This is a genomic window from Achromobacter sp. ACRQX, from assembly GCF_022346505.1.
Classification (GTDB): Bacteria; Pseudomonadota; Gammaproteobacteria; order Burkholderiales; family Burkholderiaceae_B; genus Achromobacter; species Achromobacter animicus.
Map to the genome: position 1 here is coordinate 1 of NZ_JAKRML010000003.1, position 57671 is coordinate 57671.

A 57671-nucleotide genomic window follows, 5' to 3' on the forward strand; every position below is an offset into this window, starting at 1 on the left:
GCGGTATTGGCATGGGAAATAACTGCCTGACAAGCGCGATTATAAAATTCGAGCCGTGCGCCTGCGGTTGAATTGCAGGCTGCACAATAGCCATCGAATCGGCGCCGCCGAACTCTCCCGCTGACGCAAAATCCAAATGAATTTCAAAAGCCTTGAGGTCTTTTACTGGGTGGTCAACTTCAGCAGCTTCAACAAAGCTGCGGCAAAACTGCACACGACTCAGCCTGCAGTCTCACAACGCATTGCGGCGTTGGAGAAGGAACTGGGTATCAAGGCGTTGGACCGGACGTCTCGCGCGGTAAAGCTCACCGCGAAGGGCCGCGTCCTGTACGGGTACGCCGAGCGTTTCATGGCGCTGCATTCGGAAATGATGATGAAGGTAGCCGAAGAGCAGGCGATCAGTGGAGTCATTCGCCTGGGCGTTGCCGAAACCATCGTTCATACCTGGCTGGTGGAGTTCCTGGAGCAATGCCGCAAGCGCTATCCCAACGTGATCATCGATTTTGTCGTGGATATCACGCCCACCCTGCGCGAAGACTTGAAGTCGGGTGAGTTAGACATGGCTTTCCTGCTCGGGCCATTGAATGACGATGTGCTGATTGAAAGGCCGCTTTGCAGCTACGAACTCAACTTTCTTTCGGCGCCTTCGCTGAAAGTGGGGAAAGAACCTTTGTCGAATAGCGAGGTAGCGCGCCATCCTCTGATCACTTTTCCCAAGCGAACCTACCCGTATACGTTTCTTCATCGGGAGCTGACCACCCCCGAGCATGGCGCGCCTCGGATCTTCACCAACTGGTCCCTGTCCACCATCGTTCGCATGGCAGAGGATGGCTATGGCGTATGCGTCGTCCCGCGGTTGGCGGTAGCGAAGGAAGTGGCGCAGGGGCGGTTGAAGGTTCGGCGGGCGCAGATGCAACTGCGTGATCTGTCCTTTGCCGTGGCTTATGCGCCAGGCAGTGACCAACAGACGAAAGAGGCGTTGTCCGAGCTTGCCGGCGAGATTGCGCGGGCTTCATCCGCTGGCAATCCGCGTGGGCGAAGAAAAGCCCGCCTCTAGCAGTTCTTTCACCTCGTCAACGTATTAGTGGTTTCCCTGATAACTGCGGACTTCGTGCGCCCGCTGAAAGTGCACGCTCCTCGGAAAACTGCGATCAATAAGACAGCCTTATTGATTTCTATCCAAAGATAGGATTGGTTGTTATGAAACGACCGGGATGTAATGGGTGCGCAAAATCCCATTCAGCCTGGAGCAGCCTTGAATTCCGCAGATCCCACATCCGCCTTTGCCATCACGCTTGGTGACGTGCAGCAGGCACACGAACGCATTCGTTCCCACATCGTGCGTACCCCCTTGCTGGAGAGCGCATCGCTCAATGCATTGACGGGGGCGCGGGTGTTGATCAAGGCCGAGTCCTTGCAGAACGCCGGCGCCTTCAAGTTCCGCGGCGCGGTCAATCGGTTGCTGCAACTGAGCGACGCAGAAAAGCGAGCAGGCGTGGTGGCCTTTTCATCCGGCAACCATGCGCTGGCCACGTCGTTGGTGGCACGCACGTTAGGCATTTCGGCGTCGATCATCATGCCGGCCGACGCGCCCCGCGCCAAGATTGAGGGCGCACGCGCGAATGGTGCGGAGGTGGTGCTGTACGACCGCCAGAAGGACGACCGCGAAGCAATTGGCGCGGAAATCGCAGGCAGGACCGGCGCAGTGATCGTCCCGCCCTATGACGACCCCCACATCATGGCCGGACAAGGCACCGTCGGCCTGGAAATCGTCGAGCAAGCCCGCGACATGGGCGCGTCGCTGGACATCGTGATTGCGGCGTCCAGCGGCGGCGGTCTGGTTGCTGGCGTGGCGACGGCCGTCAAGTCGCTGTCGCCCGAAACGGCTGTGTATGCCGGTGAGCCAGCGGGCTTTGACGAACTGGCGCGATCGCTGGCATCCGGCCAGCCTGAAAGCAATGCGCCCGGCGCCAAGTCGATCTGCGACGCACTGCAGGTGGTCAAGCCGGGCAAGCTGACCTTTCCGATCAACCTGGACCTGCTTTCCGGCAGCCTTGTCGTCACCGACGACGAGGTCAGGCGTGCAATGAAAGCCGCGTATCAGCACCTGCGTCTGGTGGTGGAGCCGGGCGGCGCCGTGCCGCTTGCCGCCGTGCTGGCGGGAAAAATCGACGTTGCGGGCAAGACCGTTGTCGTCGTACTGAGCGGCGGCAACGTCGATACCCCTGTGTTCATCGAGGCGTTGAACGCCTGACCTATCATGCTGAATTCCGAATCCAAGACATATCACCGCGTTGCACGCACCATCGACGACTTCATGCGCGTCGACTACACCGGCGTGGGACTGATCGGCAATCTCTACGAGGCGCTGCAGTCGCGTCAGCCCGGATATGCCTGCATGGGCGCTGCCGAGCGGTTGCAGAAGGCCGCCCAGGAAAGCGCCGGCCCGATCCTGATTGCGACAGGTTTTCCGGAAGGCGGCGGTGCGCCCGAAACCGATGGCCCGATCGGTGCCGCGCTGATGGCCCGGGCCTTCTTCCTGGGGTTGCGTCGCGAGACCGTCATCGTCATCGACGAAGACTGGGAGGAGATGATGATCGCCACCTGCCGCGGCGCGGGCCTGGCGCCGATGCCGTTTCCGGAAGATGGCGTCATCAAGCCCTTCGATTTCTTGCGGCCGGTGTATATCAAGACGGTCCCCAAGGACGATCGCGGCGCCCACGCGGTTTGCGACGCGCTGGTGACAATAACGCGTCCCTGCGCCGCGATCGCAATCGAGCGGCCCGGAAAAAATGCCAAGGGCCTGTACCACGGGTTGGGCGGTCGCCCGCTGGACGGGTTGGTCGCTAATCTGGACTATCTGTTCGAGAGAATCCAGGCGGCAAAGATTCCGTTCATCGGCATCGGTGACGGCGGCAACGAGCTGGGCATGGGCGTGATTGCCGAGGATTTGCCACGGTTTTCACCCAAGGCCGCGGATACCGGCACGCCGGGACGCGGCGGCGTCGCCGCTGTCACGGCTGCCGACTGGCTGGTGGTGTCGAACATCTCCAATTTTGGTGCAACGGGCGTGGTGGCGGCGCTTGCTGCCTTGCTGGAGAACCCGGTGGTGTTCCACGAGCCCGAACTGGAAATCCGCAGCACCGAGCTGTGCGTCGCCAGCGGCGGCGTGGATGGCATGTTCATGGCCCCGGAGCCAGCACATGACGGCATTGCCATGCAGGAGTACGCAGGGATGGTTCGCGCACTGCGTGGCAGTGTGATGCGCGCGCTGGGTCACTCGATCAACTGGCAGGGGCATCAGGGCGACTGGAGGCAACTGAAATGAGCGCAACCACCATCTCCGGTCGGCTGGCCGAACTGGGACTTGCATTGCCAACCGTCAATCCGCCGCGCGGCAGCTACGTCCCGGCCGTGCGCGCCGGAGACTTGCTGTTCGTAGCGGGACAAGCGCCGCGGCGCAACGGCGTGCTGGAGTTCTCGGGCCGCGTGGGGCGCGATCTGAGCGTCGAGCAAGGCCGCGATGCTGCGGCGCTGTGCGCGCTCAACGTGCTCGGCCATCTGGCTCAGGCCTGCGGGGACGATCTGGCGCGCGTCGCCGGCTCGGTGCGGCTGGCCGGTGTGGTCAATTGCGCCGAGGACTTTGATGCCCATTCGAAGGTCCTGGACGGCGCTTCGGATCTGCTGACCGCTGTCCTGGGCGAGCGCGGCCTGCATGCGCGCATCGCCACCGGCGCTTCGTCGTTGCCGTCGGGCATGGCGGTGGAAGTCGAAGCCATATTCCAACTCAAACCATAAGTCAGGGCGGGGCGTCCGCCTGACATCCGCAAGGGGAAAATTCGTGCAAGCAACTCTGACTCAGCCCGCCTACGCGGGAAATGCGCCGGACCGGAATGCCGTCTACCGCAAGGTGGCGCTGCACATCATGCCGTTTCTCATGTTGTGCTACGTGGCGGCGTATCTGGACCGCATCAATATCGGCTTTGCCAAGCTGCACATGCTGAACGACCTGGGCTTCAGCGATGCCGTTTATGGCTTGGGCGCGGGACTGTTCTTTATCGGGTATCTGATCTTCGAGGTGCCCAGCAATCTGCTGATGATGCGCATCGGCGCCAAGCGGACGATTTCCCGCATCATGATTCTGTGGGGCATCATTTCGGCCGGCTTTGCCTTTGTCGAGACGCCGACGCAGTTTTACGTGTTGCGCTTCCTGCTGGGCGCGGCCGAGGCCGGCTTCTATCCTGGCGTGATCCTGTATCTGACCTATTGGTTTCCCGCAAACAAGCGCGCAAAGATGGTGGCGCTTTTTGTGGGTGCGGTGCCGTTGTCAGGAATGATCGGCGCGCCGCTTTCCGGCGCCATCATCGAATGGGGCCATGGTGCGCACTCGTTGGCTGGCTGGCAATGGATGTTCCTTATCGAAGCCGTGCCGTCGCTGATCCTCGGCCTGTTGTGCCTGAAATACCTGGCCGACAGCCCCGCGGTTGCCCCGTGGCTTACCCAGGGCGAGCGCGAGCTGGTGGAAGGCGAACTCCAGGCCGAGCGCGAGCTCACCCGTCACGACAAGTCCACCGTGTCGCTCGCGGCCACGCTGAAAGATCGGCGGGTGTGGAAGATGACCAGCATCTGCTTCTGCTCGGCCATCTGCTCTTACGGCGTGTCGTTCTGGCTACCCACGCTTGTGCAGCAGCTGAACGTGGGGGACGTCATGCACGTGGGTCTTTACACCGCAGTGCCGTTCACCGCGGCTTTCGTGGTGATGTATCTGATCGGCCGCAGTTCTGATCGCATGCGCGAGCGCCGCTGGCATCTGGTTGGACCGTTCACCTGCGTGTGCGTCGGCTTGATTGGCAGTGTCTGGTTCCATGGGTCGATGGGGCTGGCGCTTCTGTCGCTGACGATCGCCGCGGTTGGCGCCTACAGCACGACGTCCATGCTGTTCACGATTCCTGGACTGTTTCTTTCGGGCGTCGGCATGGCAGCGGGCGTGGCACTGATCAACTGCTTCGGCGGACTGGGCGGATTTGTCAGCCCGTATGTCGTCGGCGTCGTCAAGGATGTCACAGGCAGCACCGATAATGGCGTGATATTTATCGCCTGCGTGGCAATGATCGGTGCGGCCCTTACGTTGACGCTGCCCAAGAAGCTGGTGAACCGTTGATCCGATGCATTGGCCGCTCAGGCATTGCCTGCGGCCAACGCATCAAACAAGCGATCCCCGCCCATTTGCCCGCCCTTGAGCATCAGTTCAATTCCGTCGATCACGGGGTCGTCGCTGCGTGCAACGCTGACCGTCACCCCCGGCGCCAGCACGCAGCGAAACGCCAACCCCCACAATCCCAAGGCAAGCGTCGCCTGGCTTGAAGTGTCTCCGCCCGCGATGCCAATGCGGTTCAGCCGATGACCGGTCTTTGCGCTGGCGCGCACGATGTCCGCGACGAGGCTGGCGGTGGCGCGGGCTGTTGCGGCGGTCTGGTCCGCGCTGACCGAGCCGGCAGGCCTGTCGGTATACACCAGGACGTTGCGGCCTTCGGCCAATGTCGCGGCGGCCAACGCGATCTGTTGCGCGGCATAGCCGGCATCAGCCAGCAGCCGCACGACTTGCAGCGGTTGGCGCGTATAGCTTTCGCACGCAGCGATCTGTCGCGCGGTGACGGGCGACAGGCTGCCCGCGACGACCAGCACCGGGCCGTCCGACGGGCCGAGCGGGGCCGGTTGTGTAGCGGGGGCTTGTCCGGCGGGCCGGACGCGGGCCAGGGCTTGCTGCACGCTGCTCGGGCCGACGGCCACGAGCGGGGCGCGGGCTGCCTCGCGTTGAATCAGGCGGCCGATCACGGCGAGCTGCGATTCGTCCACCAGATCCAGGAGCAGCGGTCCGTCCGCGTTTTCCATGACCTGATCGATCCACCCATCGAGCTCGGCGATGTTCGTACCGGAATTCACGGCGGGGTCGGCGCCCGCGTTCACTGCCAAGTTCGCAATCGGGGGATAAGCAACATGCGGCACCGACCGCACGCCCTCCAACCCCTGCGCCTCCAAATGCCGTCGCAAATCCGCCTCGTGCATCGGCGTGACAGGATGCACGCTCATCACGGGATGGCGATCGATGCGATGAATCTCCGGCGCAGACCCCGCGCGCGCAAAGAGGTTTCCAAAACTGCAATACCGGCCAATGCTGGGCTGCCCGCCAACGATCGGCACGATGGGGTTCGCAAAATGCCGGCGCAGCTCCCGCACTGCCACCCCGATGCTGCCAATATGCGGCGAACTGTCGAACGTCGAACAGCACTTGTAATGCAGCACGCGCGCGCCGGTGCTTGCCATGAACGCGCCAACCGCGCGCAGTTCCTCGACCATCTCCGCCGGGGCCATCCCACGCGCGGCGCCCGCGATGCCGATGGCATCCAATGGCCCGGCACGTTCCAGTTGCGAAGAAGAAGGCACGCCCAAAAACAGCAGGCTGCGCAGGCCCGCCCGGGCGACCTCGGCGAGCGTGTCAGTGGCGCCGGTGAAGTCGTCGCCATACCAGCACACCTGCGGCGCGGTGCCGCCAATCATGCGCGGCTTCCAAAAAACTCCAGCGCGCGCTGCAACTCAGGCGCGTTGCGGGCGTAGTCTTCCAGCTGCTGGTTGTCCCGCACGGCGTGCCACGCCTGACGAATGCTCTGCACCCCAGCCGCCGGGCCATCCGGATGCGCCAGAATGCCCCCGCCCGACATGAACAGCAGATCGTCGCTGCGCACGGCCGCCCAGGTCGCGGGCACGGTCCCGGCCCACTGACCCGACGAGAAAGCAGGCATGACGGCGTCGTCGATCCCCGGGGTCAGCGACGCCAGGCAATCGCGCGCCGAGTCGACGACTTCGCTGTCCTCCTGCGAGAACTTGCCTTGCAACCCATGCACGTGCATGTGGTCCACACCGGCCAGCCGCCACAGCGTCTGATACGCCTGAAATCCCATGCCCAGCAACGGATGGCGCGATAGCGCGCCGAACCCATTGCGATGACCATGCAACGCCAGCGGCGTGCTGCGGCGCAAAGTCTGGATGGCGGAATAGCCGCACCAGTTCAGGCTGGCCATGACGCAAGTGCCGCCTTCGCGTTCGATCAGCTCGGCGTGGCGGCGCATGGCGTCGGTTTCGTCGGTGATGTTGAACGCAACCATCACGTTGCGGCCGGTGCGTTCGCGGTGCGCGCGCACCACGGCCATCACGGCGGCGACGCGCTGGGCGAGCGGGGCGTGGGCCGGGTTGGCGCACACCTCGTCGTCTTTGATGAAGTCCACGCCGGCCGCGCAAAGCTGCGCCACCAGGTGCGCGGTCTGCTCGGGCGAGAGGCCGACGTTTGGCTTGATGATGGTGCCGACCAGCGGACCCTTGTCCACGCCGGTCAGCGCGCGGGTGCCGGCGATGCCGACCTGGGGCAGGTCGAATTGCGCGCGGTAGTTGGCGGGCAGCTCCATGCTTTCGAGCCGCAGGCCGGTGACTTCGCCCAGGTCGTACAGATTGCCGCCGACCGTGGCGGCCAGCGTGGGCAGGTTGGCGCCCACGTTGGCGACCGGAAATGCGATGCGAATCCGCGCGCGCTGGAATTTGCCGGGCATGCCGCCCGGCTGTCGCGCGAGATATGCATTGGGCAGGCTGGGCGTGTCGACCGTTTCCAGCGTCTCGATGGATTCGATGCGGGCGCGTGCGCGGGCGCGCAGCTCGTCCGTTTCGCCCTGCACGCGCGTGAAGGTGCCGCAGGACTGCTCGCCGGCCATGACCTCCGCAACCTTGGCGGGGTCGACGGGGGTCTCAATCAGGTAGGTGGCGGTAAACGATTGGGAATTCATGGTGGCGGTGTGCGGCAGGGGTGTATCAGAGGCGGCTCAGGTCGGGGAATGCGCGGACGGGGTCCTTGCCGTCCCAGTTCACCGAGCTTTCGCGGATCAGGTCGAAGAGGCGGCCTTTGGGGCCGGCCACTTCGGAGAGCTCGATGACGGTGCCGGGGTGGTATTCGGTGTCGAAGTAGATAAAGCGGCCTTTTTCGCCGACTTCGCCGCTCATCTTGGGCTTGAAGCCTTGCGCCAACAGGCGTTCCAGGTCGGCGTCGTAGCTTTCGGTCCAGTAGGCGACGTGCTGCAGGCCGGTGCGGCCGGCTTGCAGGAAGTCTCGGTACATGGAGGGCACGTCGTTGCGGGTCTGGATCAGTTCGACCTGCACATAGCCAGAGTTGGCGAGGGCGACGGAGTTGTGCGGTTCATAGCCCTTGCCGTCGTATTGGTAATTGACGATGGGCACGCGCGGGTTGTAGTACCAGGGACCCACGCCGAGCTTGGTGCTCCAGTAGTCCATGGCGGCTTCGATGTCGTGCACGACATAACCGAGTTGGCGGATCTCGCCCAGGAAACGACTCATGTTGGATCTTTATAAAAGGGTGGCTGAGAGACGGGGAGGACGCGGCCCGCAAGGGGCCGCGCCGCGTCACAGGAAACCGATGGAGAACCAGGGGAAGGCGGCGACGACGATCAGGCCGATCAGCAGCGCGCCGATATAGCCCCAGATCGGGCGGATGCCTTCGTTGGGATCGACGCGGCTGATGGCGCAGGCGCCGTAGTAGCCGACACCGAAGGGCGGTGCGAACAGGCCGATGCCCATGGCGAAGATCACGACCATCGCGTAATGGACTTCATGCACGCCGGCCTGCACCGCGATCGGGAACAGCAGCGGGCCGAACAGCACGATGGCGGGGATGCCTTCCAGCACGCTGCCCAGGATGATGAAGGCCACGATGGAGACGGCCAGGAAGCCGTAGCTGCCGCCGGGCATGCCCGCCATCAGCTTGGCCAGATCGCCCGAGAAGCCCGATTGCGTCAACGCCCACGCCATCGCGGTGGCGCAGCCCACGATCAGCATGATGGCGCCGGACAGGGAGGCAGTCTCGATCAGCATGGGCTTGACACGCGCCCAGTCGAAGCAGCGGTAGATCACAAGGCCCACGACGACGGAGTACACGATGCCGATGGTGGAGACCTCGGTGGCGGTGGCCACGCCTTCGACGACGGCGGCGCGGATCACGAACGGCAGGGCCACGGCGGGCAGCGCGATCATGAAGAAGCGGCCGATCTCTTTGAAGGTGAAGCGCTGGACGAGGCTCAGGTCTTCCTTTCGGTAGCGCCACCAGACCACGCCGCACAGGGCCAGGCCCAGCACGACGGCGGGCAGCAGGCCGCCCGTAAACAGCGCGGCGATCGACACGCCCGTCACCGAACCGATGGTGATGAGCACGATGGACGGCGGAATCGTCTCGGTCTGCGCGCCGGTGGCGGACAGCAAGGCGACCAGATCGCCAGGCTTGGCGCCGCGCTTTTTCATTTCGGGGAACAGCACGGGCGCGATGGCCGCCATGTCGGCGATCTTCGAGCCCGAGATGCCGGACACCAGATACATGGCGCCGATCAGCACGTAGGACAGTCCGCCGCGCACGTGGCCGAGCAGGCTGGCCAGAAACTGGATCATGGCGCGCGCCATGCCTGTCATTTCGATCAGCGAGCCCAGGAAGATGAAGAGCGGCACCGCGAGCAGCATCAGGTGCGACATGCCTTCGTCCAGCCGGCCTACCATGACGACCATCGGCGTGTTGGTGGTCAGCGCCAGGTACGAGAAGGTGGCCAGCGCGAACGAGAATGCGATCGGCACGCCCGAAAACACGGTGGCGGCGACGATGCCCACGAAGAAGATCACCAGGTTCAGCTTGCCCAGTCCGGAGAACAGGGGCTGCGCGAGCCAGAACAGGCCGACGACCGCGGCAACACCCGCCAGCGCCATCGCCACCTGCGGCAGCGGCTGCGTGCGCAAGAGGCGCAGCAGCGCAATGACGCCCATCAGGCCCATGCCAACCGGAATCGCCGAGGCGCGCCACGCGTTGCTCAGTTCCAGCGCCGGCGTGATGATGAAGTGTTCTTCATGCGCGTACTCGATGGCGGGCGCCAGGATCAGCACCAGGAACGCCAGCGACGCCGCAAGCGCTGCGGTTTCAAGCTGCGCGCGACGCGCCGGGCTGACGTTGTTCACCAGCGCCGTCATGCGCATGTGCTCGCCGCGCCGCAACGCCACGACGGCGCCCAGCATGGACAGCCAGAGGAACAGGATTGACGCCAGTTCGTCGGACCAGACCAGCGGGCTGTGGAACGCGTAGCGCGCCACCACGCCCGCAAACAGGACGAGTATCTCGACCAGCACGATGGCTGCGGCAACGTGTTCGACCACGGTGCCCAACACGCTGTCGAGCGCGCCGGCCGCCCGGCGCAGGGGATTGGCCGGCAGCGCGGGCGCCGCGGCGTGGGGAGCGGACAGGGAGGACATGGCGCGCGACCTCAGGCCAGCTTGCCGACGGACTGCTCCAGGAGGCCCCAGGCCTCATTGCCGAACCGGCCTTGCCACTCCTTGTAGAAGCCCGCGGTGCGCAGTTGTTCGCGGAAGCTGTCGGCGGACGGCTGGTTGAACACCAGGCCCTTGGATTCCAGGTCTGCCTGCACCGAGGCGTTGAGCTTCTTGATGTCTTCGCGCTGGGCCAGGCCGGCTTCGTTGATGCCGCGCGCCACCACCGTCTTCAGGTCGGCGGGCAGGCCTTCCCACATGCGGCCGTTGGCGATGAACCAGTAGCCGTCCCAGATGTGCTTGGTCAGCGAGCAGTACTTCTGCACTTCGTACAGTTTGGCGACCTGGATGATGGGCAGGGGGTTTTCTTGCGCGTCCACCACCTTGGTCTGCAGCGACGAGTAGACCTCGCTGAACTGCAGGCTGGCAGGCGCGGCGCCCAGGCCCTTGAACATGGAGATCGGCAGCGAGCTCACCGGCACGCGGATCTTCAGGCCGTCCATGTCGGCGGCCGTATTGACCGGACCCTTGCTGCTGGTAGTCTGGCGGAAACCGTTGTCCCACATCTTTTCAAAGGCGTAGAGCTTGCGCTGCGCGATGGCGGCGCGCACGTGGGCGCCCAGCGCGCCGTCCATGGCGTTCCAGACCTGGTCGTAGTCCTTGAACGCGAAGCCGACGGCGTTGATGGCGGCCACCGGCACCAGCGTGGCGATCACCAGGGCGGACGGCGTGAAGAAGTCGATGCCGCCCGAGCGCACCTGAGCCAGCATGTCGGTGTCGCCGCCCAACTGGTTGTTCGGGAAGATCTTGATGTCGACGCGGCCGTTGCTTTCCTTGAGGATGCGTTCGGCCGCTTCCTGGGCGCGGATGTTCAGCGGATGCGTCACCGGCAGGTTGTTGCCGTACTTGAGCGAGTAATCGGCGGCGCGGGCGATCAGCGGAAAGCCGGTGCCGGCGACGGCGAGGGCGGGAACCGCGCAAAGGCGGCGCAGGGCACTGCGGCGAGTAAGCAGCTTCATGGTTGTCTCCGTTGTCTTGCTTATGATGTTTTTTGATGTGCCACAAAACCGCCTTAGCCCTGCGGCACTGTGGACAATAGTGAATAGGCGCTATCATCGTCAAATCTTATTCATGATGGTTTTTGATGTGAATAGAAGCGCCTCCTCTCGTGGACTCGCCAAGCTGGCGGACGTGGCTGCCCGCGCGGGCGTGTCGACGGCCACGGCCGATCGCGTGCTCAATCGCCGGCCCGGCGTGCGCCCGGCCACGGCGCAAAAGGTCTTCAAGGCCGCCATCGAACTGGATTACCTGCCGGACGATGAGGCGTACGCGGCCCCCGCGCCCGAGCCCATGCGGCTGGTGTTCCTGCTGCCGCGCGGCAGCAACCGCTATCTGCGCATGCTGGGCGATACCGTCAACTTTGCGCACGAGCACTTTGCGCCGTTAAATGCCAAGTGCCATGTCGAGTACGTGGAAAGCTTCAATCCCGATGCGCTGGCGCAGGCGCTGGCCAAACATGGCAAGCGGGCCGACGGAATTGCGTTTATGGCGCTGGAGCACCCCGTGGTGCGCGAGGCCGTGAATGCGCTGGCGCAGCAGGGCGTGCCGACGGTGACGCTGATCTCGGACATCGCCAACAGCGCGCGCACGGCTTACGTGGGATTGGACAACCGGGCCGCCGGGCGCACGGCCGGCTATCTGATCGCGCGCTTTATCGGGATGCGCGCGGCGCATGTGGCGCTGATCGCGGGGTCGCGGCATTACCGCGCCCATGAAGAGCGGGAAAGCGGATTTCTGCAGCTCTACGCCGAACAATTCCAAGCCATGCAGGTGGTGGACTTGCGCGAAGGCTATGACGACGCGCAGCGCAACTACGAACAGACGCGGCAGTTGCTGGAGCAGTATCCGCAGCTTGCCGGGATTTACAACATCGGCGGCGCGTCAGATGGTGTGGCCCGCGCGCTGAAAGAAGCAGGGCAGCAGCACCGGGTTGTTTTCATCGGGCATGGACTGACGCCCGACACGCGTTCGCTGCTGATCGACGGCACGATGGACGCCGTGATCACGCAAAGCCCGATGGAAGCGCTGATGAGCTGCGTGCGCATTTTCAGCAATCTGCGGGATAAGCGCAGCGCGATGAATGGGGTGGAATTGGCGCGCAGCCAGGTGATATTCCGGGAGAACCTGCCGTAGGGGTAGGGGCGGGCGTATTATTTCGGCTATGGGCTCGCACCCAGTGCGGCAGCGGCGGGGCACGCCGCTGCCTACTTCAACGGATGGTTCCTCTACAACGGTTGCCCGGCGCTTGCCGGCGGACGGCCGTGAAGGCGCTGCGCCATGGACCACACAGCCGACCGCCAGGCCGATCCCGCCGCTTGCGAGGCGGGGGCTGCCGCGCGATCACCGGCGGGTGATCACGATTTCCATGTACTCGCTGGGCACCACGACCGCCGAATCGCCGGAGCGGTTGAAGCGTTCGATCTGCGCGGTGATATCGGCGGTCAGCGCCGTCTGCGCCGCGGGTTCCAGCGCGCCGAAGGCCTTGAGCAGCGGGCCGTAGTAGGTCTTGAAGACCTGCATCCAGTGCTCGGGCGAGCGGTAGCGGAACACGAAATGGCGCGGTTCGCACTGAATCGACGCGGCTTGCGATCCGAACATCTCTTCGATGCGCGCCTTGGTTCCCCACAGCGCAGGCGACTTGACGCCGGCGGGCGGGGGCAGGTGCTTGCCGATGGTCTTGAAGATCTGGCCGATGAAGCCGTCGGGTGTCCAGTTGGCCAGGCCGATCTTGCCGCCGTGCTTGCACACGCGCATCAGTTCGGACGCGGCCTTGTCCTGGTCTGCCGTGAACATCACCCCGAAGGTCGACATGACGACATCGAACGCGGCGTCGGGGAAGGGCAGCGCCTCGGCGTCGGCCTCCTGGAATTCGATCTTCAGGCGTTCCGCGGCGGCGCGTTCGCGGCCGCGGCTGAGCAGCGCGGGCACGTAGTCGGTCGACGTGACGTCGCACCAGCGGCGGGCGGCGGCCAGCGTGGCATTGCCGTTGCCGGCGGCAACGTCCAGCACCTTCTGCCCGGCGCGGACATCAAGGGCTTCGCAAAGCTGTTCTCCTACGATCTGCAGCGTGGTGCCGACGACGGCGTAGTCCCCGGAGGACCAGGTGCCCTGCTGGCGGGTCTTCAAGGCGGCCAGGTCGGGCTGTGCGGTTTCGCGCACGTCACTGGTGGCAAGGGAGGAAATGGACATGGTGACTCTCCGTTATTGCGTGGGGTGCGCGACAGCATCCATTGCCAGCGCGCCGGGGTAGTGCAACCAGCGCCTAGAAGGAATTCGCGTGCCGTGCGCCCCGGAAACAACGATAAAAACCAGGCGTGGAGGCGAGCGTGGTAGCGGGCGTGGAATCTGCCGTGGATTCGACCGGCGCGGGCATCCACGTGCGCATGCTGGGACCGCTGGCGATCAGCCGCGGGGGCGCGCCGCTGGCGTTGCCGCCGTCGCGCAAGCTGCGGGCGCTGATCGCCTACCTGGCGCTGGCCCCGAACGCCGTGATGCGGGCGCACCTGTGCGAATTGCTGTGGGATATTCCGAACGATCCGCGCGGCGAGCTGCGCTGGTGCCTGAGCAAGGCGCGCGGCCTGCTGGATGAGCCGGGCCGCCGCCGGGTCGAGACGGTGCAGGACGCGGTGCGCCTCGACCTGTCCGATTGCCGCGTGGATGTCCTGGACATCGGCGCGGCGATGCAGGACGGCATCGACAAGGCGGGGCCCGACAGGCTGCGCGCCCTGTTGGCGCTGTTCCAGGGCGATTTCCTGGAAGGGCTTGAGATCGGCCGCAGTCCGTTCTTCCATAGTTGGCAGACCGCGCAGCGGCGGCGCCTGCGGGCCTGCCATGCGGCCGTGCTGGCGCACCAGGCCGCAAGCCTGCCGGCGGGCGCGGAAGAACGCTTCGCCTGCCTGGACAAGTGGCTGCAATTGGCGCCGTTCGATGCGCAGGCGCATGAACTGATGCTGGACGCGCTGGGCCTGCGCGGGCAGTGGCGCGAGGGCGAGGAACATCTGGCTGCGGCCGTGCGCGCGTTTGAGGCCGAGGGGCTGGATGGGCGGCTGCTGCGCGAGGCGTGGCGTGACGTGCGCGCCCGGCGGGCGGGCGGCGTGCAGACGTCGGGGCAGGGCTTGGGTCAAGCGCTGGATCCGGCTTTTGCGGTGGCGCCGCGGCCTGGAGAGGCGGGGGCGACGATCACGGCCGAGACAGGCGCGCTGATCACGGCCGACCCGCCGTTCCAGCCGCCGCCTGAAGCGGATCTGCTTTCCCGCCTTTCCGAGCTCCCGCCGGACCGGCGCGGACGGGCATCCATCGCGGTCATGCCGTTCGTGGACCGGTCCGCGCAGGCCGGTGTACGGGGCGGATTGGCGGACGGCCTGGCCTTTGACGTTATCGCGCGGCTGGCAAAGCTGCGCAGCCTGTTCGTCATTGCGCAGGGCACCGTGTTTGCGCTGGATCAGCGCAGCGTCGGACCGGAGGAAGCGGGCCGCACGCTCAACGTGGATTATGTCGTCAGCGGCTCGCTGCGGCGCCACGGTCAGCGACTTGCCGTGGACGTGCAACTGGTCGATTCACGCACGGCGCGGATCGTCTGGGCCGATGTCCTGGATCACCCGTTCGATGACGCCTTGCTGGCGCTGGACGAGATCGGCAACCGGATCGTGGCGTCTGTCGACATCGAGATCGAGGCGGCGGAGCGCAACCGCGCGATCCTGACGCCGCCCAATTCGCTGGACGCGTGGCAGGCGCATCACCGCGGCCTGTGGCATATGTACCGGTTCAACCGTACCGACAATGAGCAGGCCCGGCATTTCTTCGAGATGGCGGTGCGGCTGGATCCGACATTTTCGCGGGCCTATGCGGGCTTGTCGTTCACGCATTGGCAGACCGCGTTCCAGCGTTGGGACGAGCAGGGCGATGCCATCGATCGGGCGTTCGAAACCGCCGGCCAGAGCCTGATCGCCGATGACCGCGATCCGGCGGCGCATTGGGCGATGGGGCGGGCGCTGTGGCTGCGCGGCAGCCAGGATCAGTCGGTCAGTGAACTGCGGATCGCCGTGGACCTCAGCCCGAACTTCGCGCTGGGCCATTACACGCTGGGCTTTGTCGACTGCCAGATGGGCGATGCGCAAGCCGCCATCGGCGCATCCGATCACTCGCGCCACTTGAGCCCTTTCGATCCGCTGCTGTTCGGCATGCTGGCCGTGCGCGCACTGGCGCTGGTGCGGCTGGGCCGGATCGAGGAGGCGGCCGGATGGGCGATCAAGGCCGCCGCGCGCCCCAACGCGCACGTGCACATCCTGGCGATTGCCGCCTGCTGCCTGTCGCTGGCCGGCCGAACTGACGAGGCGCTGGGGTTTCTGCCCGCCATCCGCAAGGCGCAGGCGACCTACCGGGTCGACGACTTCCTGGCGTCATTCCGGCTGGAGCCCGACACGCAGGCGCTGTTCCGCGAAGGAGCGCGGCGGATCGGAATCGGATAGTGCAGCATTCGCCACGCATCGCCAGATTTCGCTTGCTAGGTAGCTGCCTAGGCAGCTAATATCCCGTCATTGATTTCGACGGCGGCGCGCCGGGCCCATCATGAGCAACGCAACTCCTTCTGTGCTGGACGAACTGTGCACCGGTGAACTGGGATTCCTGGTGACGTCGGTGCGCAACGGCATTCTGGACGCACTGGACCGCGATCTGGCCCCGTTGCAGATCACCGTGCAGCAATACGTCGTGCTCAATTGCATCGTCAAGGGGTGGGGCCGCACGCTCAGCGACTTCTGCCGGGTGCTTTCCTATGACTCGGGCGCCATGACCCGACTGCTGGATCGGATCGTGGCCAAGGGCTTCATTCGCCGGGTCGAAAACGAAGCCGACCGCCGCAGTTCGCTGATCGAGCTCACCGAACAGGGCAAGGCGGCTTTTCCGCAAGCGCGCCAAGCCACCGAAGTGGCGTTTCGCCGGCTGCTGGACGGCTTTTCCGAGGCAGAGGCGCAAGTGTTGCACAAGCTGCTGTCCCGGATCCTGATCAACGCGCGGCCGGCGTAATTTGCCGGGCGCTTTTTTTTACCCATTTATCTGCCTAGGCATATACAGCCTGGGCTGTGAACCATGTCCCAACCCAAGCCTTCCGTCCCGCTGCTCCTCGTCATCGGCGCGCTGACGTTCATCGACTTCCTGCAGAACGGCATGGCCACCTTTGGCGCAGCGCCCATCATGGGAGAAATCGGCGCCAGCCCCGAGGAATACACCCACATCGCGCTCATCTACGCCTGCGTGGCGGTCATGATGATCGCGTTGCAGGGCTGGCTTACGCATCGGCTGGGCTTGCGCGCCTACCTGCTGGCCTCGCTGGCCGCCGCCGGCATGGGCGCGGCGGTCTGCGCGCTGGCGCAGGACCCGGCGCAATTCCTGTTGGGGCGCGTGTTGATGGCGCTGGGCTGCGCAGCGATGCTTACCTCGTCCCGGCTGACCGTCAACCTGATTCCCCCCAGCCCCGCGCGCTTCCTGGGCATCAAGGCCTTGGCGACCGGTCTGTGCCTGGGGACCGCGCTGGCGCCCTGGCTGGCCGCGATGGCGGTCGAGCACGATGGCTGGCCGTTGATGTTCTGGCTGATCGCGGCGTTGTCGGTGCTGGCGATGGCGCCTGTCTTGCTGGCCATGCCGGGACGCGAGGCGGGATCGGTCCTGGCCGGCAACGTGCGCCTGCTGCCGATCGCCGCGCTGGGCGCGGGCAGCTTCCTGGTGCTGCATGCGTTGCAGCGCGCCTATTACGACTTCTTCAGCCACGGCAGTCTCCTGGCGCTGTCGGCGGCGGCGGGGGTAGCCGCGCTGGGTTACTTCGTGTGGTCGGAAACGCGCAACGGCGCGCCGCTGCTCCGGCTGGGCGGCATGAACGAAGCACGGTTCCTCTGCGGACTGGCGCTCTTCACGGTCTGCTATGTGATGCTCGGCGCCAATGGCTACCTGGTGCCGGTGATGCTGCAGCGTGCGCTGGGGCAGGCCTGGGTCACCGCGGGCAAATTCTTTGCGCTGGGATTGGGGGCGGGCGTGCTGACCTGGGCCGTGATGTCGCAATTGCTGCCGCGCTGGCCCTCGCCGCGCAAGTTCTTCGTGACCGGCTTCCTGGCGCTGGCGGCGTTCGGGGTGTGGATGTCACGCCTGACGCCCACGGCCAACATGTGGACCGACGTGTTTCCCGCGCTGGCCTGCTACGGCATGTTCATCATGACCCTCATGCCCACGACCGCGATGCAGACCTTTACGGGCCTGACGGGCGACCCGGCAGTGTTCGCTCATGCGCAGCAGGTCAAGAACATGCTGGCGCAGGTCGGCCAGGCGCTGGGGATCATGCTGGCCACCATCGGCCAGCAGTGGTTCACGTCGCGGCACTACACGGTGCTGCGGGAAAGCATTGCGACCGGCAACGCGCAGTTCGAGGCGGCGATGGCGCAGCTGACCGCCTATTTCACCGCGGCGGCGGGGCCGGCACAGGCGCAGCAGCTTGCCACGGCGCAGATCGCGCAACTGCTGGACCAGCAGTCGGTGCTGCTGGCCAGCCTGGATCATTTCCGAATCGTGGCGGGCGTGGCGCTGGTGGCGGCCGTCGTCAGCCTGGTCCAGCGCGTGTTCCGCTAGGGGCAGGGTTCAGTTGCCGCCCAGCTGCGCGATGATCTGCCGCGCCACGTCTGCCAGCGACAGGCCGCCGTCCATCGCCGCGCGTTGCAGGCGTTCGTGCGCCGCCTGCTCGGTCAGGCCGTAGCGGCTGATCAACAGCAGCTTGGCGCGGTCGATGCGTTTCCTGTCGTCGAGCGCGCCACGCACGCTGGTCAGCGCATCGTCGGCCTGCTGCATGCGCATCGTCTGCTCGCGCATCATGTCCAGAATCGACCGTTCCAGCTCGCCGCCCACGCCGTCCTCGGGCGGCACGTCCAGGATGCGGCTCTGCACGCTGAACACCATGCTGGGGACGCGGCCGCTGGCATGATCGGTGTAGCGGCTGAGCAGGAGGCGGCGGTCGTCCAGTTCCTGGCGGGTGTCGGCGATGCGCCGGGCGCACTGCTGCGCCAGTTCCTGCGCCAATTGGGTTTCAACGTTGCGCATGGCGTCGATGCGCGCCGTACACAGGTCGAACCACAGCTCGGCCAGGCCGCTGTCGACGCGCTGCGCGTCCGACGTGTGCTGCGCCATGTCGCGCATGCGTTGCACGGGTTGCGCCTGCTGCTGGATCTGGTCCCACGCCTGCAGTGGCGCGCCCTGCACATACTGCGAGTAGACGCCGAAGCTGCGGGCCTGGTTGGCCGCGAGGCCCAGCATGCGCGCCTTGCGGGCGTCGTCGAACCAGCCGGCTGTAAAGCCCATGACGCCGCAGGCGCGCTCCTGGCCGCTCAGTTCCTTGCCTTGCATGAAATTCAGCAGCGCCACCAACAGGCGCGTCACATCCGGATCGAGTGAAGAGTCGGCGGCTTCGAAGACCACTGCAAGCAGGCTGCCGATCACCTGGGTGAATCGGGTATCGGCGTCTTCCACCGCCACGCGCCGGTCGCGGACCTCGCGGCGCAAGGCCGGCAGCTCGTCCAGCCGGAAGAGGGCGTAGGCGATGCAATTGAGCAGGCGTGCCCGGCCACTGCCGGCCGCGGGGTCGGATTCCAGTCCATCAAGAAATGTGCGTACGCCGGCTTCCACGGCCTGCGCGTCGCTCGACAGGCCGGCCAGCACCGGCTGCAGCCGGTCCGCGGCGCTGCACAGGGTCAGGTTGGAGTAGCCGCGCTCCTTTTGCAGCGCGTGCACCAACGCGCTGATGCGCAGCACCAGGTCGCAGGTGGCGGCCAGGACTTCCAGTCCCTGAAGCTCGCTACGGCGGGCGGCGAGCAGGAAGCGCAGCGGCGGCGGCATGTGGCGTTCGGCCATCGGTATCTCTGTGCGGGGTGAGGCGCGTGTTCGCGGAAATCAGGCCGTCCGGCGTTGCGGCGCAAGCACGCCGCCCGCGTCGTCCAGCACGCCGAACATCCGGCAGGCGGCGACTTCGCCGATGACCAGCACGGCAGGGCTGCGCAACCGGAAGGTCTGGGCATCGGACGCCATGCTGGCCAGCGTCGACGGACAGACCCGCTGGCCGGGAAGCGACGCGCGCTCGATCATCGCTACCGGCGTGTCCGGCGCCATGCCGGCGGCCAGCAACTGGGCGGTCATGTCGAGCACCTTTGCCACGCCCATGTAGACCACCAGCGTCGTGCCGCTGCGCGCCAAGCCGGACCAGTCGGGCGTTGCGCCGTCCTGCGAATGCGCGGTGATGAGTGTAACGCCCTGGGCCATGCCACGCTGCGTCAGCGGGATCCCGGCCGACGTTGCCGCGGCCAGCCCGGCGGTGATGCCGTTTACGATTTCGCAGGCTACGCCGTGGTCGCTAAGCCACTGCGCTTCCTCGCCGCCGCGGCCGAAGATGCAGGGATCGCCGCCCTTGAGCCGTGCCACGCGCAGGCCCTGGCGGGCGTAGCGCAGCATCAGGCGCTGGATGAAGTCCTGCGGCGTGGAGCGGCAGCCCCCGCGCTTGCCCACGCGCACGATGCGGGCGTTGGGGCAGTGCTGCAGAATCTCGGGGTTGACCAGGTCGTCGACCAGGACCACGTCGGCCCGGGCAAGCGCCTTGACGGCTTTCAAGGTCAGCAGCTCGGGATCGCCGGGGCCGGCGCCGATCAGGGACACGGTGGGATTCGTGGCGGGCATGGTCGTCTCGTTTCAGGAGGTCAGGGCCTGGACCACGATCACGATGGCCAGGATCAGGCTCAGGCCTTTCCAGAAAGCCACCGGATTGCGTTCCAAGAGGGGCAGGCGTTCGCCGCCGCGCACGTCGGGCGGATTGCGCAGCGCGTGCGTGAATTCGGACAGCTCGGGCGTGCGGTGCTGCGGGTCGGGATGCAGGGCCCGGCTGAGCACGCTGTCGATCCACGCCGGGATTTCGCGTTCCCGGTCCAGCACCGACACGTAGGTCAGCCGTAGTTGCGCGGCGCGGCTGCGCGAGCGCGCCACCTCGGCGCCGTAGGGCAGGCGGCCGGACAGCATCTGGTACAGGATCGCGGCCAGCGAATAGATGTCGGACCGCGTCGTGCCGGCTTCGCCCAGGAAGTACTCGGGCGCCGCATATTGGGCGGTGCCCAGCACCGGCATGGCGTCGTCGCCATCGGCGCCCAGTTCCTGGATGCCGGCCGTCCGGGCCGAGCCCAGATCGATGATCTTTGCCGTGCCGTCGGGCGTGATCAGAATGTTGTCCGGCCGCAGATCCTGATGCACGATCTCCAGACGGTGAAACGCCTGCAGGCCGCGTGCGATCTGCTCGATGATGGCGATTGCCGGTTCCAGCGCCGGACGCGGATTGGCCGCCATCCATTGCGTCAGCGTGCGGCCTTCGATGTATTCGCTGACGGTGTAGAGCGAGCGGCGCTGCCGCGTGCGCGGCCAGGCGCGCACGACGTGGCGGCTGTCGATGCGGCGTGCCAGCCATTCCTCGGTCAAAAGGCGTTCCAGATAGGCGGGGTCGTGCCGCAGGTCCAAGGAGGGGATCTTGATGACGACGGTGTCGCCGCTGTCGAGGTCTTCGGCCACGTAAACGTGGCTGCGGCTGCTGGCGCGCAGCTCGTCCGTGATGCGAAAGCCTTCGAACGTCTGACCCACGTCCAGCAACGGCGGACAGGGCAGGCTGCCGGAATACTGCGCCATCTCAGCGGCCTGGCGCGCGGGCAGGGCGTCGACGCGCACGATTTGCATGGTCAGGTTGTCGTCGCTGCCGCGGGCAAGCGCCAGCGCGACCAATGCGCGCGCGGCGGCGTCCAGATCGCTGGCGTTGGCGGCCACGGCCTCGCGCAGATCGTCGTCGCCGACATGCTCGTACACGCCATCGGTCGCCAGCAGGAACACGTCGCCGGGTTCCACGGCCTGGGTGTGATAGTCGATTTCCAGATGCGGCGCCAGGCCCAGCGCGCGGCCCAGGTAACTTTTGTCGTGCGCGACCCAGACGCGATGGTCCTCTGTCAGTTGCTCGATCGCGCCATCCCGCAGGCGATAGATGCGCGCGTCGCCGATATGCAGGATGTGCGCGGTGGCGCCCTTGAGCACCATCACGGTCAGCGTGCAGACGTAGCCGCTGTCCTGGTCCTGCCCATGGCGCTGGCGGCTTTGCGAATGCAACCAGGCGTTGGCCGCGCTGAGCACCTTCTGGGCCGACTTCTTCACCGACCAGGTCTCGGGCGTGCAGTAATAGTCTTCCAGAAAGCTGGCCACCGCCGTCTCGCTGGCGATGTGACTGACGTTGCTGCTGCTGATGCCGTCGGCCAGCGCGATGGCGATGCCCTTGGCGCCCAGCAGCGGCTCGCCCGGCACGCACAGCCCGTGGAAGTCCTGGTTGACGGACTTGACGCCGGGATCGGTGTGCTGGCCCACCGCCACTTTCAGCGAGGCGGCGGGCGCGCCGGGAGAGTAGCCGTCCATGCTGACGCGATCAGTTGAAGCGGCGCTTGGGCGCGGTCTTCATGTGCGTGGTGTAGAGCGTCAGGCCCGTCAGCGAGATGCCGCCGATCAGGTTGCCCAGCACCACCGGGATTTCGTTCCAGATCATGTAGTCCATGATCGAGAAGTTGCCGCCCATGATCATGGCCGACGGGAACAGGAACATGTTGACGATGGAGTGCTCGAAGCCCATCGCGAAGAACAGCATGACGGGCATCCACATGGCGATGACCTTGCCGCTGACGGTGGTCGAGATCATGGCGCCCACGACGCCCAGCGACACCATCCAGTTGCACAGCACGCCGCGGATGAAGATGGTCAGCATGCCGCCTGCACCGTATTCCTTGTAGCCCAGCGTGCGGTCTTCGCCGATGTGCGAGATGACCTGGCCGACCTTGTTGGGCGGCACCGAAAAGCCGTACGTGAAGACGATGGCCATCAGCACGGCGACGGTCAGCGCGCCCAGGAAGTTGCCCACGAAGACCTTGCCCCAGTGCTTGAGGATGCCGCCCATCGTGACGCCGGGCCGCTTGTCAAAGAGCGCCAGCGGGGTCAGTACGAATACGCCCGTCAGAAGGTCGAATCCCATCAGGTACAGGATGCAGAACCCGACGGGAAAGAGCGCGGCGCCCAAGATGGGCGAGCCGGTCTGCACCGTGACGGTGACGGCGAAGACCGCGGCAATCGCGAGGATGGCGCCGGCCATGAAGGCGCGGATCAGGACGTCGCGGGTTGCCATGTAGAGCTTCGATTCGCCGGCATCCACCATCTTGGTGACGAACTCGGAGGGAGCGAGGTAGGACATGATGTTTCCTGTTGCTGTGCTGATGTGATGAATACGTTTGCGGCGGTCGTCAGGCGATTTCGACCGCGTCGCCGTTCAAGCGCACCTGCCAGGTCTGCAGGCGCTGCTCGGGAAATTGCACGCAGCTGCCGTCCGCCAGCCGGAAGTGCTGCTTGTAGAGCGGAGACGCCACCACCAGGTCGCCGGCCAGCTGGCCCACGATTCCACGGCCGATGACGTTGGCGCCGGACTTCGGGTCGCGGTTCGACACGGCGTACAAGGTCTGGCCCTCGGCGTCGGGCAGGTAGAACAGCGCGACCTGCGCGCCGTCGACCAGGGCGACGACGCCGGAGTTGGCGACGAGGTCCTGGCGGTTGCACGCGTGGCGCCAGGCGGGGTGGATGTTGGGCAGCGCGGCCATCAGACGATCTCCTCGGCAATCGGGATGACGCGCTGGACGGCGCGCGCCGGGGCCGGACGGGGCTGGCCACGTTCCTGAACGAACTGGATGTCGGGGTCGCCCTGGCTGTCGTTGACGAAGGTGCGAAAGCGCTTGAGCTTTTCGGGGTCGCTGAGGGCGTTGGCCCATTCGCATTCGTAGCGGTCCACCACCAGTTGCATCTGCGCTTCAAGCTCGGCGCCCAGGCCCAGGCTGTCGTCGATCACGACCGCCTTCAAGTAGTCCAGGCCGCCTTCCAGCGACTCGCGCCACACCGACGTGCGCTGCAGCTTGTCGGCCGTGCGGATGTAGAACATCAGCACGCGGTCGATGTAACGGATGAGGGTGGCGTCGTCCAGGTCGGTGGCAAAGAGCTCGGCGTGGCGCGGACGCATGCCGCCGTTGCCGCACACGTACAGGTTCCAGCCGTTCTCGGTGGCGATGACGCCGATGTCCTTGCTTTGCGCTTCGGCGCATTCGCGGGTGCAGCCGGACACGGCGAACTTCAGCTTGTGCGGGGCGCGCAGGCCTTTGTAGCGGTGCTCGATGTCCAGCGCCATCTTCACGCTGTCCTGCACACCGAAGCGGCACCAGGTGCTGCCGACGCAGGACTTCACGGTGCGGGTGGACTTGCCGTAGGCGTGGCCCGTCTCGAAGCCGGCGGCGATGAGTTCCGACCAGATGCCGGGCAGCTCGTGCAGTTGCGCGCCGAACAGGTCGATGCGCTGGCCGCCCGTCACCTTGACGTACAGGTTGTATTTCTTGGCGACCATGCCGACGGCGATCAGGCCGTCCGGCGTGACTTCGCCGGCCGGCATGCGCGGCACCACCGAATAGGTGCCGTTCTTCTGCATGTTGGCCATGAAGGTGTCGTTGGTGTCCTGCAGCGGCACCAGGTGCGGGTCCTGGATGGGCCGGTTCCAGCAGGACGCCAGGATCGAGCCGATGGCGGGCTTGCAGATCTCGCAGCCGACGTGACCACGGCCGTGGCTGGCCAGGATTTCTTCGAAGGTCTCGGCGCCGCTCACGCGCACGATCGCGTACAGCTCCTGGCGGGTGTAGGCAAAGTGCTCGCACAGGCTCTTGTCCACCACGACACCGCGGCTGGCCAGTTCGTGTTCGACCACCTGCTTGAGCAGGCCCGCGCAGCCGCCGCAGCCCGAGGCCGCCTTGGTGCAGGCCTTGACGCCCGCCAGGTCCGTACAGCCGCCGTCGATGGCGTCGCAGACGGCGCCCTTGCTGACGTTGTGGCAGGAGCAGATCGTGGCGGTGGCGGGCAGGGCGTCCACGCCCAGCAGCGGCGCGGCCTGGCCTTGCGGCAGGATCAGGCTGGACGGATCGGCGGGCGGTGCGATGCCGTTCTGCGCGTATTGCAGCAGCGTGTCGTAGTAGCTGTTGTCGCCCACCAGCACCGCGCCCAGGACACGCTTGCCGTCCTCGGAGATCACCAGGCGGCGGTAGCTGGAGCCGGCCTCATCGATGAAACGGTAGCTGCGCGAGCCGGGCGTGGCGCCGTGCGCGTCGCCAATCGACCCCACGTCCACGCCCAACAGCTTGAGCTTCGTGGACATGTCGGCCCCCGAAAAGGCCTGTTCCGGCGCGCCGCACAGCTCGGCCGCGACAATGCGGGCCATCTGGTAGCCGGGGGCAACCAGACCGAATACCGTGCCGTTCCACGACGCGCATTCGCCGATGGCGTAGATGTGTTCGTCGCTGCTGCGGCAGCGGTCGTCGATGGCGACGCCGCCGCGCTCGGCCAGCGCCAGCCCGGCCTTGCGCGCCAGGAACACCTGCGGACGGATGCCGGCCGAGAACACGATCAGGTCGGTTTCCAGCGGGGCGCCTTCGGCAAAGCGCATGCGGTAGCGGTATTGCGTGCCCGGCTTGATGTCCTGCGTGGCGCGCGACAGGTGCACGCCCACGCCCAGCGCCTCGATGCGCGCCTTCAGCGCCGCGCCGCCGGCCTCGTCCAATTGCACCGGCATCAGGCGCGGCGCGAATTCGACCACGTGCGCTTCCAGGTTCAGCGACTTGAGCGCGTTGGCCGCTTCCAGCCCCAAGAGCCCGCCGCCGACAACCACGCCGCGCCGCGCGCCGCTGGCGGCTTCGCGGATCAGGTCCAGGTCGTCGATGCTGCGATACACCAGGCGCGAATTGCCCTCGGCGCCCGCGATGGGCGGCACGAAGGGATAGGAGCCCGTCGCCAGCACCAGCTTGTCGTAGGCGAAGCGGCCATTGGCGGTGATGACTTCCCGCACGTGGCTGTCGATGTCCAGCACGGGCTCGCCCAGGCGCAGCGTCACGCCGTCCTGCTCATACAGCGAGGCCTCGCCCAGCGCCATCGACTCGGCGTCGCGTCCGTTCAGGTACTCGGACAGATGGACGCGGTCATAGGCGCGGCGGGTTTCTTCGCCAAAGATGGTGATGCGATAGCGCTCGAGGGCGCCGCGGGCGATCAATTGCTCGACGCAATGATGGCCCACCATGCCGTTGCCGATGACAATCAGCGTCTGCAAGGAATCGGAGGTGGCCGCTGCATTCATGGGATTTCCCCAGGCTTGGATTTTCGGTTTCAAAAGACAAACGGCGCCCTGGACCTTTCGGTCGGGGCGCCATTGCCGGTACTGCTCACGTTGTCTTGCCGGGTTTGCACCCGCACATAGGCAATTAAGCAAAGTCCATGCCAGGTATGTCGAGGCGCGATGTGTCGGGGGAGATTCCCTTGCGATTCATAGGGAAGGAGGGCGGTGCGAAGGCGCGATGAGGTTCAGCGGCCCATCCGCGCGGATCCGCGCGCGTGCTTCGTATCGGTGCATATCCGTGTGCGCCCTGCACCCGTTTGGCGCAGCGCAGCATGAATGGCCGTCGGGACGTGCGGCGGCCGACAGCCGAATCAGGCGAATGCCGCCTGCACCGCGGCAAAGGCGGCCGCGACGAGCGGATCGTCGCGCCGCGCCGCCTGGGTGATGAAGGACAGCTCTGCCTGGATCGACAGGCCTTTCACGAGTTGCAGGCCGCTGGATTGCGATTCGCGCAGCGCGATGGCGTCTCGCGCGAGGGACAGGCCCACGCCCGAGCGCACCAGATCCAGCATCGAAGCCTCCTGATCGACCTCGGCCACCGCGTGCGGCGTAATGCCCAGGGCGTCGAACTTGTCGGACAGCAGGCGGTGGTGGACCGAATCCGGCGGGGTCCAGATCCACGGCAGCGCCGCGATTTCCGCCCAGCCCCGTCCCGCGACCTGCGCGCTCCAGCTTTTCGGGGCGACGACGTAATAGGAAAAGGAAGCCAGCGGTTGGGCGTGCAGACCGGAGGGCTGGCTGCCGTCCCCGGCGTGTGGCCCCAGAAAGAACCCCACGTCCAATTCTCCGGCGCGCACTTGCCGGCCCACCGATCCCGACATGCCGTGCCGCAGGGTGGGGCGGATCTTCGGGTAATGCTCGACCAGATACTGCAGCGTGGCGCCCAGCCGCAGGAATTCCGGGTCCAGGATCGTCCCGATGCGCAATTCGCCCTGCACCGTATCGCGCAACGCGCCGATGGCGCGCTGAAAGTCATCCAGCGCGTCCAGCACCCTTTGCGCCGAAGGCAACAACGCCCGCCCATCCGCGTTAGGCGCCAACCCTTGCGCCGTCCGCGCAAACAGCGTCAGGTCCAGCGACTCCTGAAAATTTTTGAGCTGCAGGCTGAGCGCAGGCTGTGTCAAATGCAGATGCTCGGCCGCGCGCGTCAAATTACCTTCGCGCGCGACGGCGGCAAACGTGCGGATGTGCTTCAGGTCCATGGATGCTCCCGGAAATCGCGTTGGAGGGTGTCAGACACCTCATTCAGTCCTACAAAATCAGGGGTGTCTGACCCCCACCCACACCCGACCAAGCGTGGAAACTGCCGAGCATTATTAGAGACGCTAATAATCCCCTTTTCAACATTTCATTGGACAGCCGCCCCGTCCTGCGCCAGAGTCTTGCCAGATTCCCGGCGCGCGTCCAACGTCGTAGCCGGGGCGGCTCACCGTGGCGGCGTTCGATTTGGACCCGCAACTTGATAAGAAGAGCTTATGGAGACATACGACTACATCATCGTGGGCGCGGGGTCGGCCGGCTGCGTGCTGGCCAACCGCCTGAGCCGCGACCCTGCCGTGCAGGTGCTGCTGCTGGAAGCCGGCGGGCGCGACAACTATCACTGGATTCATATCCCCGTCGGTTACCTGCACTGCATCGGCAACCCGCGCACGGACTGGATGTACCGGACGGCCGAAGAGCCGGGGCTGGGCGGGCGCTCGCTCATCTATCCGCGTGGCCGCGTGCTGGGCGGATGTTCGTCCATCAACGGCATGATCTACATGCGTGGCCAGAAGCAGGACTACGAGGACTGGGCCGCGCTGTCTGGCGACGCGGCCTGGAGCTGGGATCAGGTGTTGCCGGTCTTCAAGCGCAGCGAGGACTATCACCGGGGCGCTGATGAATTCCACGGCGCGGGCGGCGAATGGCGCGTGGAGTCGCAGCGCCTGCGCTGGGACATCCTGGAAGCCTTCGCTTCGGCGGCCGAACAGGAAGGCATCCCGCGCGTGCAGGATTTCAACCGCGGCGACAACTTCGGCAGCGGCTATTTCGAGGTCAACCAGCGCAGCGGCTGGCGCTGGAATACTTCTAAGGCGTTTCTGCGGCCGGTGCGCAAGCGCCCGAACCTGCATGTGATGACTGGCGCGCTGGCCGAACAGCTTGAATTCGATGAAAAGCACTGCCTCGGCGTGCGCGTCAACCAGAACGGCCGCGCGACGTCGTTGCGCGCGCGGCGCGAAGTGGTGCTGGCGGCCGGTGCGGTGAACTCGCCGCACCTCCTGGAAGTCTCCGGCATCGGCGAGCCCGCGCGCCTGCGCGAAGCCGGCATCACGCTGCGCCACGCCTTGCCCGGCGTGGGCGAGAACCTGCAGGACCATCTGCAATTGCGCGTCATCATCAAGGTGAACGGCGTCAAGACGCTGAACCGTATCGCGTCCACGTGGCTGGGCAGGGCGGGCATCGGGCTGGAGTATCTGGTGAGCCGCAGCGGTCCGATGAGCATGGCGCCGTCGCAATTGGGCCTGTTCGCCAAATCCGATCCCGGGCAGGACCGCGCCAACGTCGAATTCCACGTGCAGCCGCTGTCGTTGGGGGCGTTCGGCGAACCCCTGCATGGTTTCGACGCCTTCACCGCCAGCGTCTGCAACCTGCGCCCCACGTCGCGCGGCAGCGTGCACGCGACAGGGCCGGCGGGGCATAAGGGCAGCGAAGCCCCCCTCATCCGCCCCAACTACCTGAGCACCGACGACGACCTGCGCGTGGCTGCCGACTCCATTCGCCTGGTGCGCCGCATTGCCGCCGCGCCCGCCTTGCAGCGATACCGGCCGGACGAATGGCTGCCGGGTCCGGCATTCCAGACCGAAGAAGAATTGCGCCAGGCGGCGGGCAAGATCGGCACCACTATCTTCCACCCGGTGGGCACCTGCGCGATGGGCCGGGACGCCGACAGCGGCGCGGTGGTGGACGCGCGGCTGCGCGTGCATGGGCTGCAAGGCCTGCGCATCGCCGACGCGTCGATCATGCCGCGCATCACCTCGGGCAACACCAATTCGCCGACGATCATGATTGCGGAGCGCGCGGCGGACATGATCCGGGAAGAGGCGGGGGCGGCGCGATAGCCGTCCGCCAATGACAACAAGCCGCCCGGTCAGGGGCGGCTTGCCTGGACACGCGCGAATGCGGCGGGTCTAACGCAGCGACCGGTATGTCTCCTGACGCTGCGGATGCGTCAGGATCACCTGCCAAAGCTGCCCTTCGCGCGACCGGAAAAAGCCCGCGCAGCACATCAGGTAGTACTTCCACATCCGGTAGAAGCGGGTGCCGTAGCGCGACTCCAGCGTGGGCCAGGCCTGCTCGAAGCGGTCCCACCATGCCATCAGCGTGCGATCGTAGTCTGCCCCGAAGTTGTGCCAGTCCTCGACGATGAACCGGCCTTCGACGGCCGTCGCGATTTCGCGCGCCGACGGCAGCTTGCCGTTGGGAAACACGTAGCGGTCGATCCACGGATCGGTGCTCTGGCTGGTGGCCGCGATACCGATGGTGTGCAGCAGGAAAATGCCTTCGGGCGCCATCAGCCGCTGCACGTTGGTGAAGTACGTGTCGTAATTCTTCGGCCCGACGTGCTCGAACATCCCGACCGACACCACCTTGTCGAAGCGGCCTTGCAGATCGCGGTAGTCCTGCAGCAGCAGCTCCACGGGCAGGCCTTTGACGCGTTCCTGCGCCAGGGCCAGTTGCTCCTTGGATACGGTCACGCCCGTGACCTTGACGCCGTAGCGCTCCGCCGCGAACTTGGCCAGTCCGCCCCAGCCGCAGCCGATGTCCAGGAGCGTCTCGCCTTCCTTCAATTGCAGCTTGCGGCAGATCATGTCCAGCTTGGCGACCTGTGCCTCCTCCAGCGTCTGGGCGTGTTCCCAATACGCGCAGGAGTAGATCATCCGGCTGTCCAGCATCGCCTCGAACACGTCGTTGCCGGCGTCGTAATGCTGCTCACCGACTTCAAACGCCCGATGCTTGGACTGAAGATTGAACAGCTTGTGGCGCAGGTGCTCGGCAATCAGCTTGATGCGCGCCACGCCCAGCGCCGCCGATCCCATGTCGGCACGCAGCAGGCGGGTGAAGAGCTCGTCCAATTGGTCGCAGTCCCACTCGCCGTCCATGTACGACTCGCCCAGCCCCAACGACCAGCTGGCGAACACCCGCTCGTACATATGCTTGTCATGCACCTGCATGTCCCAGGGCCGCGTGCCGTTGATCTGCACGTCGGCGCGCGCCATCAGGTCCTGCAGGATTTTCGGAGGGGCGGGGGGAGGGGGAACGACGCTGGGTTGACCGGCAGGCTGCTCGGTCAGCGGGGTGATGGGACTGCTTTGCTGCATACGGACTCCATATCAATTTTGGGATGACTGATCTGGCAATGCCTGAAGCTTTTTACTGTGCGCCTTGAAAGGTATGCAACTCCAATTTAATGATTGCATCGGGCCCATAGCCAACGGCAATGCGCGGCGGGCCGGGCGGAAAGCGGGCGAAGGACGGGCGCTCGGAGAATGCAAGGATCGTAGCCACGACCGCCGGGATAGTCCAGAGCAGGCCGCACCGGCGTTGCATAACCGATAAGATAGCGGCCAAAGTGGCGCGGCCGTGCCGGCGCGCGCCGATCGTGGAGCCTATCGAAGTGGATGCCAGCCTGGAACCCCGTTTGGAATTCGTCACGTGCGCCAGCCCGGCGGGCCTGCACCGCATGGCCTATTGGGAATGGGGCGATCCCGCCAATGACCGCGTGCTGCTCTGCGTACACGGTCTGACCCGCAGCGGGCGCGACTTCGACGCGCTGGCGCGCCGGCTGGCGGGCACGTACCGCGTGGTCTGCCCCGACGTGGTCGGCCGCGGCCGGTCGGATTGGCTGGTCAATCCGGCGTTCTACACCGTGCCCCAGTACGTGTCCGACATGGTGACGCTCATCGCGCGCCTGCGCCCGGCCAGCCTGTCGTGGGTCGGCACGTCGATGGGCGGGTTGATCGGCATGGCGTTGTCAGGCGCCGCCGCGTTCGCCAAGGCCATGCTGGCAATGCGCCCGCATGCCGGCATGCTGCCGCCTGACCAGGGGCTGCGCCTGGACAAACTGGTGCTCAACGACGTGGGCCCGCGTCTGGAAAACGGCGCCCTGTCGCGCATCGGCCAGTACGTGGGCGCGCCTGGTGAATTCGCCACCTTCGAAGAGGCCGTGGCGACGATGCGCGCCAACTCGGAAACCTTCGGTCCGCATACCGACGACCAATGGGCCGAGCTGGCCAAATACCTGTACCCGGCGCAGGGCGGCAAGTGGGTCAAGCACTACGACCTGGCCATCGCCCAGGCGCTGGCGGCCCAGACGCCCGAAGAACTGGCGGCGGGCGAGCAGATCCTGTGGCGGTCGTATGACGCGCTGGACTGCCCGATCCTGATCGTGCGCGGCGAACTGTCCGACCTGCTGACGCGTGCCACCGTCGAAGAAATGCGCCAGCGCAATCCGCGGGCCCAGGCGCTTGAAGTGCCGGGCGTGGGGCACGCGCCCACGCTGATCGCGGACGATCAGGTGAACCCGGTGGCGGAATTCCTGCTGGCATGAACGGCCGGGCGGCAATGTGGGGACGGCACCGCGCTAGGCGTGCCGCCGGGCCTTCTCTACAATAGCCGGATGAAATCGCCCACCCTGAACATCGACCTGCATTGCCATTCCACCGTTTCGGATGGCGCGCTCGCGCCCCGGGACGTGGCGCAGCGGGCGTTCGCCAATGGCGTCGATGTCTGGGCACTGACGGATCACGACGAAGTGGGCGGCATCGCCGAAGCTTCCGCTGCAGCAGAAGAGCTGGGCATGCGCTTTGCCACCGGCGTCGAAGTCTCTGTCACGTGGGCCGGCCTGACCGTGCATATCGTCGGCCTGCGGTTTGATCCCACCAACGCGGCGCTGGTCGAAGGCCTGCGCAAGACCCGCTCGGGACGCGCGGCCCGCGCCAAGCGCATCGGCGACCGCCTGGCAGACATGGGCATGCCCGGCGCCTACGAAGGCGCGCTGCCGTTTGCCGGCAACCCCGAACTGATCAGCCGCACGCACTTTGCGCGATACCTGGTGCAAGCCGGTTATTGCCCCGACGTGCAAACCGTCTTCAACAAGCATCTGGGCGACGACTGCCCCGGCCATGTGCCCATGCAATGGGCCACGCTGGCCGACGCCGTGGGCTGGATCCGCGGCGCGGGTGGCCAGGCCGTCATCGCCCACCCGGGCCGCTATAAGTACACGCCCTTGCAGTTTGCCGCGCTGTTCGACGAATTCCTGCAATTGGGTGGCGTGGGGATCGAGGTCAACACGGGCAGCCACACCGTGGAAGAAGCCCGCCAGTACGCCGAGGTGGCGCGCCGCTATGGCTTTCTGGCCTCGCGCGGCTCGGACTTCCACAGTCCCAAGGAAAGCCGGATGGACCTGGGCCAACTGCCGCCGCTGCCATCCGACCTGAAGCCGGTCTGGCACGACTGGTTCTGACGCGGGCGGCCCGCGCCGCTCATTCCGAAAGCTTCGACAGTGATCGCGCCATCGCGATGCAACCGCCATGAATAAAGCCTTTGTTAAAGAGTCCGACCATGAGGACGACGACGATCTGCCGCAGGCCCAAGCGTTGCCGGCCGGCACCAAGAACTACATGACGCCCGAGGGTTACGAGCGCCTGCGCGGCGAGCTGACCCAGCTCATGAATGTGGAACGCCCGGCCGTCGTGCAGGTGGTGTCGTGGGCCGCGTCCAACGGCGACCGCTCGGAAAACGGCGACTACCTTTACGGCAAGAAGCGCCTGCGCGAGATCGACCGCCGCATGCGGTTCCTGACCAAGCGGCTGGATATTGCCGAAGTCGTGGACCCCAAGGCCCAACCCAACCGCGACCAGGCGTTCTTTGGCGCCACGGTCGTCTACGTGGACAAGGCCGGCGAGGAACACACCGTCACCATCGTCGGCGTGGACGAGGCCGAGCCCCTGGCCGGCAAGATCAGCTGGATCTCGCCGGTGGCGCGGGCGCTGATCAAGGCGCGGGAAGGCGACACGGTGGTGCTGCGCACGCCGGCTGGCATCGATGAGCTGGATATTCTGGAAGTCAGCTATCCGGAATAGGGAAGTCAGACGCCCCAAAAGATAACGGGCGCCGGTTGTGGCCGGCGCCCGTTTGGTGGGCGGGATTCTAGCGTCCCTGCCTCGGTTGGCGGCTTGCGCCGCCGGTTCCCCTGGGGCTTGCTGCGAAACTTTCGCGGTTTGCTTCTTGCGGGTTACTTCTTGCGTTCTGCGATCGACTTTTCGGCCTTGTTGACCAGGTCCTCGCCGATCTGCTTCTTCCACTTTTCATAGACCGGCTTGGTGGCCTTCACGAACGCGTCGTGATCGGCCTGCGACAGCGTCGTCACCGTCACGCCGTGGCCGGCGATTTCCTTGAGCAGCGACGGGTCTTCGGGCGTGACGCCCTTGCGCGCGATCACGATCTGCTGCTTGCCGGCGTCCAGCGCGGCCTGACGCACGATGTCGCGATCCTTTTCCGACCAGGAATTCCAGACTTCGCGGTTGACCACGAAGATCAGCGGATCGGCCACGTAGTTCCACAACGTCAGGTACTTCTGACCCACGGTGTAGAGCTTGGAGCCCGTGTAGATCGACAGCGGATTCTCCTGGCCGTCGACCGCGCCGCTGGCCAGCGCGGGTTGCGCGTCCGCCCAGCTCATCTGCGTGGGATTGGCGCCCAGTGCGGTGAACGTGTCGATGTACAGCGGCGACCCGACCACGCGCAGCTTCATGCCCTTCATGTCCTCGGGCCGCTTGATCTCACGCTTGGAGTTGCTGACCTGGCGGTAGCCGTTTTCGCCCCAGGCCAGCGGCACCACGCCGGCCTTTTCGATGAGCTTGAACATGTCCTTGCCCACGTCGCCTTGCACCAGCGCGTCGATGGCGGCGTAGTCGGGCATCAGGAAGGGCAGCGAGAACAGGTTCAGCTGCTTGACCTGCGGCGACCAGTTGATGGTCGAGCCCACGGCCATGTCGATCACGCCCTGGCGGATCGCCGTGAACTCGCGGGTCTGGTCGCCCTGTACCAGCGAGGTGCCGGGGTAGACCTTGATGTTGATGCGGCCTTCGGTGCGCTCGCGCACCAGGTTCGACCAGATCTCGGCGCCCTGGCCCCACGGGAACGTGGTGCCCACGACGATGGAGAGCTTGTACTCGGGCTTGTAGTTCTGCGCATGCACGGGCGCCATGCCCACCACGGCTGCCGCGCACAGCGCCGCGCCGATCAGGTTGCGGAATTTCATGTTGCGTCTCCTCTCTCTGCGAGTCTTTCTGTTGTTGTCATCCATGGCCGGGAACCCTTGCCGGGCCGGCCCCGTCCAGCCTCCCTCAATAACCCAGCTTGCGCGGCAGCCACAGCGCCAGTTCGGGAAACACCAGCACCGCGACCAGCACCATGAACATCGCGCCCAGCAGCCACACCACCCAGCGCACGGTCGATTCCATCGGCACGCGCGCGATGCGGCACGACACCATCAGGTTCACGGCCAGCGGCGGGGTGAACTGGCCCAGCGCCACCTTCAAGGTCAGGATCACGCCAAACCACACCGGATCCCAGCCGTAGGCATTGGCGATCGGCATGAGCAGCGGCACAAAAATCAGAAAGATGGAGATGCCGTCCAGGAACATGCCCACGGTCATCAGCAGCAGGATCAGCAGCGCCAGCACGCCCCATTCGCCGAGGCCGGAATTGACAATGGCATGCGTGATCGGGTCGATCACGCTCAGCGTCGACAGCGCCCACGCGAAAATGCCGGCCAGCGTCACCACCAGCATGATCACGGCGGACAGCTCGGCGGCTTCGCGCAGGATGGTGTAAAGATCGCGGAACTTGATGGTGCGGTGAATGAAGCCGCCCACGAACAGACCATAGAACACCGCGACGACGGCAGCCTCGGTCGGCGTGAACCAGCCCATCCGCATGCCGCCCAGGATCAGCACGGGGGCCGCCAGCCCCCAGGACGCTTCGCGCAGGCTCTTCCAGAACGGCGGGCGGGGCAGGTGCGCTTCCAGCGCGCCCATCTTGAACTTGCGGCTGAGCCAAACGGCCGGAATGATCAGCGCAAAGCCAGCCAGGATGCCTGGGATCATGCCGGCCGCAAACAGCGCGGGCACCGATGCGCCCGGCACCAGCACGGAATAGATGATGAAGGCCACGGATGGCGGGATCAGGATATCGGTGGCGGCGCCGGCGGCCACCACGGACGCCGAGAACGACCCCGGATAGCCGGCGCGCGACATCGCGGTGATCATCACCGCGCCCACGGCCGCGGCGCAGGCCGGTCCAGACCCCGAGATGCCGCCCAGAAACATCGCCACCGCAATCGACACCAGCGGCAGCATGCCCGGACCGCGTCCGACAATGGCGATCGCAAAGTCCACCAGCCGCTTGGCCACGCCCGAGCGGTCGAAGATGGAGCCGACCAGCACGAACATCGGAATCGCCAGCAACGGGTACTTGGCCAGGCCGGCATAGAAGTTTTGCGGCACCGTCAGGAGGCCGTACCAGGGCGTGTCCAGGTTGGTCAGCACGATCGCCACCGTGCCGCCGATGCCCAGCGCGACCCCGACGGGCACGCCGATGATCATCAGGACGATGAAGACGGTAAAGAGAATGGCGGCGATCATCGCTGGGCTTCCTGGCCCGGCGCGCGCACGAGGCGGCGCAGCGTGCCGAGCGTGCGCAGCGAAATCGCGGCGGCCATCACCGGCAGCCAGATCGAATACCACCAGGTCGGCACGCCGATGGCCGGCGAGGTTTCCTCGTAGATGTATTCGTCGTAAACCAGTTTGACCGACAGCACGGTCAGCAGCACGAAGAATCCCAGCACGCAGCCGTTCGAGATCAGCGCCATGATGCGCTGGCGGCGCGGCGAGCCCGAGTCCGCCAGGATCTCGATGCGGATGTGATGATTGCGCACGAACGCGACGCTGCCTCCGGCCATCGTCAGCACGATCAGGAGGAACACGGAAATCTCTTCCGTCCAGGCGAACGATTGATCGGTGAAGTAGCGCACCAGCACATTCAAGAAGGTGATGATGGCCAGGGTCGCCAGCAGGATCACGGCCAGCCAGTCCTCGACGGCCAGCGGCACCTTTACGGCGGGATCTGCTTCTACGGGGATGATCGGTTCTACGGGCTCGGCGGGGGCTTCGGAGCGGGACATGTGAGGCGGCGGCCAGCGGGCGCCGAAAGGCGCTTTTCTTGTTGGAAGGGTCGCTGCATCCTACCGTTGCGCTGCCGGGCCAGGTCTTCGTGTTTTCCCGCAATGCGGGGTCGAAGCAACATGCTGCGCCGCATCAACGTGGCGGGGCGGGAACGCCGCCGGGAGGGCAAAAGGGCCGCCTTCCGGCCCGTGGCGCCGGCGATATTGCTTTGCACCATGCCAGTGCGCGGCGAGCGGAATTCTTTTGTAACAATGGCCAAATCGGACCGCTGGAACCCGCCGCGAACTTCGGCTCCGGGAAAACCCCTTAAACGGGTAAAATCCCTGCTTTGCACCCCTCTTTATACGGCGCCCGCATCGTGTCCCTAGTTCAGCATCTGCCTGGTTCCTCCGTTCTGTCCTCCTTTCGACGTGATCGCCTTCTGGCGCAATTGAAGGAAGCCGGCCTGCCGGTGGCCGACATATCCGCCCGCTACGAGCACTTCGTCAGCACCGACGCCGCCCTGACGGCCGAACAGCAGCAGCAACTGTCGCAACTGCTCGACTACGGTACGCCCGCCACGGGTGACGCGCCCGCCAAGAGCGTCTCGCTGCTGGTCATCCCGCGCCTCGGCACGATTTCCCCCTGGGCCAGCAAGGCCACCGACATCGCCCACAACTGCGGCCTGTCGTCGGTGCATCGCATTGAACGCGGCGTGCGCTATGTCATTACGCCCGAACGCGGCCTACTCGGCGCCAAGTCGCTCGACGAAGCCATGCTGGCGCGCGCGGCCGACTGCCTGCACGACCGCATGACCGAAACCGTGGTGGACGCCAGCTTCGACGGCCAGGCGCTGTTCCAGCCGCTGGCCGGCAAGCCCATGCGCACGGTCGACGTCCAGACGCGCGGCGCCGATGCGCTGGTCGAAGCCAACACCACGCTGGGCCTGGCCCTGTCCGACGACGAGATCGAATACCTGGCCAAGTCCTTCACCGACCTGGGCCGCGATCCCACCGACGTCGAGCTGATGATGTTCGCGCAGGCCAACAGCGAACATTGCCGCCACAAGATCTTCAACGCCGAATGGGTCATCGACGGCCAGTCGCAGCCCAACACGCTGTTCGGCATGATCCGCGCCACGCACAAGGCGCAGCCGCAAGGCACCGTCGTCGCTTATTCGGACAACGCCGCCATCATGGAAGGCGGCCCCGCGCAGCGCTTCCAGGCCGGCGTGCCGGGCCTGGCAGGCCAGGGCGCCGACAGCGCCAAGTACATCCGCCGCGACACCACCGTGCACACGCTCATGAAGGTGGAAACGCATAACCACCCGACCGCCATCGCCCCGTTCCCCGGTGCGTCCACCGGCAACGGCGGCGAAATCCGCGACGAAGGCGCCACCGGCCGCGGCTCCAAGCCCAAGGCGGGCCTCACGGGCTTCACCGTGTCGCACCTGCGCTTTGACGACGCGCTGCAACCCTGGGAAGCCGACCACCACGGTCTGCCCGATCGCATCGCTTCGCCGCTGTCCATCATGATCGACGGCCCCATCGGCGGCGCCGCGTTCAACAACGAATTCGGCCGTCCCAACCTGCTGGGCTATTTCCGCTCGTTCGAGCAGACCGCTGGCGGCACGCGCTGGGGCTATCACAAGCCCATCATGATCGCGGGCGGCCTGGGCAGCATCGACGCCGGCCTCACGCACAAGGATGTGATTCCCCCCGGCGCGCTGCTGATCCAATTGGGCGGCCCGGGCTTCCGCATCGGCATGGGCGGCGGCGCCGCCTCCAGCATCAGCATGGGCAGCAACTCGGCTGAACTGGACTTCGACTCGGTCCAGCGCGGCAACCCCGAAATCGAACGCCGCGCCCAAGAGGTCATCGACCGCTGCTGGCAGCAGGCCGAAAACAACCCCATCATCGCGATCCACGACGTGGGCGCAGGCGGCCTGTCCAACGCATTCCCGGAACTGGTCAACGACGCCGGCCGCGGCGCCATCTTCGACCTGAAGCGCGTGCCTCTCGAAGAATCGGGCCTGTCGCCCGCCGAAATCTGGAGCAACGAATCGCAGGAACGCTACGTCCTGTCGATCCTGCCGCAAGACCTCGAACGCTTTGACGCCATCGCCCGCCGCGAACGCTGCCCGTACGCGGTGGTGGGCGTGGCCACCGAAGAGCGCCAGCTGCGCGTGGTGGACGGCGAAGGCCTGCCCGGCCTGGACACGATCCGCCCGCAAGGCGACGCCGAAGTGCGCCCCGTGGACGTGCCCATCGACGTCATCCTGGGCAAGCCGCCGCGCATGACGCGCGACGTCACCCGCCTGCCCGGCGTGTCCGAGCCGCTGGATCTGGCCGGCATCGACCTGACCGAAGCCGCCTACCGCGTGCTGCGCCACCCCACCGTGGCCAACAAGTCCTTCCTCATCACCATCGGCGACCGCACCGTTGGCGGTCTGTCCAGCCGCGACCAGATGGTCGGTCCGTGGCAGGTGCCTGTCGCCGACTGCGCCGTCACGCTGGCCGACTACGAAGGCTTCCGCGGCGAAGCCATGTCGATGGGCGAACGCACCCCCATCGCCATGCTGGACGCCCCGGCTTCGGGCCGCATGGCCGTGGCCGAAGCCCTGACCAACCTGGCGGCGGCCGACGTCGCGCGCCTTGAAGACATCAAGCTGTCGGCCAACTGGATGGCCGCCTGCGGCGTGGCCGGGCAAGACGCCGCGCTGTATGACACCGTGTCCGCCGTCAGCGAACTGTGCCAGGCCACGGGCCTGTCCATCCCGGTCGGCAAGGACTCCCTGTCCATGAAGACCTCCTGGGAACAGGACGGCGAGCAGCGCCAGGTCGTGGCGCCCGTGTCGCTGATCATCACGGCGTTCGCACCCGTTGCTGATGTCCGCGCCAGCCTGACGCCGCAACTGCGCACCGACGCCGGCGACAGCGTCCTGATCCTGATCGACTTGGGCCGCGGCCGTCACCGCATGGGCGGCTCGATCCTGGCGCAGACCTACAACCAGGTCGGCCAGACCGTGCCGGACATCGACGCGCCGCAAGACCTGCGCGCCTTCTTCGTCACCATCCGCACGCTGGCCGAAGCCGGCACCATCCTGTCCTATCACGACCGTTCCGATGGCGGCCTGTTCGCCACGCTGGTCGAAATGGCCTTCGCTGGCCGTACCGGCATCTCGGTCAACCTGGACATGCTGACCTTCGATCCGCAGTCGGCCGATTGGGGCGACTACAAGATCCGTCCGGAACAGGTCGCGGTGCAGCGCGACGAACTGACGCTCAAGGCCTTGTTCTCGGAAGAAGCGGGTGCCGTCATCCAGGTGCCGGCTTCGCAGCGCGACGCCGTCATGCAGGTGCTGCGCGGCGCGGGCCTGTCGGCCCACTCGCACGTCATCGGCGGCCTGAACGGCGCCGACGAAGTCGAGTTCTACCGCGACGGCCGCAAGGTCTGGGGCCAGCCGCGCGCCGATCTTGGCCGCGCATGGTCCGAAGTCTCGCACCGCATCATGGCGCGCCGCGACAATCCCGCGTGCGCCCAGGCTGAACTGGACGTCTGGAACGACACCAAGGATCCGGGCATGAGCCCGACCGTGGCCTTCGACCCGCAAGAGGACGTGGCCGCGCCGTTCATCAATACCGGCAAGCGTCCGCGCGTGGCCATCCTGCGCGAGCAGGGCTGCAACAGCCAGGTCGAAATGGCCTGGGCCTTCGATACCTCGGGCTTCGAGGCCATCGACGTCCACATGACCGACCTTCTGTCCGGTCGCCTGGACCTGGCCCAGATGCAGGGCCTGGTCGCCGTCGGCGGCTTCAGCTACGGCGACGTGCTGGGCGCAGGCGAAGGCTGGGCGCGCACCATCCGCTTCAACAGCAAGCTGTCGGATCAATTCGCCGCGTACTTCGCGCGTCCCGACACCTTCGCGCTGGGCGTGTGCAACGGCTGCCAGATGATGGCCGCGCTGGCGCCCATGATCCCGGGCGCCGAGCACTGGCCGCGCTTCACGCGCAACCAGTCCGAAAAGTACGAAGCCCGTCTGTCGATGGTGGAAATCGCCAAGTCGCCATCGATCTTCTTTGCCGGCATGGAAGGCGCCCGCGTGCCGGTCGCCGTGGCTCATGGCGAAGGCTTTGCCGACTTCTCGCAGCAGGGCGACGCCAGCCGCGTGCTGGCCGGCGCGCGCTTCATCGACAACTATGGGCAAGCCACCGAAGCCTATCCGTTCAACCCGAACGGCAGCCCGGGCGGCCTGACCTCGGTCACCACGGCCGACGGCCGCTTCACGGTGATGATGCCGCACCCGGAACGCGTGACCCGCAACGTCATGATGTCGTGGGCGCCCGAGAAGTGGGGCAATGCGGACTCGGGCGGTGCGTTCAGCCCGTGGATGCGCATCTTCCGCAACGCGCGCGCCTGGCTGAAGTAAGCGTTTCGGGCTAAGCCCCGAAATCTTAGCCACCGAAACCGCCGCGGCTCGTCCGCGGCGGTTTTGCGTTGACGGCCTTGCTGCGGCGGCGATGATCCCGAGGCCGAAGGGGGGCGCTGGCGACAGGCGCACAAGCAGTCCGGCACGCGGTCCGCTCAACGCATGTAACCCGGTGAAATATTTAACTTTTCATTGCATTGCGCCGTTAAGGGGAAAGCGTTACGCAACCCCCGGAGTGGCTTTCAATGTTCAAGAATTTAAGTATCCGCGCAATCCTGACGACCGCCTTGGCCGTCTTCTTTGCACTCTTTCTGGTGACCGGCATCGCGGTCTACCAGCAACTGACCTCCAACCGCACCTCGATCGAGGTGATGCTGGACACCAACCTGGTCCGCGCCAATTCGCTGGACGACGCGGCGTCGGACCTGCTGCGCGCCCGCGTGGTGCTGCTGGCGGCGCATAGCGCGCTGCTCGAAGGCAAGAGCCTGGACACCACGGCCAGCAACATGCAGCGCATGGACAGCTACGTCACCAAGGCCACCGGTCAGATCGAAGCCGCGCGCAAGCTGCCGGAAACGTCGCCGCAGGGCAAGCCTTTGTTCGAGGCGGCGCTGGCCGCCTACGACGTCTACGTGCGCGAGGCCATCGGCCCGATGATCGCCGCCATTCGCGCCGGCGACGCCAAGGAGGCCGGCCGCATCAATCAGGAAAAGGTCAGCCCGCTGGGCACCAAGTTCACCCAGGCCAACCAGCAATATGTGGACTTCGCCGACGAAGTCGGCCAGCGCGTGGCGCGCGATTCCGCCGCGCGCATCAATACCGCGATCGTCTTCCTGATCTGTCTGCTGGTCGTGGTGGCCGCGCTGGTCGTGGGCCTGTATGTGGTCTTCGGCCGCGCCGTCTTCCGTCCGTTGCATGAAGCCGGGCGCCTGTTCGACCGCATCGCCAGCGGCGACCTGACCAACCGCATCGAGCAGCGCGGCAACAATGAGATCGGCGTTCTGTACGGCGCCGTCAAGCGCATGCAGGACAGCCTGGCGCGCACGGTGTCGGCCGTCCGCCTGGGCGTGGAAGAGATCCACACCGGCTCGCGCGAAATCGCCGCCGGCAACATCGACCTGTCCTCGCGCACCGAGCAGCAGGCCGCGTCGCTGGAAGAAACCGCCGCCAGCATGGACGAACTGTCCTCCACCGTGAAGAACAACGCCGACAGCTCGCGCAGCGCGGCGCAACTGGCGATGGCGGCATCGGAAGTCGCCACGCGCGGCGGCCAGGCGGTCGGCGACGTGGTGGGCACGATGCGCGGCATTGCCGACAGCTCGCACCGCATCTCCGACATCGTCGGCGTGATCGATGGCATTGCCTTCCAGACCAACATCCTGGCGCTGAACGCCGCGGTCGAAGCCGCGCGCGCGGGCGAGCAGGGCAAGGGTTTCGCCGTGGTGGCCAGCGAAGTGCGCGCGTTGGCGCAGCGCAGCGCCGCCGCCGCCAAGGAGATCAAGGGTCTGATCGACGACTCCGTGCAGAAGGTCTCGGTGGGTTCGGACCAGGTGGAGGCCGCCGGCGCCACCATGCAGGAGATAGTGACGTCGGTGCGCCGCGTGGCGGACATCATCAACGAGATCTCCAGCGCGTCCGAGGAGCAGTCGCAGGGCATCGAGCAGGTGAACCAGGCCGTGTCGCAGATGGACAGCGTGACGCAGCAGAACGCGGCGCTGGTCGAAGAGGCCGCGGCCTCGGCGGCATCGCTGGAAACGCAGGCCCAGCGCCTGCGCGACGCGGTTGCGGTGTTCAAGCTGCAATCCGGCCGGGTGATCGACGCTGAAGCTCCCGCGCTGGACAACCGCGGCGCTGAGCCGGCGCTCATCGGCGCCTGATTCCGCCCGCCAAAGTTACGCGCCAATAAAAAGCCGGCCCCGAAGGCCGGCTTGCATGTACCACGCAAGGCCCCGACGCATGACGCGCCGGGGCCTTTTGCATTACTGGTCGAGCTGGATCTTGGCGTCGTTGGCGACGTTCTTCCACTTCTTCACGTCGCTGGCGATCACTTGCTGGAAGGCGTCCGACGAACCGGCCACCACGGTGCCGCCCAGGCTGGCCATCTTGGCCTTCACTTCCGGCGTGTTCAGCGCCTTGACCGAGGCGTCGTGCAGCTTGGTCTTCACGGCTTCCGGCAGGTTCTTCGGGGCCAGCAGGCCGTTCCACGCGTTGGCTTCATAGCGCGTCAGGCCGGCTTCCTTGAAGGTCGGCGTGTCGGGCAGTTCCGGCGAACGCACGTCGGCGGCGATGGCGATCGGGCGGATCTGGCCGCTCTTGATGTAGGGCAGCGAGGCCGGCACCGGTTCCCAGATCATCGACACCTGGCCGCTGATCACGTCGGTGAAGGCGGGGCCCGCGCCGCGGTAGGCGATGTGCATCAGGTGCGAACCCGTCATCGACTTCATCAGTTCCATCGCCAGGTTACCCAGGCCGCCCGCGCCGGACGATGCGTACGTGTACTTGTCCGGGTTGGCCTTCGATTGCGCGATCAGCGCGTTCAGATCGGCGGCGGGGAAGTCCTTGGTGACGCTCAGCACGCCGGGCACGGTGACCAGTTGCGTGATGGCCGTGAAATCCTGCGATGCGTCGTACGTCAGGTTCTTGTAGACGGCGGGGTTCGTGCCGTGGGTGCTGGAGGAGGCTAGCAGGATGGTGTAGCCGTCGGGTGCGGCGTCGGCGACGTAGCGCGTGCCGATCGAACCGCCTGCGCCAGCCTTGTTCTCGACCACCACCGTGACGCCGAGTTCGGTGCCCAGTTGCGCGGCGAAGACGCGGCCGATGATGTCGGCGGTGCCGCCCGGGGCGAACGGCACGATCATGCGGATGGGCTTGCTCGGGTAGTCGGACTGCTGGGCCGAAGCGCCGGCCGCCAGCGTGGCGCCGGTCAGGAGCGCCAGGGCGATGGTGGTTTTCTTCAGGGTCATCTGTATCTCCACGAGAAGGTTAGTCGAGGCTGCGATCGAGCCAATCGACGATCAATCCGGCAATGTGGTCGCTGTTGCGATCCAGCATGCAGAAGTGCGAGTTGCCGGCGATGCCGGCAGCGGGCAGGTCCAGCACGTCGGCGCGTTGGCCGGCCGCGCGCAGGGCGTTCCAATAGGCGTCCGTCTGGGCGCGATAGCGCTGCCAGGTGTCGTCCGCGGTGAAGTGATCGCCCCAGACCAGCAGTTGCGGGGGCAACTGACAGGAGGCCTGGGCCGGGGTGCCGGTGGGTTCGACGGCCACGACGGCGCGCACGGTCGCGGCATATTCCTGCGCCAGCTGCGTGACAAAGCCGCCGCCCTGGCTATGGCCGACCAGGATGCAAGGGCCCACGAAGTCGAGCAGCGCGCGATAGGCGTCCAGCGCCATGTCGCCGTGCGTCAGCCAGCGCGGGACGAACTGTTTGGAAAAGGTGTCGAACGCCTCGACGGGAAACTGCTGTCCCGGATACGCCTGGCGCGTTTCGCCAGCCGGCGCATAGCCCGAGGCCGGGCCGATGCGGAACAGCCGCCACGCTTCTTCCTTGGATCGGAAGATGGGGGCCGAGTCGTAGACCTCGGGAAACATCGCCCACGAGGCGCGGCCGCGTTCCGGCGCGTCGGACACGAAGACGTCGTAGCCGGCCTGCAGCAGGCGCCACAACCAGCCGTCGCGGCCATCCGGCGTGCTTTCCCATTGCGCGCCGGTCATGCCGCCGCCATGCCATAGCAGGACGGGGTAAGGCCGCGTCGGCTGCGCGAGGCGGTACTCCTGGACATACAACTGGCCGACGCTGTAGCCGCCGTTCATGTCGATGAGCCGGGGCGACGCATTGCCAACCACCTTTTGCTGCTGCATCGGCAGTCCGCCGGCCACGACTTCGACGCCGCCCAGGTAATGGCTGCGGATGGACTTGAGCTGGACAGGGATGTCGGACATAGGGTTTTCCAGGAGTGGATGCGGGGATATTAGTTGCAAGGTGTTTCTGTCTTGTGCAAAATGCGCACTCGTTGTGCCGAGAAGGCACAGCCGATGAGCCGCTGGCCAACACGCATCCAGCCCCGGACAGACATGGGGCGGGGCAGGAGAAGACGCATGGACATCAAATGGCTGGAAGACTTCGTCGCGCTGTCGAAGTCGCGCAACCTGTTTCAGGCCGCGGAGTCGCGCAACGTGACGCACCCGGCGTTCGGGCGCCGCATCAAGGCGCTTGAGGATTGGGCGGGTGTGCCGCTGGTCGAACGCGGCCACCAGGTGTCCACGCTGAACGCCGCCGGCCGCAGCGTGCTGGCCGCCGCCATCGACGTGCTGGACATCCTGCACGAGACGCGCGAAGCGCTGCAGAAGCCCGAACAGGAACGCGCCCGCAAGATCACCATCGCGTCAGGCAAGACGCTGGCGCACTCGGTGCTGCCGGGGCTGATGGCCGGCGTGCAGCGCAGCCTGCCCGCGTTTCAGTTGAAGGTGATCACCACGACGCTGAATTACGGCGTGGACATGCTGGGGGACGGCGAGGTCGATTTCCTCTTGTGCCATGCCCACGAACCGCTGTACGCCAAGATCGACAATCCCAATTACCGTTGCCGGCGCGTGGGCGCCGACAAGCTGGTGGCCGTGAGCGCGCCCGTGGCGCCCGGCGGCCGTCACCCCCGGTTCGCGGTGCCCAAACTGGCGTCCGACCCGCCCGTGCCTTTCCTGGCCTACGCCGACAGCATGTCGCTGGGCCGCATCCTGCACGACAAACTGCGCGGCCTGTGCGAGGTGCCGCTGCTACAAACCACCTACGAGTCCGACCTGGCCGACGCGCTGCACGCCATGGCGCGCCAGGGTTTCGGCCTGGCCTGGCTGCCGCACACGCTCGTCGAACCCGACCTGCGTGACGGCCGGCTGGTCCGCGCCGACGGCGCCCGCAACGACATCCATATGGAAATCCGCCTGTACCAGTCGGTCGGCAACACCAAGCCCCTGGCCCGCGAGGTGTGGAGCCGCATCGAGGCTTACGCAGCCAAATAACGCCGTTTGCCCGCGCAGGCATAAAATAGCGGTTTGCCCCTTTCCCGCACACAGGAAGCCAGCGCCATGAACGCACGCATCCCCGAAGACGCATTGCCGCCCACCCTTGATCCCAAAGCCCTCCAGGACTTCGTGGACGACAAGTGGGACAACGAGATCATCCCCGCGCTGACCGACTACATCGCCATTCCCGCCAAGAGCCCGGCGTTTGACGCCGACTGGGAAAAGAACGCGTTCATCGAGCGCGTGGTGCGCGATGCAGCGCAGTGGGTCGAAGCGCAGAAGGTCTCCGGCCTGAAGCTGGAAGTGGTGCGCCTGCCGGGCCGCACGCCCGTCATCTTCTTTGACGCGCCCGCCACCCGCAGCGACAACGGCGACACCGTGTTGCTCTACGGCCACCTGGACAAGCAACCTGAATTCTCGGGCTGGCGAGCCGGACTCGGTCCGTGGACGCCCAAGTACGAAGACGGCAAGCTCTACGGCCGCGGCGGCGCCGACGACGGCTACGCCGTGTACGCTTCGCTGACCGCCATCATGGCGCTGGACAAGCAAGGCATCCCGCGTCCGCGCTGCGTCGGCATCGTCGAGACCTGTGAAGAATCCGGCAGCTACGACCTGCTGCCGTACGTCGACGCGCTGCGCGACCGCCTGGGCAACGTGGCCCTGGTGGTGTGCCTGGACTCCGGCGCAGGCAACTACGACCAGCTCTGGATGACCACGTCGCTGCGCGGCATGGTGTCCGGCACGCTGGAAGTCCAGGTCCTGGACGAAGGCGTCCATTCCGGCGACTCCAGCGGCGTCGTCCCGTCCTCGTTCCGCATTCTGCGCCACCTGCTGGACCGCCTGGAAGACAGTGGCACCGGCCGTCTGCTGCCGCAAAGCCTGCACTGCGAGATCCCCGCCGAACGCATCGAACAGGTCAGCGCCACCGCGCGCATCCTGGGCGACGAAGTGTGGCGCCGTTTCCCCTGGAGCTGCGGCGCTGATGGCGGCTTCGTGCTGCCCATGACCACGGAACCCGAGCAGGCGCTGCTGAACCGCACGTGGCGTCCGACGCTGTCGGTGACCGGCGCCGAAGGCCTGCCGCCGCTGTCCAGCGCCGGCAACGTGCTGCGCCCGCGCACCGCCTTCAAGCTGTCGCTGCGCCTGCCGCCGCTGGTGGACGCCGTGGCCGCCTCGCAGGAAATCAAGGAACTGCTCGAAGCCGACGCGCCCTATAACGCCAAGGTCATCTTCAAGGCCAACGAAGGCGCCGCCACCGGCTGGAATGCGCCCGCCACCGTGCCGTGGCTGACGCAGGCCCTGGACGCCGCTTCGCAGCAGTACTATGGCGCACCCTGCGGCTACATCGGCCAGGGCGGCACGATTCCGCTGATGAGCATCCTGCAAAAGGGCTTCCCGCAGGCGCAGTTCATGGTGTGCGGCGTGCTGGGTCCCAAGTCCAACGCGCACGGCCCCAACGAATTCCTGCACGTGCCGTACGGCAAGAAGCTCACCGCCGCCGTGGCTCAGACCATGGCCGCCATGCCGGCCGCTTGACCTGCACGCGTGCCACGCAGAGCGCGGGGCCTTCGGCCTTGCGCTCTTTCTATTTCCAGGACTGATTCCATGATTTCCACTTCCGACGCCTACGCCAATGTGGTCGCAGAAACCCGCCACTGGCTGAACCAGGCGGTGATCGGCCTGAACCTCTGTCCCTTCGCCAAGGCGGTGCAGGTTAAGGACCAGATCCGCTTTGCCGTTAGCGACGCCACCGACGCCGAGGGCGTGCTGACCGACCTGCAGGACGAGCTGGCGCTGCTGGCTGAAACCGATCCCGACAAGATCGACACCACGCTGCTCATCATCCCCGATGCGCTGGACGACTTCATGGAGTTCAACGACTTCGAAGACCTGTCCGATCGTCTGCTCAAGCGCATGCGTCTGGTGGGCGAGTTGCAGGTGGCCACCTTCCACCCGCAATTCCAGTTCGCCGACACGCAGCCGGACGACATCGAGAACTACACCAACCGCTCGCCGTATCCCATCCTGCATCTATTGCGTGAAGACAGCATCGACCGCGCGGTGGAGTCGTTCCCGGATGCCGCCGAGATCTACGAGAAGAACATCGACACGATGAACAAGCTCGGGCTGGAAGGGTGGAAAAAGCTGATGACGAAGACCTGATCGGCGGGCCTTGATCGGGCCTTGATCGGGCCGCGACTCGGCCCACATCAAGTCCCCGCATCGGGTTCGGCATCGGGTCCCGCATCGGGCCCCGTATCGCGTCCATCACCCAGGCAGTTACCGGGATATCCCTAGATAGCCCGTCGGTTGTATTGCATACAACATACGATCATTGTGACCGTCGCCGATCGGCGGCGGCCTGTACGTCCTTCCCCTTTTCATTGTCTTGCCTCGCGGCCCCCATCGGCCGCGCGTTGGCCTTTGCCTTTGTCTGGAGAGCCGTATGCGATTCACCCGCCGTCATGCCCTGGGCGCGCTTGCCGCCTTGCCGTTGATCTCGCGCCCGGCCTGGGCCCAGCAGAACGCCTTTCCGACGCGTCCCGTGCGTCTGCTGGTGGGCTTTGCGCCCGGCGGGCTGACTGACATTGCCGCGCGCGCGCTGGCCGACCGCATGGGCAAGACGCTCAAGCAGAACGTCGTCGTTGAAAACCGCCCCGGCGGGCAGGCCATCATCGCCACCGTCGCAGTGGCGCGCGCCGAGCCAGACGGCTACACGCTGGGCTTTGCCGGCACCAACGGCATGATTCTCAACCCCTTGCTTTACAACAACCTGCCGTACCAGCCATCGGACTTCAAGCAATTGGGATCCATGGGCAAATCGCCCATGCTGCTGATCGTGCATCCCGACCTGGGCGTGAACACCGTGCAGGAGTTCATTGACCTGGCCAAGAAGAAGCCCAACGACATCACCTGCGCGCATGCCGGCCGCGGCGTCATCAATCATCTCGCGCTGCTGCATTTCCAGTCGAAGACCGGCACGCAATTCCAGGACGTGCCCTACAAGGGCAGCGGTCCGGCGCTGCTTGACCTGATGGCGGGCACCGTGCAAAGCACGTTCGACTTTCCGACCTCGGCGCTGCCCAACATCAAGTCCGGCAAATTGAAAGTGCTGGCCGTCACTGCGGACAAGCGGCTGTCCAGCCTGCCCGACGTGCCGACGATGAAGGAAGCGGGCGTCGACGACTTCGAGCTCTACACCCGCATGATGATCTCCGGCCCCGCCGCCATGCCCGCCGACGTCGTGAAGACGCTGGAGCACGCCGTGCGCGAAGGCACGCGCGATCCCAGCCTGGTCCAGCAATTCGCGGAGCAGGGCGTGGCCGTGGAGTTCACGTCGTCCGCAGATCTGGATAAGGTCATCGCCGACGAATCCGCCATGTGGGCGCAGGTCATCAAGGCCAACGGCGTGCCCAAGACCGACCTGAAGGCATAAGGCCGCGACGGCAAGGAGACGACAGTGACACAGCCCCGTATCACCGTAACGCCCGAACGCGCGCTGATCGACGTCGAGCGCGACATCCGCATCGAAGGCTTTCCGGCTTATGCCTTTATCACCGTCACGGCCAGCATGCACATGTGCGGCGCGGCGTGGCGCTCGGAGGCCGTGTTCGTGGCCGGCCACGACGGACGCCTGGACTTGCGGCGCGATAGCCCCGTGTCCGGCTCGTACGCCGAGCCGTCGGCCATGGGCATCGTCTGGTCCATGGTGTGCCAGGACATGGACCGCGTGGTGTTTCCGCCCGACAGCACCGATGCGCTGACCGTGCACCTTCACGCCACGAATGGCGCGCTGTCGGCAGAGGCCACTTTGGTGCAGGACTTCCTGGCGGACGGTGTCACGCACCGGTCCGTGCGCGAAGAGGTGGACGGCATGTCGCTGTCCGGCGAACTATTCGTGCCGGCCGGACCCGGCCCGCATCCCGTCGTGGTCTACATGAACGGCTCGTCGGGTGGCGTCAACGCGCCCCGCGCCGCGCTGTTTGCCGCCCGCGGCTATCAATGCCTGGCGTTGGCGATCTTCAACTACGACGGCCGTCCGAAGTACTTGAACGACATGCCGCTCGAATACTTCGAAGCCGCCCTGAAATGGGTCCGCAAATCGCTGCAGCCGCGCGACGGCTTCGTGGCGGTGTCGGGCATCAGCCGGGGCGGCGAGACATCGTTGCTTGTTGCCTCGCATTTCCCCGACCTGGTCAGCGCGGTCGTCGCGTACGTGCCGTCGCCCGTGATGCACGGCGTGGTCAGCGCCGGCGCGCCGGGCACGGGCCGCGATGCCCAGGTCTGGACCCGGCATGGCGAGCCCTTGCCGCACCTGTGGCAAGACAACGCCACGGCCGACTGGAACGCCGCCTATGCCTCCGAGCCGCCGTATCGCCAGACCCTGGCATTCCTGAGCGCCACGCGCGATGCTTCGGCCTTCGAGCGCGCGCGCATTCCCGTCGAAAACTACCCCGGACCGGTCATGCTGGTCAGCGCGTCCGACGACGGCTTCTGGCCCAGCACCGCGTATTCCGAAATGGTGGTGAGGCAGCGGCAGGCGTTTGATCTGCCCACGAACCACTATGTCTGCGCCGGGGCGGGCCACCATGTCCACTATCCCTGCCTGCCCGCCACGCTGATCAACAAACCGCACGCGATGTCGGGACTGCTGCTGGATGCGGGCGGCACGCCGTCCGCCAACGCGGCTGGGAACGAAGGGTCGTATCGCGCGGTGCTGGATTTCCTGGCGCAGGCTCGGGCTGGGCAAGGGTAGGGCATCCCGCGCGCAACAAAAAGGACCGGCAGTGCCGGTCCTTAACTCTGCCCACGTCAGCATCACTGCTGGCGGATGGCCTCGACCTGGATCTTCAGCTTCACCTCCGGCTTGAAACCCATGTCCAACCCGAAATTCATGCCAAAGTCCTTGCGGCTGAATTCCGTGGAGACATCGGCGCCGCAGACCTCGCGCTTGATCATCGGGTGATCGATGCACTTGAAGTCGTCGATATCGAGCTTCACCTGGCGCGTGACGCCGCGCAGCGTCAGGTCGCCCGTGGCTTCCTCCGGCTTGTCGCCGTCGAACTTGGTGAACTTGCCCTTGAACGTGGCGGTGGGGTACTTGGCTGCGTCGAAGATATCCGGCGCGATCGCGTGCTGGTTCATTTCGTCGTGGCCGAAGTCCACCGACTTGATGTCCACGGTGACTTCCAGGGTGCCGGTGCGCGCCGCGCGGTCCAGCACGACCACGCCGCTGGACTGGTTGAACTTGCCCCGCCAGGTCGACAGGCCGCCAAAGTGATCGGCCTCGAAGCTGGGGTACGTGTGCGAGGGGTCAAGGTCATACGTGACCGGCGCGGCGGTCGCGGCGAAGGTCATCGACAGCGCACTTGCGCCCAGCAACAGGGACGGGATCAACTTCATTGCGGCTCCTTGTGGATGGCGTTCAAGCACGCCGGCGACGGGTCGCCTGCGTGCCGGAAAGACAAGACAATAACATTCAGTTCTGTGTCAGCAGTGCGGCGTAAATCAAAAATCCGGGGCGCTGCGCGGCGCACCGTCCGATGGCATCAATCCACTTTGCCCAGCCATGCCGACAGATCCTGCAAGGTCTCACGCAGGGCGTTGAAGCGCTGTTCACCCAGGTGGTCTTTCCATTCCCGTTCGACGTCGGTCACGCAACTGCGCATCAGCACGTACATCTGCTGGCCCTTATCCGTAAGCTCCAGCTCTGTCGAATTCGACGCGGCGCCCGGCCGGCGCAGCAGATAGCCGCGCCGCTCCAGTTCCGCCAGCACGTAGTTCATCGCCTGGCGCGACATATTGCATTGGCGGGCCAGCTCGATCGGCCGGCGCCCATGCGGACCGGGATACATGAAGACGCCGAGTTCGGTCAACGACACGTCGAATCCCTGCGCGTTGACGGTCGACAGCATGCGCGCGACCACGTGTTCGCGCGGCAGCCGCAGCAACGAACCGATCATCGGCAGGCCGGCTTGCGGTTCGGATGCGGCGCTATTTTTTCTACTGGACATGGCGTAAAAAATTTGTACACTGGCACGTAAAGTAACTTTACACGGGAGTATGCCATGAACGTAGCGCAAGCATTCGATGCAGAAGAAGTGATCCGCGTGGGCCAACTGGAAATCCGCTATCTCCAGCCAAGCGGGCGGGGTAACCGCATGGGGACGTTTGAATTGTGTGTGCCGCCCGGCTCGAACGTGCCGCCGCCACATAGCCACGACAACGAGGAATTGATCTACGTGCTTGAAGGCACGCTGCGCTTTACCGTCGGCGCAGAAACGCGCGACCTTCGTCCCGGCGATTCGATGACCACGCCGACCGGTGTGGCCCATGCGTTCAGCAACCCGCACGCGGTCATGGCCAAGGCGCTGGTAATCAACACGCCGGAAATCAGCGCGGATTACTTCCGCGAGATGGCGGCGCTGATCAACGGCGGCGGGCCGCCGGACAAGGCCCGGATGATGGAGACGATGAAGCGGTTCGGCCTGACGCCGATCGCGCCGGCGCCGGCATCGGCGCCTGCTGTGGCGGCGGCGGCAGGTTGACCGCGCGCGTGATCGGCGCAGCATTCCGGGCCGCATCGCCGGCATCTGAAGGCGGCCAGTGAGCGCGCAAAAAGGGCGTCGCCAGGACGCCCTTATTTCGGTTGATTCGACTTCGATCGCTTCAGCTTCGATTGCTTCAGTTTCGGTCGCTATCGCCTCGGTCGATTCAGCTTCGGCTGATGAATCCTCGGCTTACTCGTCGTTCGCCCACTCGACCTGCACGCCCAGGCTGCGCAGGTTCTCGACAAAGCTCGGATGGGCGCGTCGGATCGGCGTGGCGTTGCGAATTTCCGAACGTCCCTTGATGCTGCTGGCCACCATGAACAGCGCGATCGCCACGCGGATGATGTAGGGGCTTTCGACCACGCCCGGCGTCAGCGGATTGCCGCCAAACGTCACCACGCGGTGCGGGTCCGACGAGAACACGTGCGCACCAAATTTGGACAGCTCGCCCGTCCAGCCCAGCGCACCGTCATAGACCTTGTTCCAGAACATCGCATTGCCCTCGGCGCACACGCCCAGCGCAATGAAGATCGGCAACAGATCCACCGGAAAGTAAGGCCAGGGCGCCGCCTCGACCTTGGTCAGCACGTTGCCGGTGAACGGCGTCTGCACCTTCAAAGGCCCGTCCCGCAGCGCGCGGGACCAGCCGTCCTTGTGCTCGATTCGCACGCCGAACTTGGCGAACGTGCGGTCGATCAGCGGAAAATTGCCCGGCGTGCGATTGCGCACCACCACGTCGCCACCCGTGATCGCGCCCAGCGCGAGGAAGGTCGTGATCTCGTGGAAATCTTCTTCGAACGTGAACTCGCCGCCGCCCAGACGCTTGCCGCCGCGCACCACCAGCCGCGACGTGCCGATGCCGTCGATATCGGCGCCCATCATCGCCATGAACCGGCAGAACTCCTGCACGTGCGGCTCGGACGCTGCATTGGTCAACGACGACTCGCCTTCTGCCGCGGCCGCGCACAACACAAAGTTCTCGGTCGTGGTCACGGACGCATAGTCCAGCCAATGGTGCGTGGGCTTGAGCGGGCCACTGGCGCGTACCAGCAGCGAGCCGCTGGCGCGTTCCACCTGGCCGCCGAACGAGCGGAAGATGTCCACGTGCGGATCGATCTCGCGCACCCCCAGCGTGCATCCCTTGACGTTGTCCTCCAGCCGCGCCACGCCAAAGCGCGCCAGCAGCGGCGGCACCAGCATGATTGACGAACGCATCTCCTCGGGAAGACGGTGGTTCGCCGCATCGAAAACCGTGTTCTTGTGATGCAGCGCCAGCGTGCGCGTCGCATCGTCCAGCCGGACGTCACTGCCCAGCGTGCGGAAGATGTCCAGGATCTTGCGCACATCGGTGATGTCCGGCACCCCATGCAGTGTCAACGGCTGATCGGTCAGCAGCGTGGCGCACAGGATCGGCAGCACCGCGTTCTTGTTGGCCGAAGGGACGACGCGGCCGCGCAAAGGCGTGCCGCCGTGGACGATGAGGTTGGACATGGGGATGGGGACTGCCGGGAAAGAAATAGGGGAGAGCGCGGGGATTGTACTGGCGAACGTCCAGACAGCTCGGGGTCGGCTGGGCCGTGCCGCTTGAGGATACGCATCCCCCGTGCCTCCGATCTTCGCCCCGATATGAGGGTTTTCACATATATGGACAAATACGATAATTGAAAATATTATTTCTGCACATAAAGCGGAAGTGCGTTCGCACGGCTAATCCGCTGCGCAATAAAGGTGAATCCTCAGCATTAACAGATGAAGGCCTTCACACAGGAGGAGGGGAAATGGAAGCTACCGCAACTGCACCGCGTTCATCGTCCATGTCAAAAAGGGACAAGCGCGTCATCGTCGCTGCATCCCTGGGCACGGTGTTCGAGTTCTACGATTTCTTTTTGATCGGGCTGCTGGCGGCAGAGATCGCCCGCGTGTTCTTTTCTGGCGTGAATCCCACGGCGGGATTCATCTTCACGCTGCTGGGGTTCGCGGCGGGATTCATGCTTCGTCCGTTCGGCGCCATCGTCTTTGGCCGGTTGGGCGACTTGGTGGGACGCAAGTACACGTTTCTGGTCACCATTGTACTGATGGGTGGTTCGACGTTCCTGATCGGCGTGCTGCCCTCGTATGAGACCGCCGGCCTCATCGCTCCCATAGGCTTTGTCGTGATGCGCATGATCCAGGGTCTGGCACTGGGGGGAGAATTCGGCGGTGCGATGATTTATGTGGCCGAACATGCCCCGGCGAACAAACGCGCAACCTGGACGGCTTGGGTGATCCTGACGGCGGCGGTTGGCTTCCTGCTTGCCGTGGCCGTCATCATTCCGCTTCGGCTCACGATGGGGCAGGAAGCGTTCGGCGCGTGGGGCTGGCGGATTCCGTTCATCATTTCCATCGCGCTGCTTCTGATCTCGTTGTGGATCCGCCTGAAGTTGGACGAGTCTCCCGAATTCAAGAAGATGAAGGCCGAAGGCCGGGCGTCGAAGTCTCCCCTTGCCGAAACGTTCGGCACCTGGAAAAACGTGCGCCTTATTCTGATCGGTGCATTGTGCATCCTGCCCGCGCAAGCAGTGCTTTGGTACACGGGGCAGTTTTATTCGCTGTTTTTCCTGACCAAGGTGCTCAAGGTCGAAACGCTGACGGCGAACTTCATGTTGATCGTTGCGACGCTGCTCACGGCGCCGCTCTACATCGTCTTTGCCAATCTTTCGGACCGTATTGGCAGACGCCCGGTCTACATCGGCGGCTACGTGCTCGCGGCGGTATTGACCATTCCGATCTTTCAAGGGCTGACGCACTTTGCCAACCCCGCGCTGGAACGCGCCCAACGCGCCGCGCCCATCTCCGTCGCGTCCAACCCCGCGGATTGCTCCGTCCAGTTCAACCTGCTGGGCACGAAAAAATTCACATCGTCCTGCGACGTAGCAACCAACGCCATGACGGGGCTCGGGCTGAACTACACGAGCCTTGCCAGCGCGAACACGGCCCTTGCCGAGATTCGGGTGGGCGATAAGGTGATCGTGTCGTATCAGGCGGATGCGCCGAACGCGGCGCAAGAGAAGCAGCGGTTCGATGCCGAGTTGCGCGCAGCGTTGGTCGACAAAGGTTATCCGCTTGGCACGGCCAACCCGCAGGACGTCAATGCGCCGGTCATTGTTTTGCTGCTGATGGTGCTCCTCAGCTTCGGCACCATCACCTTTGCACCGTCCACGACGTCGCTACTGGAGATGTTCCCGTCGCGCATCCGTTACACCGCCATGTCGTTTCCGTATCACCTGAGCGCAGCGTGGTTCGGCGGCTTTCTGCCGGCGACCGCATTCGCGATCGTGGCGGCCACCGGAAACATCTACGCGGGTCTGTATTACCCGGTCGGCATTGCGGTGGCCTGCACCGTGCTCAGCCTGATCTTTGCGCGCGAAACCAAAGGGACCGACATCTCACGCGGGTGATATAGGTGGCCGCGCGCGCCTGGCTTTTGGCGCACGCATGAAAGACATACGACAGGAGACAACCATGAAGGCAGGGGAATACAGCCCGGCGATAAGACAACGGCTTGCGAGCCTTATCGACGCCTACGGAGGCGAGAATGCGTGCGCGAGTTACCTGCTTTGCGACCGCCACGATCCGAAGGCCATCGCCTATCGCATCGTCACAAGCAATGGCGAAGCGGTGGTCCTCACCTATGGCCAACTGCGCGAGCGCTCCGAAAGGCTCGCGTCGGGCTTGAAAAAACGTGGTTACGGCGTCGGCGATCGCATTGCGTCGCTGATGTCCAAGGGAGAGGATTATCTCGTCACGCTGCTTGCCATCTGGCGGCTGGGCGCGGTGTATGTGCCGCTCTTCACGGCGTTTGCCAAGCCGGCCATTCAGATGCGGCTGGCAAGCAGCGGGGCAAAGCTGGTGGTTTGTGACGCGGCTCAGAAGCCCAAGCTCGATGCGTTGGTGCGCGAGCTTCCCGGGTTGTCGCTGGCCGTGGCGGGGGGCGCGACGGGTAGCGAGCTGACCCCTGCCGACATCGAGATGAGCGGCGAAGCCGACTTCCCCGCCCACGTCACGTCGGGCGGTGGGGCCGTCATTGAGGTCTACACGTCCGGTACCACGGGCAAGCCCAAGGGCGTCGTGGTGCCGCTGCGGGCAGTCGCGGGCTTTCAGGCCTATGGGGAATTTGGTCTTGGACTCGTTTCGGACGATATCTTCTGGAATGCAGCCGATCCGGGCTGGGCTTATGGCCTTTATTTTGGCGTGTTGGTTTCGCTGTCGACGGGCGTGGAGTCCATCATGCACGTCGAGAAGTTCACGCCCGAGGGGACCTTGGCTGTCCTCACGCGCCAAGGCGTCACCAACTTCACCGCGGCGCCCACGGTGTACCGCAGCCTGAAGGCGCATGGCGTGCCGGATGGACATGTCGCTTTGCGTTGCGCATCCAGCGCGGGTGAGCCGCTTACGCCCGACGTGAATCTGTGGGCGCCAGCTGGTCTGGGCGCGCAGGTGCATGATCACTTCGGGCAGACCGAAGCCGGGATGCTGCTTAACAATCATCATCATCCCGACCTTGCAATGCCGATAAAGCCGGGCTCCATGGGTCGCGCGCTGCCGGGCTGGGACATGACGGTCATCGACCCGGCGACGCATGAAGAGTTGGGTCCAAACCAGTCCGGGCTGCTAGCCGCGCGGCTCTCCGACAGTCCGTTGGCGTGGTTTGACGGCTATGCCCGCACTCCTGAAAAGAACGCCGACCGGCTGACGCCCTGCGGGCGATGGTATCTGACGGGAGATTTGGCCTCGTATGACGGCGAGGGCTACTTCCGCTTTTCGTCACGGGATGATGACGTGATCATCATGGCGGGCTATCGCATCGGCCCCTTCGATGTGGAGTCTGTCATCGCCTCGCATCCGGCGGTGCGGGACGTGGCGGTCGTTGCGGTTCCCGACGCGATCAGGGGCGAGGTCCTCGAAGCCGTCGTGGTGCTGAACCACGGCTACGCCGCCACCGAAGAACTGTCCGAAGCCCTCAGGCAGAAGGTGCGCGCCGATTACGCGGCGCACGCTTATCCGCGCCGCATTCACTACCGCGACGAGCTGCCCAAGACCCCGTCCGGAAAAACGCAACGATTCGTGCTGCGCAACGAGCTGCGCGGCAGTGTGGAGGTAAAGGCATGAACATTGCTGGCGCGGCTGGAATTGTGACCGGCGCGGCCTCCGGACTGGGGCGGGCGACCGCGGAGTTGTTGGCCAGGCAGGGCGCCAGGCTTGTCCTGCTCGATATGAACGACGACGGGCTGGAACGCACCCGATTGGGATTACCCGGCAAGCATGTGGCCCTTCACGCCGACGTGTGCGATGCGCAGGAGGTGAAAGCCTGCGTGGACGCCGGCGCGGCAGCTTTCGGAGACCTTCGGTTCGTTGTCAATTGCGCGGGCGTGCCATCGGCCGCCAAAACGGTCTCGCGCGGCGTGGCACACGACCTGGACGTCTGGAACCGGGTCCTGGCCATCAACCTGACGGGATCATTCAACGTTTTGCGACTTGCGGCTGAACGGATGATCCATAACCCCCCCGACGCCGACGGGCAGCGCGGCGTGATCATCAACACCAGTTCGATCGCCGCTTTTGACGGACTGAAAGGACAAGCCGCCTACAGCGCCAGCAAGGCCGCGATCGCCGGAATGACGCTGCCGATCGCGCGTGACCTGGCAGAGTATGGGATCCGCTGCATGGCTATCGCACCAGGCGTTTTCGGGACCGAGCTCACCATGAACGTGCCGCAAAAGGGGATGGAA

46 protein-coding genes (1 of these 46 running past the window's edge) are annotated in these 57671 nt (G+C 65.6%); 24 read left to right on the forward strand and 22 right to left on the reverse strand.

The features are described 5' to 3' along the window. Window positions 1-136: 136 nt before the first annotated feature. The 5 genes from MHZ91_RS03650 (at window position 137) to MHZ91_RS03670 (ending at window position 5161) form a co-directional block, all read left to right on the forward strand. Window positions 137-1057: a LysR family transcriptional regulator gene (locus MHZ91_RS03650; RefSeq protein ID WP_239212505.1), complete on the forward strand. Its 921-nt coding sequence runs from the start codon at window positions 137-139 to the stop codon at window positions 1055-1057. 198 nt (window positions 1058-1255) lie between these two features. Continuing rightward, on the forward strand, window positions 1256-2254 hold the full coding sequence (locus MHZ91_RS03655) for a threonine/serine dehydratase (protein WP_239212507.1): 999 nt from the start codon (window positions 1256-1258) through the stop codon (window positions 2252-2254). Between the two features lie 6 nt (window positions 2255-2260). Further along, on the forward strand, window positions 2261-3328 hold the full coding sequence (locus MHZ91_RS03660; protein WP_239212509.1) for a DUF4392 domain-containing protein: 1068 nt from the start codon (window positions 2261-2263) through the stop codon (window positions 3326-3328). Beyond that, window positions 3325-3798 (forward strand): RidA family protein, encoded by a 474-nt coding sequence (locus MHZ91_RS03665; protein WP_239212511.1) that lies wholly within the window; start codon window positions 3325-3327, stop codon window positions 3796-3798. The genes MHZ91_RS03660 and MHZ91_RS03665 overlap by 4 nt, the downstream gene beginning before the upstream one ends. 43 nt (window positions 3799-3841) lie before the next feature. After that, window positions 3842-5161 carry an MFS transporter gene (locus MHZ91_RS03670; RefSeq protein WP_239212513.1) on the forward strand — a complete coding sequence of 440 codons (1320 nt, stop codon included), beginning with the start codon at window positions 3842-3844 and terminating at the stop codon, window positions 5159-5161. Between the two features lie 17 nt (window positions 5162-5178). Here the strand turns inward: MHZ91_RS03670 and MHZ91_RS03675 are convergent, their stop codons facing one another. The 5 genes from MHZ91_RS03675 to MHZ91_RS03695 all read right to left on the reverse strand — a co-directional run bounded on the left by MHZ91_RS03675 (window position 5179) and on the right by MHZ91_RS03695 (window position 11378). Then, window positions 5179-6558 carry a four-carbon acid sugar kinase family protein gene (locus tag MHZ91_RS03675; protein WP_239212515.1) on the reverse strand — a complete coding sequence of 460 codons (1380 nt, stop codon included), beginning with the start codon at window positions 6556-6558 and terminating at the stop codon, window positions 5179-5181. Next, window positions 6555-7832, reverse strand: a complete 1278-nt coding sequence (locus MHZ91_RS03680) for a ribulose-bisphosphate carboxylase large subunit family protein (protein ID WP_239212517.1) — start codon at window positions 7830-7832, stop codon at window positions 6555-6557. The genes MHZ91_RS03675 and MHZ91_RS03680 overlap by 4 nt, the downstream gene beginning before the upstream one ends. Before the next feature lie 25 nt (window positions 7833-7857). Further along, window positions 7858-8397 (reverse strand): VOC family protein, encoded by a 540-nt coding sequence (locus MHZ91_RS03685; protein WP_175121125.1) that lies wholly within the window; start codon window positions 8395-8397, stop codon window positions 7858-7860. A 66-nt stretch (window positions 8398-8463) separates the two neighbouring features. Beyond that, window positions 8464-10344, reverse strand: a complete 1881-nt coding sequence (locus tag MHZ91_RS03690; protein ID WP_175121126.1) for a TRAP transporter large permease subunit — start codon at window positions 10342-10344, stop codon at window positions 8464-8466. 11 nt (window positions 10345-10355) lie between these two features. Then, the gene (locus tag MHZ91_RS03695) at window positions 10356-11378 is read right to left on the reverse strand and encodes a TRAP transporter substrate-binding protein (protein WP_105239374.1); all 1023 of its coding nucleotides are present in this window, start codon (window positions 11376-11378) and stop codon (window positions 10356-10358) included. A 112-nt stretch (window positions 11379-11490) separates the two neighbouring features. Here MHZ91_RS03695 and MHZ91_RS03700 point away from each other — a divergent pair, with 112 nt between their 5' ends. Then, window positions 11491-12552 carry a LacI family DNA-binding transcriptional regulator gene (locus MHZ91_RS03700; protein WP_239212803.1) on the forward strand — a complete coding sequence of 354 codons (1062 nt, stop codon included), beginning with the start codon at window positions 11491-11493 and terminating at the stop codon, window positions 12550-12552. A gap of 207 nt (window positions 12553-12759) precedes the next feature. On the opposite strand, the gene MHZ91_RS03705 is transcribed toward MHZ91_RS03700, so the two are convergent. Next, window positions 12760-13608 (reverse strand): class I SAM-dependent methyltransferase, encoded by an 849-nt coding sequence (locus MHZ91_RS03705; protein WP_218344232.1) that lies wholly within the window; start codon window positions 13606-13608, stop codon window positions 12760-12762. Window positions 13609-13769: 161 nt separating this feature from the next. Between MHZ91_RS03705 and MHZ91_RS03710 the strand changes: the two genes are divergently transcribed. The 3 genes from MHZ91_RS03710 (at window position 13770) to MHZ91_RS03720 (ending at window position 18033) form a co-directional block, all read left to right on the forward strand. After that, window positions 13770-15887 carry a transcriptional regulator gene (locus MHZ91_RS03710; RefSeq protein WP_239212518.1) on the forward strand — a complete coding sequence of 706 codons (2118 nt, stop codon included), beginning with the start codon at window positions 13770-13772 and terminating at the stop codon, window positions 15885-15887. A 100-nt stretch (window positions 15888-15987) separates the two neighbouring features. Further along, window positions 15988-16443 (forward strand): MarR family winged helix-turn-helix transcriptional regulator, encoded by a 456-nt coding sequence (locus MHZ91_RS03715; RefSeq protein ID WP_239212519.1) that lies wholly within the window; start codon window positions 15988-15990, stop codon window positions 16441-16443. Window positions 16444-16506: 63 nt separating this feature from the next. Further along, window positions 16507-18033: an MFS transporter gene (locus tag MHZ91_RS03720; protein ID WP_239212521.1), complete on the forward strand. Its 1527-nt coding sequence runs from the start codon at window positions 16507-16509 to the stop codon at window positions 18031-18033. A gap of 9 nt (window positions 18034-18042) precedes the next feature. Here the strand turns inward: MHZ91_RS03720 and MHZ91_RS03725 are convergent, their stop codons facing one another. From MHZ91_RS03725 to MHZ91_RS03755, 7 genes are all read right to left on the reverse strand, one after another. Continuing rightward, a complete protein-coding gene (locus tag MHZ91_RS03725) occupies window positions 18043-19305 on the reverse strand; it encodes a nitrate- and nitrite sensing domain-containing protein (RefSeq protein ID WP_239212523.1) in 1263 nt (420 codons plus the stop codon). 39 nt (window positions 19306-19344) lie between these two features. Further along, window positions 19345-20121 carry a uroporphyrinogen-III C-methyltransferase gene (gene cobA / locus MHZ91_RS03730; RefSeq protein WP_239212525.1) on the reverse strand — a complete coding sequence of 259 codons (777 nt, stop codon included), beginning with the start codon at window positions 20119-20121 and terminating at the stop codon, window positions 19345-19347. Window positions 20122-20133: 12 nt separating this feature from the next. Continuing rightward, window positions 20134-21879, reverse strand: a complete 1746-nt coding sequence (locus MHZ91_RS03735; RefSeq protein WP_239212527.1) for a bifunctional protein-serine/threonine kinase/phosphatase — start codon at window positions 21877-21879, stop codon at window positions 20134-20136. 10 nt (window positions 21880-21889) lie between these two features. Further along, a complete protein-coding gene (locus MHZ91_RS03740) occupies window positions 21890-22702 on the reverse strand; it encodes a formate/nitrite transporter family protein (protein ID WP_056562246.1) in 813 nt (270 codons plus the stop codon). Window positions 22703-22751: 49 nt separating this feature from the next. Then, window positions 22752-23102 carry a nitrite reductase small subunit NirD gene (gene nirD / locus MHZ91_RS03745; protein WP_239212528.1) on the reverse strand — a complete coding sequence of 117 codons (351 nt, stop codon included), beginning with the start codon at window positions 23100-23102 and terminating at the stop codon, window positions 22752-22754. Then, complete coding sequence (gene nirB, locus MHZ91_RS03750; protein WP_239212529.1) at window positions 23102-25663, reverse strand: nitrite reductase large subunit NirB; 2562 nt, start codon at window positions 25661-25663, stop codon at window positions 23102-23104. The genes nirD and nirB overlap by 1 nt, the downstream gene beginning before the upstream one ends. A 350-nt stretch (window positions 25664-26013) precedes the next feature. Then, window positions 26014-26904 (reverse strand): LysR family transcriptional regulator, encoded by an 891-nt coding sequence (locus tag MHZ91_RS03755; RefSeq protein ID WP_239212530.1) that lies wholly within the window; start codon window positions 26902-26904, stop codon window positions 26014-26016. 273 nt (window positions 26905-27177) lie between these two features. On the opposite strand from MHZ91_RS03755, the gene MHZ91_RS03760 reads away from it, so the two are divergent. Further along, window positions 27178-28800, forward strand: coding sequence for a GMC family oxidoreductase (locus tag MHZ91_RS03760; protein ID WP_239212531.1), 1623 nt, complete (start codon window positions 27178-27180; stop codon window positions 28798-28800). Between the two features lie 69 nt (window positions 28801-28869). Here MHZ91_RS03760 and cfa read toward each other — a convergent pair whose 3' ends face one another. After that, window positions 28870-30060: a cyclopropane fatty acyl phospholipid synthase gene (gene cfa / locus MHZ91_RS03765; protein ID WP_239212532.1), complete on the reverse strand. Its 1191-nt coding sequence runs from the start codon at window positions 30058-30060 to the stop codon at window positions 28870-28872. Window positions 30061-30356: 296 nt separating this feature from the next. On the opposite strand from cfa, the gene MHZ91_RS03770 reads away from it, so the two are divergent. The 3 genes from MHZ91_RS03770 (at window position 30357) to greB (ending at window position 32823) form a co-directional block, all read left to right on the forward strand. Beyond that, window positions 30357-31289: an alpha/beta fold hydrolase gene (locus MHZ91_RS03770; protein WP_370647781.1), complete on the forward strand. Its 933-nt coding sequence runs from the start codon at window positions 30357-30359 to the stop codon at window positions 31287-31289. A 69-nt stretch (window positions 31290-31358) separates the two neighbouring features. Further along, a complete protein-coding gene (locus tag MHZ91_RS03775) occupies window positions 31359-32204 on the forward strand; it encodes a 3',5'-nucleoside bisphosphate phosphatase (RefSeq protein WP_175121140.1) in 846 nt (281 codons plus the stop codon). A gap of 67 nt (window positions 32205-32271) precedes the next feature. After that, entirely contained in the window at window positions 32272-32823 is a 552-nt protein-coding gene (greB, locus tag MHZ91_RS03780) for a transcription elongation factor GreB (protein ID WP_056319052.1), read from the forward strand. A gap of 152 nt (window positions 32824-32975) precedes the next feature. On the opposite strand, the gene MHZ91_RS03785 is transcribed toward greB, so the two are convergent. From MHZ91_RS03785 to MHZ91_RS03795, 3 genes are all read right to left on the reverse strand, one after another. After that, window positions 32976-34004, reverse strand: coding sequence for a DctP family TRAP transporter solute-binding subunit (locus MHZ91_RS03785; RefSeq protein WP_218344222.1), 1029 nt, complete (start codon window positions 34002-34004; stop codon window positions 32976-32978). An 85-nt stretch (window positions 34005-34089) separates the two neighbouring features. Then, window positions 34090-35388, reverse strand: coding sequence for a TRAP transporter large permease (locus MHZ91_RS03790; protein ID WP_239212533.1), 1299 nt, complete (start codon window positions 35386-35388; stop codon window positions 34090-34092). Continuing rightward, a complete protein-coding gene (locus tag MHZ91_RS03795; protein ID WP_239212534.1) occupies window positions 35385-35927 on the reverse strand; it encodes a TRAP transporter small permease in 543 nt (180 codons plus the stop codon). The genes MHZ91_RS03790 and MHZ91_RS03795 overlap by 4 nt, the downstream gene beginning before the upstream one ends. Before the next feature lie 359 nt (window positions 35928-36286). Here MHZ91_RS03795 and purL point away from each other — a divergent pair, with 359 nt between their 5' ends. Together purL and MHZ91_RS03805 are read left to right on the forward strand one after the other, a co-directional pair. After that, on the forward strand, window positions 36287-40336 hold the full coding sequence (gene purL / locus MHZ91_RS03800) for a phosphoribosylformylglycinamidine synthase (RefSeq protein ID WP_175136178.1): 4050 nt from the start codon (window positions 36287-36289) through the stop codon (window positions 40334-40336). Between the two features lie 245 nt (window positions 40337-40581). Continuing rightward, window positions 40582-42213: a methyl-accepting chemotaxis protein gene (locus tag MHZ91_RS03805; RefSeq protein ID WP_175121145.1), complete on the forward strand. Its 1632-nt coding sequence runs from the start codon at window positions 40582-40584 to the stop codon at window positions 42211-42213. Window positions 42214-42315: 102 nt separating this feature from the next. On the opposite strand, the gene MHZ91_RS03810 is transcribed toward MHZ91_RS03805, so the two are convergent. Beyond that, the gene (locus MHZ91_RS03810; protein WP_175121146.1) at window positions 42316-43299 is read right to left on the reverse strand and encodes a tripartite tricarboxylate transporter substrate binding protein; all 984 of its coding nucleotides are present in this window, start codon (window positions 43297-43299) and stop codon (window positions 42316-42318) included. A 19-nt stretch (window positions 43300-43318) separates the two neighbouring features. Then, entirely contained in the window at window positions 43319-44275 is a 957-nt protein-coding gene (locus MHZ91_RS03815) for an alpha/beta fold hydrolase (RefSeq protein WP_239212535.1), read from the reverse strand. A gap of 156 nt (window positions 44276-44431) precedes the next feature. Between MHZ91_RS03815 and MHZ91_RS03820 the strand changes: the two genes are divergently transcribed. The 5 genes from MHZ91_RS03820 (at window position 44432) to MHZ91_RS03840 (ending at window position 50108) form a co-directional block, all read left to right on the forward strand. Next, window positions 44432-45349 carry a LysR family transcriptional regulator gene (locus MHZ91_RS03820; RefSeq protein WP_175136180.1) on the forward strand — a complete coding sequence of 306 codons (918 nt, stop codon included), beginning with the start codon at window positions 44432-44434 and terminating at the stop codon, window positions 45347-45349. Between the two features lie 66 nt (window positions 45350-45415). Continuing rightward, window positions 45416-46888: a M20 family metallopeptidase gene (locus MHZ91_RS03825; protein WP_062841085.1), complete on the forward strand. Its 1473-nt coding sequence runs from the start codon at window positions 45416-45418 to the stop codon at window positions 46886-46888. Window positions 46889-46957: 69 nt separating this feature from the next. Further along, entirely contained in the window at window positions 46958-47515 is a 558-nt protein-coding gene (locus MHZ91_RS03830) for a DUF1415 domain-containing protein (protein ID WP_175136182.1), read from the forward strand. A gap of 283 nt (window positions 47516-47798) precedes the next feature. Beyond that, the gene (locus tag MHZ91_RS03835) at window positions 47799-48788 is read left to right on the forward strand and encodes a tripartite tricarboxylate transporter substrate binding protein (protein WP_175136183.1); all 990 of its coding nucleotides are present in this window, start codon (window positions 47799-47801) and stop codon (window positions 48786-48788) included. Window positions 48789-48812: 24 nt separating this feature from the next. Continuing rightward, window positions 48813-50108, forward strand: a complete 1296-nt coding sequence (locus tag MHZ91_RS03840; RefSeq protein ID WP_175121151.1) for an acyl-CoA thioesterase/bile acid-CoA:amino acid N-acyltransferase family protein — start codon at window positions 48813-48815, stop codon at window positions 50106-50108. A 62-nt stretch (window positions 50109-50170) separates the two neighbouring features. On the opposite strand, the gene MHZ91_RS03845 is transcribed toward MHZ91_RS03840, so the two are convergent. Both MHZ91_RS03845 and MHZ91_RS03850 read right to left on the reverse strand, forming a co-directional pair. Next, a complete protein-coding gene (locus MHZ91_RS03845; RefSeq protein ID WP_175136185.1) occupies window positions 50171-50755 on the reverse strand; it encodes a YceI family protein in 585 nt (194 codons plus the stop codon). 146 nt (window positions 50756-50901) lie between these two features. Further along, window positions 50902-51366, reverse strand: coding sequence for a MarR family winged helix-turn-helix transcriptional regulator (locus MHZ91_RS03850; RefSeq protein ID WP_239212536.1), 465 nt, complete (start codon window positions 51364-51366; stop codon window positions 50902-50904). Between the two features lie 54 nt (window positions 51367-51420). On the opposite strand from MHZ91_RS03850, the gene MHZ91_RS03855 reads away from it, so the two are divergent. After that, complete coding sequence (locus MHZ91_RS03855; protein ID WP_239212538.1) at window positions 51421-51900, forward strand: cupin domain-containing protein; 480 nt, start codon at window positions 51421-51423, stop codon at window positions 51898-51900. A 192-nt stretch (window positions 51901-52092) separates the two neighbouring features. On the opposite strand, the gene MHZ91_RS03860 is transcribed toward MHZ91_RS03855, so the two are convergent. Then, window positions 52093-53394: a UDP-N-acetylglucosamine 1-carboxyvinyltransferase gene (locus tag MHZ91_RS03860; RefSeq protein ID WP_239212540.1), complete on the reverse strand. Its 1302-nt coding sequence runs from the start codon at window positions 53392-53394 to the stop codon at window positions 52093-52095. 287 nt (window positions 53395-53681) lie between these two features. On the opposite strand from MHZ91_RS03860, the gene MHZ91_RS03865 reads away from it, so the two are divergent. From MHZ91_RS03865 to MHZ91_RS03875, 3 genes are all read left to right on the forward strand, one after another. Next, a complete protein-coding gene (locus MHZ91_RS03865; protein ID WP_218344215.1) occupies window positions 53682-55340 on the forward strand; it encodes an MFS transporter in 1659 nt (552 codons plus the stop codon). Window positions 55341-55404: 64 nt separating this feature from the next. Continuing rightward, window positions 55405-57051: an AMP-binding protein gene (locus MHZ91_RS03870; RefSeq protein ID WP_239212542.1), complete on the forward strand. Its 1647-nt coding sequence runs from the start codon at window positions 55405-55407 to the stop codon at window positions 57049-57051. After that, window positions 57048-57671: the 5' portion of an SDR family NAD(P)-dependent oxidoreductase gene (locus MHZ91_RS03875; protein WP_239212543.1), read on the forward strand. It continues 141 nt past the right edge of the window; only the first 624 of its 765 coding nucleotides appear in the window; its start codon is at window positions 57048-57050; its stop codon lies off the right edge, out of view. The genes MHZ91_RS03870 and MHZ91_RS03875 overlap by 4 nt, the downstream gene beginning before the upstream one ends.

Bases quoted from the DNA above. Each gene is read 5' to 3' on its own strand.
- MHZ91_RS03795 (WP_239212534.1), bottom strand. From the start codon at position 35,927: ATGTCCCGCTCCGAAGCCCCCGCCGAGCCCGTAGAACCGATCATCCCC.
- MHZ91_RS03860 (WP_239212540.1), bottom strand. From the start codon at position 53,394: ATGTCCAACCTCATCGTCCACGGCGGCACGCCTTTGCGCGGCCGCGTC.
- MHZ91_RS03690 (WP_175121126.1), bottom strand. From the start codon at position 10,344: ATGTCCTCCCTGTCCGCTCCCCACGCCGCGGCGCCCGCGCTGCCGGCC.
- nirD (WP_239212528.1), bottom strand. From the start codon at position 23,102: ATGGCCGCGCTGCCCAACATCCACCCCGCCTGGCGCCACGCGTGCAAC.
- MHZ91_RS03665 (WP_239212511.1), top strand. From the start codon at position 3,325: ATGAGCGCAACCACCATCTCCGGTCGGCTGGCCGAACTGGGACTTGCA.
- MHZ91_RS03695 (WP_105239374.1), bottom strand. From the start codon at position 11,378: ATGAAGCTGCTTACTCGCCGCAGTGCCCTGCGCCGCCTTTGCGCGGTT.
- cfa (WP_239212532.1), bottom strand. From the start codon at position 30,060: ATGCAGCAAAGCAGTCCCATCACCCCGCTGACCGAGCAGCCTGCCGGT.
- MHZ91_RS03825 (WP_062841085.1), top strand. From the start codon at position 45,416: ATGAACGCACGCATCCCCGAAGACGCATTGCCGCCCACCCTTGATCCC.
- greB (WP_056319052.1), top strand. From the start codon at position 32,272: ATGAATAAAGCCTTTGTTAAAGAGTCCGACCATGAGGACGACGACGAT.
- MHZ91_RS03700 (WP_239212803.1), top strand. From the start codon at position 11,491: ATGATGGTTTTTGATGTGAATAGAAGCGCCTCCTCTCGTGGACTCGCC.
- MHZ91_RS03810 (WP_175121146.1), bottom strand. From the start codon at position 43,299: ATGACCCTGAAGAAAACCACCATCGCCCTGGCGCTCCTGACCGGCGCC.
- MHZ91_RS03835 (WP_175136183.1), top strand. From the start codon at position 47,799: ATGCGATTCACCCGCCGTCATGCCCTGGGCGCGCTTGCCGCCTTGCCG.
- MHZ91_RS03775 (WP_175121140.1), top strand. From the start codon at position 31,359: ATGAAATCGCCCACCCTGAACATCGACCTGCATTGCCATTCCACCGTT.
- MHZ91_RS03675 (WP_239212515.1), bottom strand. From the start codon at position 6,558: ATGATTGGCGGCACCGCGCCGCAGGTGTGCTGGTATGGCGACGACTTC.
- MHZ91_RS03740 (WP_056562246.1), bottom strand. From the start codon at position 22,702: ATGTCCTACCTCGCTCCCTCCGAGTTCGTCACCAAGATGGTGGATGCC.
- MHZ91_RS03720 (WP_239212521.1), top strand. From the start codon at position 16,507: ATGTCCCAACCCAAGCCTTCCGTCCCGCTGCTCCTCGTCATCGGCGCG.
- MHZ91_RS03785 (WP_218344222.1), bottom strand. From the start codon at position 34,004: ATGAAATTCCGCAACCTGATCGGCGCGGCGCTGTGCGCGGCAGCCGTG.
- MHZ91_RS03715 (WP_239212519.1), top strand. From the start codon at position 15,988: ATGAGCAACGCAACTCCTTCTGTGCTGGACGAACTGTGCACCGGTGAA.
- cobA (WP_239212525.1), bottom strand. From the start codon at position 20,121: ATGCCCGCCACGAATCCCACCGTGTCCCTGATCGGCGCCGGCCCCGGC.
- MHZ91_RS03830 (WP_175136182.1), top strand. From the start codon at position 46,958: ATGATTTCCACTTCCGACGCCTACGCCAATGTGGTCGCAGAAACCCGC.
- MHZ91_RS03685 (WP_175121125.1), bottom strand. From the start codon at position 8,397: ATGAGTCGTTTCCTGGGCGAGATCCGCCAACTCGGTTATGTCGTGCAC.
- MHZ91_RS03705 (WP_218344232.1), bottom strand. From the start codon at position 13,608: ATGTCCATTTCCTCCCTTGCCACCAGTGACGTGCGCGAAACCGCACAG.
- MHZ91_RS03850 (WP_239212536.1), bottom strand. From the start codon at position 51,366: ATGTCCAGTAGAAAAAATAGCGCCGCATCCGAACCGCAAGCCGGCCTG.
- MHZ91_RS03725 (WP_239212523.1), bottom strand. From the start codon at position 19,305: ATGGCCGAACGCCACATGCCGCCGCCGCTGCGCTTCCTGCTCGCCGCC.
- MHZ91_RS03870 (WP_239212542.1), top strand. From the start codon at position 55,405: ATGAAGGCAGGGGAATACAGCCCGGCGATAAGACAACGGCTTGCGAGC.
- MHZ91_RS03660 (WP_239212509.1), top strand. From the start codon at position 2,261: ATGCTGAATTCCGAATCCAAGACATATCACCGCGTTGCACGCACCATC.
- MHZ91_RS03760 (WP_239212531.1), top strand. From the start codon at position 27,178: ATGGAGACATACGACTACATCATCGTGGGCGCGGGGTCGGCCGGCTGC.
- MHZ91_RS03755 (WP_239212530.1), bottom strand. From the start codon at position 26,904: ATGGACCTGAAGCACATCCGCACGTTTGCCGCCGTCGCGCGCGAAGGT.
- MHZ91_RS03865 (WP_218344215.1), top strand. From the start codon at position 53,682: ATGGAAGCTACCGCAACTGCACCGCGTTCATCGTCCATGTCAAAAAGG.
- nirB (WP_239212529.1), bottom strand. From the start codon at position 25,663: ATGAATGCAGCGGCCACCTCCGATTCCTTGCAGACGCTGATTGTCATC.
- MHZ91_RS03820 (WP_175136180.1), top strand. From the start codon at position 44,432: ATGGACATCAAATGGCTGGAAGACTTCGTCGCGCTGTCGAAGTCGCGC.
- MHZ91_RS03855 (WP_239212538.1), top strand. From the start codon at position 51,421: ATGAACGTAGCGCAAGCATTCGATGCAGAAGAAGTGATCCGCGTGGGC.
- MHZ91_RS03790 (WP_239212533.1), bottom strand. From the start codon at position 35,388: ATGATCGCCGCCATTCTCTTTACCGTCTTCATCGTCCTGATGATCATC.
- MHZ91_RS03680 (WP_239212517.1), bottom strand. From the start codon at position 7,832: ATGAATTCCCAATCGTTTACCGCCACCTACCTGATTGAGACCCCCGTC.
- MHZ91_RS03735 (WP_239212527.1), bottom strand. From the start codon at position 21,879: ATGGACGGCTACTCTCCCGGCGCGCCCGCCGCCTCGCTGAAAGTGGCG.
- MHZ91_RS03845 (WP_175136185.1), bottom strand. From the start codon at position 50,755: ATGAAGTTGATCCCGTCCCTGTTGCTGGGCGCAAGTGCGCTGTCGATG.
- MHZ91_RS03805 (WP_175121145.1), top strand. From the start codon at position 40,582: ATGTTCAAGAATTTAAGTATCCGCGCAATCCTGACGACCGCCTTGGCC.
- MHZ91_RS03650 (WP_239212505.1), top strand. From the start codon at position 137: ATGAATTTCAAAAGCCTTGAGGTCTTTTACTGGGTGGTCAACTTCAGC.
- MHZ91_RS03815 (WP_239212535.1), bottom strand. From the start codon at position 44,275: ATGTCCGACATCCCTGTCCAGCTCAAGTCCATCCGCAGCCATTACCTG.